Annotated in this window: 49 protein-coding genes (1 of these 49 only partly in view); 31 read left to right on the top strand and 18 right to left on the bottom strand. The window is 55.1% G+C overall.

Translation table 11 applies throughout. The features are described 5' to 3' along the window. The 11 genes from PXG97_RS17905 to PXG97_RS17955 form a co-directional block, all read left to right on the top strand. Positions 1-711 carry the 3' portion of a hypothetical protein gene (locus tag PXG97_RS17905; RefSeq protein ID WP_276499187.1) on the top strand. Its footprint begins 69 nt before the window's first position, so only the last 711 of its 780 coding nucleotides appear in the window; the start codon falls outside the window, past its left edge; it ends in the stop codon at positions 709-711. A gap of 418 nt (positions 712-1,129) precedes the next feature. Beyond that, positions 1,130-2,809: a GMC oxidoreductase gene (locus PXG97_RS17910; protein WP_276499188.1), complete on the top strand. Its 1,680-nt coding sequence runs from the start codon at positions 1,130-1,132 to the stop codon at positions 2,807-2,809. Positions 2,810-2,920: 111 nt separating this feature from the next. Then, positions 2,921-4,387, top strand: a complete 1,467-nt coding sequence (locus PXG97_RS17915) for a Gfo/Idh/MocA family protein (protein WP_276499189.1) — start codon at positions 2,921-2,923, stop codon at positions 4,385-4,387. A 51-nt stretch (positions 4,388-4,438) separates the two neighbouring features. Next, a complete protein-coding gene (locus PXG97_RS17920; RefSeq protein WP_276499190.1) occupies positions 4,439-5,002 on the top strand; it encodes a gluconate 2-dehydrogenase subunit 3 family protein in 564 nt (187 codons plus the stop codon). 230 nt (positions 5,003-5,232) lie between these two features. Then, positions 5,233-6,396, top strand: coding sequence for a Gfo/Idh/MocA family protein (locus tag PXG97_RS17925; RefSeq protein WP_276499191.1), 1,164 nt, complete (start codon positions 5,233-5,235; stop codon positions 6,394-6,396). A gap of 71 nt (positions 6,397-6,467) precedes the next feature. Beyond that, on the top strand, positions 6,468-7,523 hold the full coding sequence (locus PXG97_RS17930) for a sugar phosphate isomerase/epimerase family protein (protein WP_276499192.1): 1,056 nt from the start codon (positions 6,468-6,470) through the stop codon (positions 7,521-7,523). Positions 7,524-7,557: 34 nt separating this feature from the next. After that, positions 7,558-8,064, top strand: coding sequence for a c-type cytochrome (locus PXG97_RS17935; protein ID WP_276499193.1), 507 nt, complete (start codon positions 7,558-7,560; stop codon positions 8,062-8,064). Positions 8,065-8,073: 9 nt separating this feature from the next. Beyond that, positions 8,074-8,826, top strand: a complete 753-nt coding sequence (locus PXG97_RS17940) for a 3-keto-disaccharide hydrolase (protein WP_276499194.1) — start codon at positions 8,074-8,076, stop codon at positions 8,824-8,826. A gap of 36 nt (positions 8,827-8,862) precedes the next feature. Next, a complete protein-coding gene (locus PXG97_RS17945; RefSeq protein WP_276499195.1) occupies positions 8,863-10,149 on the top strand; it encodes a nucleoside permease in 1,287 nt (428 codons plus the stop codon). 16 nt (positions 10,150-10,165) lie between these two features. After that, positions 10,166-11,065 carry a hydroxypyruvate isomerase family protein gene (locus tag PXG97_RS17950; protein ID WP_276499196.1) on the top strand — a complete coding sequence of 300 codons (900 nt, stop codon included), beginning with the start codon at positions 10,166-10,168 and terminating at the stop codon, positions 11,063-11,065. 62 nt (positions 11,066-11,127) lie between these two features. Beyond that, positions 11,128-12,000 (top strand): sugar phosphate isomerase/epimerase family protein, encoded by an 873-nt coding sequence (locus PXG97_RS17955; RefSeq protein ID WP_276499197.1) that lies wholly within the window; start codon positions 11,128-11,130, stop codon positions 11,998-12,000. A 360-nt stretch (positions 12,001-12,360) separates the two neighbouring features. On the opposite strand, the gene PXG97_RS17960 is transcribed toward PXG97_RS17955, so the two are convergent. The 5 genes from PXG97_RS17960 to PXG97_RS17980 all read right to left on the bottom strand — a co-directional run bounded on the left by PXG97_RS17960 (position 12,361) and on the right by PXG97_RS17980 (position 21,286). Beyond that, complete coding sequence (locus PXG97_RS17960; RefSeq protein WP_276499198.1) at positions 12,361-13,659, bottom strand: sugar MFS transporter; 1,299 nt, start codon at positions 13,657-13,659, stop codon at positions 12,361-12,363. A gap of 368 nt (positions 13,660-14,027) precedes the next feature. After that, positions 14,028-15,371, bottom strand: coding sequence for an MgtC/SapB family protein (locus PXG97_RS17965; RefSeq protein ID WP_276499199.1), 1,344 nt, complete (start codon positions 15,369-15,371; stop codon positions 14,028-14,030). A gap of 33 nt (positions 15,372-15,404) precedes the next feature. After that, positions 15,405-16,742 carry a TolC family protein gene (locus PXG97_RS17970; protein WP_276499200.1) on the bottom strand — a complete coding sequence of 446 codons (1,338 nt, stop codon included), beginning with the start codon at positions 16,740-16,742 and terminating at the stop codon, positions 15,405-15,407. Between the two features lie 57 nt (positions 16,743-16,799). Next, a complete protein-coding gene (locus tag PXG97_RS17975) occupies positions 16,800-19,889 on the bottom strand; it encodes an efflux RND transporter permease subunit (RefSeq protein ID WP_276499201.1) in 3,090 nt (1,029 codons plus the stop codon). Between the two features lie 278 nt (positions 19,890-20,167). Further along, the gene (locus PXG97_RS17980) at positions 20,168-21,286 is read right to left on the bottom strand and encodes an efflux RND transporter periplasmic adaptor subunit (RefSeq protein ID WP_276499202.1); all 1,119 of its coding nucleotides are present in this window, start codon (positions 21,284-21,286) and stop codon (positions 20,168-20,170) included. 198 nt (positions 21,287-21,484) lie between these two features. Here PXG97_RS17980 and PXG97_RS17985 point away from each other — a divergent pair, with 198 nt between their 5' ends. Further along, a complete protein-coding gene (locus PXG97_RS17985) occupies positions 21,485-21,826 on the top strand; it encodes an MGMT family protein (protein WP_276499203.1) in 342 nt (113 codons plus the stop codon). Positions 21,827-21,883: 57 nt separating this feature from the next. Beyond that, positions 21,884-22,606 carry a YoaK family protein gene (locus PXG97_RS17990; protein ID WP_276499204.1) on the top strand — a complete coding sequence of 241 codons (723 nt, stop codon included), beginning with the start codon at positions 21,884-21,886 and terminating at the stop codon, positions 22,604-22,606. A 139-nt stretch (positions 22,607-22,745) separates the two neighbouring features. Here the strand turns inward: PXG97_RS17990 and PXG97_RS17995 are convergent, their stop codons facing one another. Continuing rightward, positions 22,746-23,321, bottom strand: coding sequence for a DUF1579 family protein (locus tag PXG97_RS17995; RefSeq protein WP_276499205.1), 576 nt, complete (start codon positions 23,319-23,321; stop codon positions 22,746-22,748). Positions 23,322-23,687: 366 nt separating this feature from the next. On the opposite strand from PXG97_RS17995, the gene rlmH reads away from it, so the two are divergent. From rlmH to PXG97_RS18015, 4 genes are all read left to right on the top strand, one after another. Then, positions 23,688-24,161 (top strand): 23S rRNA (pseudouridine(1915)-N(3))-methyltransferase RlmH, encoded by a 474-nt coding sequence (gene rlmH, locus PXG97_RS18000; protein ID WP_276499206.1) that lies wholly within the window; start codon positions 23,688-23,690, stop codon positions 24,159-24,161. Between the two features lie 152 nt (positions 24,162-24,313). After that, positions 24,314-25,420, top strand: coding sequence for a sensor histidine kinase (locus tag PXG97_RS18005; protein WP_276499207.1), 1,107 nt, complete (start codon positions 24,314-24,316; stop codon positions 25,418-25,420). 310 nt (positions 25,421-25,730) lie between these two features. Continuing rightward, on the top strand, positions 25,731-26,486 hold the full coding sequence (locus PXG97_RS18010; protein WP_276499208.1) for a LytR/AlgR family response regulator transcription factor: 756 nt from the start codon (positions 25,731-25,733) through the stop codon (positions 26,484-26,486). 146 nt (positions 26,487-26,632) lie between these two features. Continuing rightward, positions 26,633-27,673, top strand: coding sequence for a hypothetical protein (locus PXG97_RS18015; protein ID WP_276499209.1), 1,041 nt, complete (start codon positions 26,633-26,635; stop codon positions 27,671-27,673). A 365-nt stretch (positions 27,674-28,038) separates the two neighbouring features. On the opposite strand, the gene PXG97_RS18020 is transcribed toward PXG97_RS18015, so the two are convergent. Beyond that, on the bottom strand, positions 28,039-28,413 hold the full coding sequence (locus tag PXG97_RS18020; RefSeq protein WP_338088613.1) for a cupin domain-containing protein: 375 nt from the start codon (positions 28,411-28,413) through the stop codon (positions 28,039-28,041). A gap of 115 nt (positions 28,414-28,528) precedes the next feature. On the opposite strand from PXG97_RS18020, the gene PXG97_RS18025 reads away from it, so the two are divergent. Further along, positions 28,529-28,882 (top strand): hypothetical protein, encoded by a 354-nt coding sequence (locus tag PXG97_RS18025; RefSeq protein ID WP_276499210.1) that lies wholly within the window; start codon positions 28,529-28,531, stop codon positions 28,880-28,882. Between the two features lie 182 nt (positions 28,883-29,064). Then, positions 29,065-29,601 carry a ferritin gene (locus tag PXG97_RS18030; protein ID WP_276499211.1) on the top strand — a complete coding sequence of 179 codons (537 nt, stop codon included), beginning with the start codon at positions 29,065-29,067 and terminating at the stop codon, positions 29,599-29,601. Between the two features lie 62 nt (positions 29,602-29,663). Here the strand turns inward: PXG97_RS18030 and PXG97_RS18035 are convergent, their stop codons facing one another. The 3 genes from PXG97_RS18035 to PXG97_RS18045 form a co-directional block, all read right to left on the bottom strand. Further along, positions 29,664-29,954: a (2Fe-2S) ferredoxin domain-containing protein gene (locus PXG97_RS18035; protein WP_276499212.1), complete on the bottom strand. Its 291-nt coding sequence runs from the start codon at positions 29,952-29,954 to the stop codon at positions 29,664-29,666. 122 nt (positions 29,955-30,076) lie between these two features. Then, entirely contained in the window at positions 30,077-30,499 is a 423-nt protein-coding gene (locus PXG97_RS18040; RefSeq protein WP_276499213.1) for an STAS/SEC14 domain-containing protein, read from the bottom strand. Positions 30,500-30,673: 174 nt separating this feature from the next. Beyond that, positions 30,674-31,441 carry a hypothetical protein gene (locus PXG97_RS18045; RefSeq protein ID WP_276499214.1) on the bottom strand — a complete coding sequence of 256 codons (768 nt, stop codon included), beginning with the start codon at positions 31,439-31,441 and terminating at the stop codon, positions 30,674-30,676. Between the two features lie 148 nt (positions 31,442-31,589). Between PXG97_RS18045 and PXG97_RS18050 the strand changes: the two genes are divergently transcribed. After that, positions 31,590-34,055 (top strand): S9 family peptidase, encoded by a 2,466-nt coding sequence (locus PXG97_RS18050; RefSeq protein WP_276499215.1) that lies wholly within the window; start codon positions 31,590-31,592, stop codon positions 34,053-34,055. Between the two features lie 278 nt (positions 34,056-34,333). After that, complete coding sequence (locus PXG97_RS18055; RefSeq protein WP_276499216.1) at positions 34,334-36,403, top strand: M13 family metallopeptidase; 2,070 nt, start codon at positions 34,334-34,336, stop codon at positions 36,401-36,403. A gap of 75 nt (positions 36,404-36,478) precedes the next feature. Here PXG97_RS18055 and PXG97_RS18060 read toward each other — a convergent pair whose 3' ends face one another. Continuing rightward, the gene (locus PXG97_RS18060; protein WP_276499217.1) at positions 36,479-37,246 is read right to left on the bottom strand and encodes a peptidylprolyl isomerase; all 768 of its coding nucleotides are present in this window, start codon (positions 37,244-37,246) and stop codon (positions 36,479-36,481) included. A gap of 390 nt (positions 37,247-37,636) precedes the next feature. On the opposite strand from PXG97_RS18060, the gene PXG97_RS18065 reads away from it, so the two are divergent. Beyond that, positions 37,637-38,860 (top strand): S8 family serine peptidase, encoded by a 1,224-nt coding sequence (locus PXG97_RS18065; RefSeq protein ID WP_276499218.1) that lies wholly within the window; start codon positions 37,637-37,639, stop codon positions 38,858-38,860. A 57-nt stretch (positions 38,861-38,917) separates the two neighbouring features. Here the strand turns inward: PXG97_RS18065 and PXG97_RS18070 are convergent, their stop codons facing one another. Next, on the bottom strand, positions 38,918-39,421 hold the full coding sequence (locus PXG97_RS18070; RefSeq protein WP_276499219.1) for a GNAT family N-acetyltransferase: 504 nt from the start codon (positions 39,419-39,421) through the stop codon (positions 38,918-38,920). Positions 39,422-39,553: 132 nt separating this feature from the next. On the opposite strand from PXG97_RS18070, the gene PXG97_RS18075 reads away from it, so the two are divergent. The 4 genes from PXG97_RS18075 (at position 39,554) to PXG97_RS18090 (ending at position 43,317) form a co-directional block, all read left to right on the top strand. After that, a complete protein-coding gene (locus PXG97_RS18075; RefSeq protein ID WP_276499220.1) occupies positions 39,554-40,552 on the top strand; it encodes a zinc-binding dehydrogenase in 999 nt (332 codons plus the stop codon). Between the two features lie 66 nt (positions 40,553-40,618). Continuing rightward, complete coding sequence (locus PXG97_RS18080; RefSeq protein WP_276499221.1) at positions 40,619-41,539, top strand: serine hydrolase; 921 nt, start codon at positions 40,619-40,621, stop codon at positions 41,537-41,539. 33 nt (positions 41,540-41,572) lie between these two features. Continuing rightward, positions 41,573-42,592, top strand: coding sequence for an N-acetylmuramoyl-L-alanine amidase family protein (locus PXG97_RS18085; RefSeq protein WP_276499222.1), 1,020 nt, complete (start codon positions 41,573-41,575; stop codon positions 42,590-42,592). A gap of 32 nt (positions 42,593-42,624) precedes the next feature. Then, a complete protein-coding gene (locus tag PXG97_RS18090) occupies positions 42,625-43,317 on the top strand; it encodes an N-acetylmuramoyl-L-alanine amidase (RefSeq protein WP_338088614.1) in 693 nt (230 codons plus the stop codon). Between the two features lie 632 nt (positions 43,318-43,949). Here PXG97_RS18090 and PXG97_RS18095 read toward each other — a convergent pair. Next, on the bottom strand, positions 43,950-46,154 hold the full coding sequence (locus tag PXG97_RS18095; protein WP_276499223.1) for a S9 family peptidase: 2,205 nt from the start codon (positions 46,152-46,154) through the stop codon (positions 43,950-43,952). Between the two features lie 169 nt (positions 46,155-46,323). Between PXG97_RS18095 and PXG97_RS18100 the strand changes: the two genes are divergently transcribed. The 3 genes from PXG97_RS18100 (at position 46,324) to PXG97_RS18110 (ending at position 51,144) form a co-directional block, all read left to right on the top strand. Further along, positions 46,324-46,578: an acyl-CoA-binding protein gene (locus PXG97_RS18100; RefSeq protein WP_276499224.1), complete on the top strand. Its 255-nt coding sequence runs from the start codon at positions 46,324-46,326 to the stop codon at positions 46,576-46,578. A 249-nt stretch (positions 46,579-46,827) separates the two neighbouring features. After that, positions 46,828-49,791, top strand: a complete 2,964-nt coding sequence (locus tag PXG97_RS18105; RefSeq protein ID WP_276499225.1) for a SusC/RagA family TonB-linked outer membrane protein — start codon at positions 46,828-46,830, stop codon at positions 49,789-49,791. Between the two features lie 15 nt (positions 49,792-49,806). Next, a complete protein-coding gene (locus tag PXG97_RS18110) occupies positions 49,807-51,144 on the top strand; it encodes a RagB/SusD family nutrient uptake outer membrane protein (RefSeq protein WP_276499226.1) in 1,338 nt (445 codons plus the stop codon). 49 nt (positions 51,145-51,193) lie between these two features. Here PXG97_RS18110 and PXG97_RS18115 read toward each other — a convergent pair whose 3' ends face one another. From PXG97_RS18115 to PXG97_RS18130, 4 genes are all read right to left on the bottom strand, one after another. Then, positions 51,194-51,595 carry a putative signal transducing protein gene (locus tag PXG97_RS18115; protein ID WP_276499227.1) on the bottom strand — a complete coding sequence of 134 codons (402 nt, stop codon included), beginning with the start codon at positions 51,593-51,595 and terminating at the stop codon, positions 51,194-51,196. 9 nt (positions 51,596-51,604) lie between these two features. After that, positions 51,605-51,829 (bottom strand): CDGSH iron-sulfur domain-containing protein, encoded by a 225-nt coding sequence (locus PXG97_RS18120; RefSeq protein WP_276499229.1) that lies wholly within the window; start codon positions 51,827-51,829, stop codon positions 51,605-51,607. Between the two features lie 143 nt (positions 51,830-51,972). Next, positions 51,973-52,779 (bottom strand): hypothetical protein, encoded by an 807-nt coding sequence (locus PXG97_RS18125; RefSeq protein WP_276499231.1) that lies wholly within the window; start codon positions 52,777-52,779, stop codon positions 51,973-51,975. A 252-nt stretch (positions 52,780-53,031) separates the two neighbouring features. Beyond that, positions 53,032-55,473, bottom strand: a complete 2,442-nt coding sequence (locus tag PXG97_RS18130) for a GAF domain-containing protein (RefSeq protein WP_276499232.1) — start codon at positions 55,471-55,473, stop codon at positions 53,032-53,034. A 233-nt stretch (positions 55,474-55,706) separates the two neighbouring features. On the opposite strand from PXG97_RS18130, the gene PXG97_RS18135 reads away from it, so the two are divergent. After that, entirely contained in the window at positions 55,707-56,336 is a 630-nt protein-coding gene (locus PXG97_RS18135) for a hypothetical protein (RefSeq protein WP_276499233.1), read from the top strand. 81 nt (positions 56,337-56,417) lie between these two features. On the opposite strand, the gene PXG97_RS18140 is transcribed toward PXG97_RS18135, so the two are convergent. Further along, complete coding sequence (locus PXG97_RS18140; protein WP_276499234.1) at positions 56,418-56,594, bottom strand: hypothetical protein; 177 nt, start codon at positions 56,592-56,594, stop codon at positions 56,418-56,420. 174 nt (positions 56,595-56,768) lie between these two features. On the opposite strand from PXG97_RS18140, the gene PXG97_RS18145 reads away from it, so the two are divergent. After that, on the top strand, positions 56,769-57,383 hold the full coding sequence (locus PXG97_RS18145; protein ID WP_276499235.1) for a deoxynucleoside kinase: 615 nt from the start codon (positions 56,769-56,771) through the stop codon (positions 57,381-57,383). Positions 57,384-57,671 lie beyond the last annotated feature (288 nt).

Genomic DNA, 57,671 nt, shown 5'->3' on the forward strand with positions numbered 1-57,671 from the left:
CTTGTGTTGCTGCTGCCGCTAAAGCAAGCCTCGGCACAGGTGATGTACCAGGGAGGGTCAAACCTGCAGCTGCTCTACGGCAGACACCTGAACCAGTCCAATGACCTGGCCACTATTACTTTCGAACACTTCGGCATGGCCGGGGCTTTTGAGCATTTCGGCTTTGCCGACCTCTCAAATGACGTGACCCTGGCAGGGCCTTCGCTGTATGCGGAGTGGTATCCGAAGCTTAGCCTTAGCCGGACCACCGGAAGCGAAGTGGCACTGGGGCCGGTCAGCGACGTGTTGCTGGGCGGTGGCGTGAACGTTCTGTTCGGGGGCGACGAAGACTTTTTTGTGTACCTGCTGGGGCCGGCCTTTAAGTTTCGCCTGCCGGGGCAGGGGCTGCTGCAGTTAGAAACCTTTTACTACAAGCAGAACGGCTCCGCGTACCACGGCACTTACCAGTTCACCCCGAGCTGGGACATACCGCTGCCTGCCTCTGAGAAAGTGCGGCTGCGCTTCCGTGGCTTCATGGACTTCATCGGCGACCGCGGTCCGGGCACTACCCAGTACCTCACGCAGCCACAGCTCTTGCTGGACCTGGGCGGCCTGCGGGGCAAGCCGGGCAAAGTATACGCAGGCACCGAGTGGCGTTACTGGCACAACGTAGTGGGGCTGGAAGGTGTCAACGAGTCCGTACTGCAGCTGAACGTACTGTTTCAGCTGTAGCAGGCTTTAACGGGGCTGCAAAAGCTTCGTAATGCGTAGCCCTGTTTGCGTGTTCTGTAAATAGAACGAACTAGAAAGCCACTCCGCCACGAGCCGGGGTGGCTTTCTGGCTTCATGCGGAGGCTGGTTCTCTTCCCGGGATTCTGTGGCGCCGACAGGAAATCCAGCAGGTAAGAATGGTTAAACATAGATCCAGGGCCTTTTTTAGTACTTTTTTTTCGAAATACTGCTCCCGAGTTGAGTACTCACTTGATTTTCTGCATCCTTTAAAATATATTGATACCTTAAATTAGAATACCTGTGGTTGGGTCCGGTTAGAATAGGGTCTATAAACAAAGGGCCTCACCTTTTCTTTCCCTTCTCACATAATTAAATCTGGTTCTGAATATCAACAATAATCAAGATCTCACCCTTACCTATGGCGGAAAATGTATATGACGCAATCGTAGTAGGCTCTGGAATTTCTGGTGGCTGGGCTGCCAAAGAGCTTACTGAAAAAGGATTGAAAACGATAATGCTGGAGCGTGGCCGGAACATCGAGCACGTGAAGGATTACGAGAATGCGACCAAGAACCCCTGGGACTTCCCGCACCGCGGCCGCAGAACCCAGCAGATGATCGAAGACTACCCGGTGCTTAGCCGCGACTATCCGCTGAACGAGACCAACCTAAGTTACTGGGTGAATGAAAAGGAGAGCCCATACTCTGAGGTAAAACGTTTCGACTGGTACCGTGGCTACCATGTGGGAGGCCGCTCCCTGATGTGGGGGCGCCAGAGCTACCGCCTCGCCGATCTGGACTTTGAGGCGAATGCCAAGGAGGGTATCGCCGTAGACTGGCCGATCCGCTACAAAGACCTGGCGCCATGGTATAGCTACGTAGAGAAGTTTGCCGGTATCAGTGGCTCCAGAGAAGGTATTCCGCATTTGCCCGACGGCGAGTTTATGCCGCCCATGGAGCTGAACTGCGTGGAGAAGGATGTTGCCCAGCGCCTGAAGAACCATTATAAAGGCAACCGCCACATGATCATCGGCCGGGTGGCCAACATCACCGAGCCCCTGCAAAGCCGCACCAACTGCCAATACCGTAACAAGTGCTGGCTGGGCTGCCCGTTTGGCGGCTACTTCAGCACGCAGTCGTCTACGTTGCCGGCGGCTATGGCTACAGGCAACCTCACGCTGCGCCCGTTTTCCATTGTTACTAAGGTGATCTATGATAAAGACACCAAGCGCGCCAAAGGCGTGGAGGTGCTGGACGCCGAAACCAACCAGACGTACGAGTACTTCGCCAAGGTCGTGTTCCTGAACGCGTCCACGCTTAACACCACCTGGGTTTTGATGAACTCCGCCACCGACGTGTGGGATGGCGGCCTGGGCAGCAGCAGCGGCGTGCTGGGCCACAACCTGATGGACCACCACTTCCGACTGGGGGCATCCGGCGTGGCAGAGGGGTACGAGGATAAGTATGTGTATGGCCGCCGCCCGAACGGTATTTATATCCCGCGCTTCCGAAACCTGAATGGCGAGAAGCGTGACTATGTCCGTGGCTTCGGTTACCAGGGCGGCGCAGGCCGTGAAGGCTGGGGCCGTGAGATTGCAGAGCTGACGATTGGCGGTGATTTTAAAGACGCGCTGACCGAGCCAGGCCAGTGGACCATGGGTATCACGGCCTTCGGCGAGATTCTGCCTTACCACGAGAACAAGGTGACACTGGACAAGAACAAGAAAGACAAGTGGGGCCTGCCGGTGCTTGCCATCGACTCCGAGCTGAAAGAGAATGAGCTGAAAATGCGCAAGGACATGATGGAGGATGCCAAGGAGATGCTGGAGGCAGTCGGACTGAAAAATGTAAATGCCTACGATGCCGGCTATGCCATGGGGCAGGGTATTCATGAGATGGGTACCGCGCGCATGGGCCGCGATCCAAAGTCTTCTGTGCTGAATGCGCACAACCAGGTGTGGGACGCGCCGAACGTGTACGTGACCGATGGAGCCGCCATGACATCTGCTGGTTGCCAGAACCCATCGCTTACGTATATGGCGCTCACGGCCAGGGCTGTAGACCACGCCGTGGGTGAGCTGAAGCGCCAGAACATTTAAATAGGGCAGCCGGGGTATAAAAGCTATCCGTTCATCAGTAACAGGAGCTCTTATACCCCGGCCTAGCCTTCTTTCCCTGTATTCCCTTTTCTCCACCTTAAAACAAAAACTATGTCCGAAAAAGAAAGCCATCCTCCCCAAAGTAACTCCAGAAGGAGCTTCCTGAAGGCAGGGGCGCTGGCTGCTGCAGGTTTCTTCATCGTGCCGCGCCATGTGCTGGGCAGGGGCTTTGTGGCACCAAGCGATAAGTTAGTGGTGGCAGGTATAGGCGTAGGAGGGATGGGCGGCAACGACATCAATGGCGTTTTCAACAGCGGAAAAGCCGATATTGGCTTTCTCTGCGACGTAGACGACCGCCGTGCCGCCAAGGCGCGGGAGAAGTTCCCCAAAGCCAAGTACTATAAAGACTGGCGCGAACTCTTCGAGAAGGAGGGAAAAAACTTTGATGCCGTAACCGTTTCTACCCCGGACCACAACCACGCCGTGGTGGCCATGGCTGCCATGCAGATGGGCAAGCACGTGTATGTGCAGAAGCCATTGACGCACGACATTTACGAGGCCCGCGTGCTGACCGACGCAGCCAAACGCTATAAGGTGGTAACGCAAATGGGAAACCAGGGCGCCTCCGGCGATGGCGTCCGCCAGTTGCGCGAGTGGTACGACTCCAAGGCTATCGGCGATGTGCACACCGTGTACTGCTGGACCAACCGCCCCGTGTGGCCACAGGGTATACCGTGGCCAGCCACCAAGGCAGATGTGCCGCAAGAGCTGGACTGGGACCTATGGCTGGGCACAGCCCCTTACACCGATTATGTAGACAAGCTGGTACCGTTTAACTGGCGCGGCTGGTGGGATTACGGAACAGGCGCCTTAGGCGATATGGGTTGCCATATTGTGGAAGCGCCGTTCAGCGTGCTCAACCTAAAGTATGCTAAGGATGTACAGGCCAGCGTAGGCAGCGTGTATGTGGATGAGTTTAAGCGGGGGTATTTCCCTGAGAGCTGCCCACCTTCCAGCCACGTGACCCTCACCTTCCCAAAAACAGACAAGACCAAAGGCGATGTTACCCTCCATTGGATGGACGGGGGCATACAGCCTGCACGGCCGGAGGAGCTGGAGCCAGGCGAGGTGTTCGGCGACGGGGAGAACGGGGTGCTGTTTATAGGCACGAAAGGCAAGATGATGGCCGGGTGCTACAGCGAGAATCCGCAATTGCTGCCGACAAGCCGCTCAGCTGGTTTCAATGTAAAAGACAAGCATCAGCTGGCGCGTGTGCCAGGCAGTGCGGGAGGCCACTACAACCAGTGGGTGGAGGCTTGTATTGCCGGCCACGGCAACAAAGAGGTAAGCTCCCCGTTCGAAGTTGCCGGCCCACTGACAGAGGCGCTGCTGATGGCCAACCTGGCTATCCGCGGCATCGATATCCGTGTGCCGAAAGCAGATGGCAAGGGGCACACCTACCCGGGCCGCGACAAGAAGCTGCTTTGGGACAACGAGCGGATGCGGGTCACAAATTTTGATGAAGTAAACCAATACGTGAAGCGGGAGTACCGCCCCGGCTGGACGCTGGGAGCATAGCCCGCCATTGCAAAGTATAAAACGTTCTAAACTGCTGTAACGATAACATAAATGAACAGAAGAGAAGCATTAGGAGCTGTAGGCTGGATACTGGGCGGTGCCCTGGTAAGCGCCGACCTGTTGGTGTCCTGTACCGCGAAGCCGGTGAAGTATAACGACCTGTTCGACCAAGACCAGGTGGCTTTCCTGAACGAGGTGGGCGAAACCATACTTCCTGCCACCAGCACCCCGGGTGCCAAAGCCGCTGACGTGGGCGGCCTGATGGCCGTGATGGTGCAGGACTGCTATACCAAAGAGGACCAGGAGGTGTTCCTGGACGGCTTGAAGAAAATTGATGAAGCCAGCGAAGAGAAATTTGGCAAAGCTTTCTTGAAGCTGGATCAGGCGCAGCGCACCGAGCTGCTGACTGCCCTGGATGCCGAGGCGAAAAAATACCAGGCGGAGAAGAAACCGGAGGCGCCAAACCACTACTTCCGCATGATGAAAGAGCTGACCTTGTTCGGCTTCTTCACCTCGGAGGTGGGGGCCACACAAGCCCTGCGCTACGTGGAGACTCCCGGCCGCTACGACGGCTGCGCCCCTTATAAGAAAGGCGACAGAGCCTGGGCGACCTAAGCCAGCACCCTGTACACCCCTTCTCGGAGGGGCTGGGGTGGCGGTGGCCTTTAAGAAAATCACCTTTAGTAAAAGTATAAATTACTGCGCCTGTGCCCGCACGTTAGCGTGGGGCGCAAAAGTGCAGCAACCAATTAAGGCAAAGTATGAATACGGGCTTCAAGGCTCGTATCCATACTTTGTTTAAGTGTTTAATGCTCCTTGCAGGAGTAGAATTCCGTAATAAAACTATGTCAGAGAAACTACGCTTAGGGATGATAGGCGGCGGGCAGGGCGCCTTTATAGGGGCCGTGCACCGGATTGCGCTGCGAATGGACGGAGAGTATGAACTTGTCTGCGGAGCCTTCAGCAGCAACCCCGAAAAGTCAAAGGCCAGCGGCGAGCTGCTGGGCCTGCAGCCGGAGCGGGTGTATACGTCCTATCAGGAGCTTTTTGAGAAGGAGAGGCAGCTGCCAGAGGAGCAGCGCGTGCAGGTGATCAGCATCGTGACGCCGAACCACGTGCATTTTGAACCGGCCAAACTGGCGCTGGAGAATGGTTTCCATGTGGTGCTCGACAAGCCCATGACCTTTACCCTGCAGGAGGCGCTGGAGCTGCGCAAGGTAGCCGAGGCCTCGGGCAAGCGCTTCTGTCTCACCCATACTTACACCGGTTACCCTATGGTAAAGGAGGCGCGCCAGGTGGTGGCTTCGGGCCGGCTAGGCAAGATCCGCAAAGTATATGTAGAGTACCCGCAGGGCTGGCTCAGCCGCTTTGAGGAAGGCGGCGGAAACAAGCAGGCCTCCTGGCGCACCGACCCTAGCCAGAGCGGTATAGCCGGGGCCATGGGCGATATCGGCACCCACGCCTTTAACCTGGCCGAGTACGTGAGTGGCCTTTCGGTGTCTAAGATCTGTGCCGATATCAATACCGTGGTGGAAAGACGCCAACTGGACGACGACGGCGCCGTGCTGCTGAAGTTTGACAACGGGGCCAGCGGCGTACTCATAGCCTCCCAGGTGGCAGCCGGCGAGGAAAACAACGTGAAAATACGCGTGTACGGTGAGCAAGGTGGTGTAGAGTGGCAGCAGAGTGACGAGAACACCATGCTGCTGAAATGGCTGGACAAGCCAGCCGAAGTATGGCGCACTGGCGGGGGCTACACCAGTTCCTTCGCCCAACATAACACCCGCACGCCGGCCGGTCACCCTGAAGGGTACCTGGAGGCTTTTGCCAACCTGTACCGCAACTTCGCCCTCTGCATCAAAGCCGATATGGCTGGCGAGCAGCCCAAGCCCGAGTGGCTCGATTACCCGGGCATAGAGGAAGGCGTGCGTGGCATGGCCTTTATCGAGGGCGTGATCGCTTCCGGTAAATCAGACCAGAAATGGATGGACTTTAGCATAGAAGCTTAAGAGGGGGAGGCAACGTATACCTTAAGGCTTTATGCCAACTCATTCCCACACCTAAAATGAAATCATAAACTATGAATACGATTAAAGGACCGGCAGTATTTATTGCCCAGTTTGTGCAGGATACGGCGCCGTTCAACAACCTGAAGGATATCGCCCATTGGGCAGCCAGCCTGGGGTACAAGGGCATTCAGATTCCTACCCACGACCCGCGCTTTATAGACCTGCAGAAAGCCGCCGAGAGCAAGACCTACGCCGATGAAGTGAAGGGCATTGTAGCGGAGGCGGGCATTCAGATCACAGAGCTGTCCACGCACCTGCAGGGGCAGCTGGTGGCGGTGCACCCAGCCTACGACACCCTCTTCGACGGCTTTGCGCCGGAGGCGTACCGCAACAACCCCAAGGCAAGGCAGGAGTGGGCCGTGCAGCAGCTTAAGCATGCGGCCAAAGCCTCCCAGAACCTGGGCCTCAACGCCTGCGCCACCTTTAGCGGCGCGCTCCTGTGGCCGTACGTATACCCGTGGCCGCAACGTGCCGCCGGTCTGGTGGAAACAGGTTTCGGGGAGCTGGGTAAACGCTGGACGCCGATCCTGGATGTGTACCAGGAGTGCGGGGTGGACCTGTGTTACGAGACCCACGCCGGCGAGGACATCCACGACGGCATCACCTACGAGATGTTCCTGGAGGCGGTGAACAACCACCAAAGCGCCTGCCTGCTCTACGACCCGTCGCACTTTATACTGCAGGCGCTCGACTACCTCGAGTTTATCGACATCTACCACGAGCGCATCCGGATGTTCCATGTGAAAGACGCCGAGTTTAACCCCACCGGAAGGCAGGGCGTGTACGGCGGCTACCAGGGCTGGGTAAACCGCGCCGGCCGTTTCCGCTCCCTGGGCGACGGGCAGGTGGACTTCAATGGCGTGTTCAGCCGGCTCACGCAGTACGATTACAAGGGCTGGGCCGTGCTGGAGTGGGAGTGTGCCCTGAAGCACCCCGAAGACGGAGCCCGGGAGGGAGCCCCCTTCATCCAGGACCACATCATCCGGGTAACCGAGCGGGCCTTCGACGACTTTGCCGCCTCCGGCATAGACCAGAGCATGAACAAAAGTATACTTGGCTTATCCTAAAACCAGACCACACACTAAACGATATTTCTAAACGATGAAAAAGAACCTGCTTATACTCGGCTTTGGCTGCCTGGCCTTTACTTTTGCCTGCAGCGACGCCTCCAACACCAACACAGAGGAGGGCGGAAGCACCACCAGCTACAGTGTGGAAGGTGGAGAGATGGATTCTGCGGCTGGGGCAGCCGTGAGCGCTTCGGCCAAGCAGTCAGAAGTGGACACCAACCGCATGAACATTGGCACAAACCGTAGCGCTGGTGGTGGCCAGGCTGCTGCGTCCGGTAACTTCGAGAACGGCGCCAAGCTGATTGCCGGCTCCGACTGCCTTGCCTGCCATCAGGAAAAACAGAAACTGGTTGGGCCTGCTTATGTGGAAGTGGCCCAGAAGTATGAGTTCAATGATAAGAACGTGGACTACCTGGCCAGCAAGATCATAGAAGGCGGTGCCGGTGTATGGGGGCAGGTGCCGATGACGCCGCACCCGAACATCAAGAAAGAGGACGCCCAGGAAATGGCTCGTTACATTTTGTCGCTTAACAACTAAGAAACACACATGCTGAAGAAATACATCGCTGGCCTGGCCCTGCTCACCCTGCTTGGTTGCCAGTCTACCGAACAGGAAACCACCAACTCCATGGCCGATAACGAACAGAACCGCGAAACTGCCACTGCCGAAGGAGAGTGGACCCCGCTCTTTGACGGCGAAACCACCAATGGCTGGCACACCTACGGCAAAGATGCAGTGGGCAAGGCCTGGATAGTGGACGATAGCGCCCTGCACCTGGACGCCTCCAACAAAAAAGACTGGCAGACCAGCGACGGCGGCGACATCGTGACAGAGGAGGAGTACGGTGATTTCCACCTGCAGTTGGAGTGGAAAGTAGCCGAGAACGGCAACAGCGGCATTATTTTTTATGTGCAGGAGGATACCGCCAAGTATGATTACACCTGGAACACCGGCCTGGAAATGCAGGTGCTGGACAATAACGGGCACCCGGACGCCAAGATCAAGACACACCGCGCCGGCGACCTGTACGACCTGATCTCCAGTAGCCCCGAAACAGTGAAGCCGGCCGGAGAGTGGAACCAGGCAGAGATCATTAGCAAAGACGGGCACCTGGTGTTTCACCTGAACGGAGAGAAAGTGCTGGAAACTACGCTCTGGGACGATAACTGGCGCCAGATGGTGGCCAAGAGCAAGTTTGCCGACATGCCCGGATGGGGAACCTTTAAGTCTGGCAAGATAGCCCTGCAAGACCACGGCGACAACGTGTGGTACCGCAACATCCGCATCAAACGACTGTAATTCTTTACCTCCTCACTCCTTTAAATAGCAGCAACCATGAACTCGCTGACCCGCATTAAACTATCATTCATGATGTTCCTGGAGTTTTTTATCTGGGGCGCATGGTTCGTTACGCTGGGCACTTTCCTGTTTAACAACCTCCAGGCCACAGAGCTCGAAACCGCCAGTGTCTTCTCTACCCAATCCTTTGGAGCTATCATTGCTCCGTTCATCATCGGCCTGATCGCCGATAAGTATTTCAACGCCGAGCGGATTCTGGGGATTCTGCATCTGGTGGGAGCCTTCCTGATGTACCAGATGTACAATGCTGTTAACGTTGGCGAGTTTTACCCTTACGTGCTGGCCTACATGATCGCTTACATGCCTACCCTGGCGCTGGTCAACTCCGTGTCGTTCCGGCAGATGAAGAACCCGGAGAAGGAGTTCTCGGTGATCCGGGTGTGGGGCACCATCGGCTGGATTGCGGCGGGGTTGTCTATCAGCTACATCTTCCACTGGGATTCTGCTGCGGGAATAGGCGAGGGCCTGCTGCGCAATACGTTCATGATGGCGGGCATCGCTTCGCTTATACTTGGCGTGTACAGCTTTATGCTGCCTAAAACACCACCGGTGAGAAGCCAGGAGAAGAGCAACTCTATTTCTGAGATCCTGGGCCTGGACGCCATCAAGCTGCTGAAGAACAAGAACTTCCTGATCTTCTTTATCGCCTCCATCCTGATTTGTATCCCGCTGGCCTTTTACTACCAGAACGCCAACCCGTTCCTGGCTGACATCGGGCTGGAGAACCCGACAGGCAAAATGACGATCGGGCAGATCTCAGAGGTGCTGTTCCTGCTGCTGCTGCCGGTTTTCTTCTCCAAGTTCGGCTTTAAAAAAACTATATTGGTAGGTATGGCCGCCTGGGCGCTGCGCTATGTGCTGTTTGCTTACGGCAACGCCGGCGAGCTTTCTTTTATGCTGATCCTGGGTATTGCGCTGCACGGCATCTGCTACGACTTCTTTTTCGTATCGGGCCAGATCTATACAGACGCCAGGGCCGGGGAGAAATATAAAAGCTCTGCCCAGGGCCTGGTAACGCTGGCCACCTATGGCGTGGGCATGCTCATCGGTTTCTGGGTAGCTGGCTTCATAAGCGAGTACTACAGAGCTGCCGACACAGAAAATTTCTGGCAGAGCGTGTGGCTGGTGCCGGCCGGTATCGCGGCAGTGGTGGCCTTGCTGTTCACTGTTTTCTTCCGCGATGAGAAGGGAGCCGCCGACGCCACTACCGATAGGCCTTACGGTGCCGAGACTGAAAGACAGGAACTGACAAGTTTACCATAGTTACCCTTTACCCGATATGTCACATAACACGAGCCGCAGAAGCTCCCTGAAGAAAATAATGGCTGGAACAGCCACTATCACGGCAGCATCTGTTTTGCCGGCCCTTACGGCCTGCGCACAGGGCACGGATGCCGAAACCACGAACAACAAGTTGAAAGGAAACATAAACCACGCCGTTAGCCGCTGGTGCTACGGACACTTGTCGGTAGACGAGCTGTGCAAGGAGGCCAAGGCCATGGGGATCAAAGGCATCGACCTGGTAGGCCCGGAGGACTGGCCCACGCTGCAGCAGCATGGCCTGGAGTCCACGATGTGCAACGGTGCCGAACTGAACCTGGTGGATGGCTGGAACGACAAACAGTTCCACGCGAAACTGATCAAGAACTACACCGACATGATTCCGCGCGTGGCAAAGGCCGGGTATAAAAACCTGATCTGCTTTAGCGGTAACCGACGAGGCAAAACCGATGAGGAAGGCTGGAACAACTGCGTAGCAGGTTTAAAGCAGGTGCTGCCGCTGGCGGAGAAGCACAACGTGACGCTGGTCATGGAACTGCTCAACAGCAAGGTAGACCACAAAGATTACCAATGCGATAAAACCGCCTGGGGTGTGGAGCTGGCCAAAAGGCTCGGTTCCGAAAACTTTAAGCTGCTCTACGATATTTACCACATGCAGATAGACGAGGGCGACGTGATTCGCACCATCCGTGATAACCACCAATACTTTGCCCACTACCATACGGCCGGTGTGCCGGGGCGCAACGAGATAGACGAAACGCAGGAGCTGTACTATCCGGCCATCATGCGTGCCATCGTGGAGACAGGCTTTAAGGGGTATGTGGCGCAGGAATTTGTGCCGAAGCGGGATGACAAGCTTGCTTCGCTCAGGCAGTCTATCCAGATCTGCGACGTATAGGCCGCCTTTATAAGCACACATCTCAACTTCTGAAAGATCAACTCCTAACGAGAAAATTATACATGACAACAAGACGAAGTTTTCTGCAGCAGGCAGGATTACTGACAGCAGGTGTACTCATTGCGCCTAGCTGCATGGTGGCCAAGGCTGATACAAAAAACATTGGCATACAACTCTACACGCTGCGTGAGGAGCTCCCCAAAGATGCCAAAGGCGTGATCGGGAAAGTGGCACAGGCTGGGTATAAGGAGGTGGAGACGTTCGGTTACTCCAGCGAGTCTGGTTTCTTCGGGATGAAACCGAAGGAGTTTGCCGACCTGCTGAAGCAACATAACCTGAAAGCACCGAGCGGCCACTTTGGCTTCGATCCCTACATTAGCGGGGAAAGCGATGACCTGCTCAAGTCTTACATCGATGCGGCCAAGGCAGTGGACATGAAGTATATTGTGGTGCCGTACCTGGGGCAGCAGCTTCGCCAGAGCGCCTCGGATTACCAGCGTGTGGCCGAGCGCCTCTCCACGGCAGCAGAGGCTTGTCAGGAGGCCGGGCTGCAACTGGCCTACCACAACCACGATTTTGAGTTCCAACAGTTTGGCGATACCACCGGCTATGAGATCATCCTGAATGAGACAGACGCCGACAAGGTAAAGCTTGAGCTAGACCTGTATTGGGTGGTGCGCGCCGGCCTGGACCCTGTGGAGATGTTCAAAAAGAACCCAGGCCGCTACGAGCTGTGGCACGTAAAGGACATGGACAAAGCCAACCCGAAGATAAACACTGAGATAGGCTCAGGTTCTATCAACTTCAAGCAGATATTCAACAACGCCAAGCTTGCCGGTGTGAAGCACATCATAGTGGAGCAGGAAAACTTCTCCATGGACCCTTTCCAAAGTATAGCCCAAAGCCATACTTACGTGAAGGAGAACCTGCTGTAAACTCTTAGCAGGAAAGTAAAATGGCCCAGCCATACCCCACAGGTATGGCTGGGCCATTTTTGTTTGTTCGCTCCTGTGCGTGCTGCTCACAGCGGGCGGGTTGCCAATATCCTGTAAAGTTGCCCTGTGGTGGCTTAGGGGCAGAGCATTTCCCCGTGAGATTGCCCCTTTCTGTTTCTGGAACAGTTGCTGTGGCGGTCCTGTCGCCAGTGCCGCAGCAGCAACGCCATACTTTGAGCGGTTTAAGCTTGTCCTGCCAGAGCGTGAGTAGTGCAATAGGGGTGGATAGCCAGCGTGACAAAAAAAGCGGCTCCCGGAGTATATTTTCCGGGAGCCGCCTAGCCAAAGGTTTATACTTTGCTATATGTTTTTCTTGCCCACTTTGTGGCCTTTCGTAGCGTAGAAGAGGATGAACAGGTAGCATGGCACCATGATCCAGTAGGCATCCTGCGCATTCCAGGCATCTGCCAGGGCACCGTAGGCCAGCGGAACAACAGCACCGCCGGCGATACCCATTACCAGTAGCGAGGAGGCAGCCTTTGTGAAGCGGCCGATACCGGCCAGCGCCAGCGGCCAAATGGCAGGCCACATAAGCGAGTTAGCCAGGCCCAGCAAAGCGATAAAGGCAACGGAAACGTAACCTGAGGTCAGGATGGCTCCTACGGAGAAGGCCACACCCAGCATCGCACAAATCTTTAGGGCATCCTCCTGTTTGATGTATTTAGGTATAGTAACAATGCCAATGAGGTAACCAACCACCATGGCGGCCATGGTACCGCTGGTAAAGAACTTAGCCGTGGTGAGCGGGATTCCTTGTTCAGCGCCATAGCTAATGATAGAGTCGCCGGCCATTACTTCTACACCCACATACAGGAACAGCGTGAGCACGCCCAGCATCACGTGCGGGAATTCAAAAACGCTCTTTTTGCCTGTTGTGGCGGCAGCCGCTGTCTCGTCCTCCTCGTCTGTGTCGATCTCCGGAAGAGAAGAGCGGTAGATCCAGAAGCTCAGGACCAGCAGCACGATGATGATACCGATGTAAGGCGGAATCACCTCCAGGGCCATGTGGTCGAGGGCGGCGGCGCGAGCAGCCTCTTCCATACCTGCTACTTCGGCACGCAGCGCGTCAGCGCCCTCCAGGCTCAGGAACAGGCCCAGGATGATAGGAGCCACGGCGCCGGCAACTTTGTTGCAGATACCCATGATGCTGATACGCTTGGCGGCACTCTCAGCAGGGCCAACGATTGTGATATACGGGTTAGAGGCTGTCTGCAGGATGGCCAGGCCGCAACCGATCAGGAACAGGCCCGCCAGGAACAGCAGGTATATCCGTGTCATGGCTGCCGGGATAAAAAGCAGTGCTCCCACGGCCATCACCACCAGGGCCACCGACATGCCGTTCTTAAAGCCGAACATGCCCAGCACGCGCGGGGAGATGGGGGTCATCACCAGGTAAGCGATGTAAAAGGCAAAGGTGACAAAGAAGGACTGGAACTTTGTTAACTCGCAGGCGATCTCCAGGTAGGGGATCAGAAGGGAGTTAAGCCAGGTAACGAAGCCGAAGATGAAGAACAGCGCGCCAATAATGACCATCGCGCTCGTACTGCCTTGTTGCTGGCCGAGCTCCGGCGTGTGCTGCTTAGTGGAAGTGTTTGCCATAGTGTCGTACTCAGGTAGATTTTTGAGAAAAAGTTAAGTTGCCAAGGTAGGCTGCAGCGGGTAAGGCGCAGCCTGTGTAGGAGAAGTAGGAGCTAACGTTTCTGCCTAGCTTTCCTTCCCCATTATGTATGTCATATACAGTATTGCAAGATAGTTTTATTTTTAAATTATCGCCTGTGTTACCCCCTGCAGTTTTGCACCAGGCATAAAATTTTTACGCAACAAGATGGAAAGGCCCCGGTAACTGAGATTTCGGAGCGCTAGGATCCGTTTCCCCTTTTGCTGGACAAGGCGCCGGTGGATGAGTTGGCTTTGTGCTTGCACCACGATTCGCTGGCAGAGGCCAATGATCCAGGTAAGGGCGCGCGTCAGGCTTGGCCTGCAGCGCTACTCATCCCGAACCACTGCACCTGAAGATCCTCCGGCCACAGCCACAGCACCAGCAAGCCCCCAGCGAGCACAATGCCGAATAACAGGGCTATTTTCCCGAACACGGAGCGGTTTCCCAACACACCGACCAGGCCAGCCTTAAAAACCAGGTTAGAGAGGGCCGCCACTAGTATGAGTTTCCAGCCGTTCGCCGGCTCTAAGTTACCCACCTGCATCAAACGGGAGGTAGACAAGGTGATGGCATCCACATCAGTTAAGCCAGAGATGATGGCCACCACATACAGGCCGCCGCTGCCCAAGTGGTCTTTCGCAAAGGCGGTGGCAAGTATAACGGCGGCATACACCGCCCCAAAGACCAGCGCTGTTTTAAGTTGTGCCGGGTTGCCCTGCTCGGGCATGGTATCTTGGTTATTGCCTTTGAAGAAGTACAGCACCACGCTCAAGGCCAGCATTAGCAGCAAAACAGCCGTTAGGGGAGGGGCAACAGTGGGCAGGGTGCCGGGTGCCACCACCGCTACCTCTGTTATAATGCGGATAAAGGAAACCACAGAGGCAATGATGATAACCAAGGCAGCAAGCATGCTGCTGGTATCCTTGCCTTTGGTGCGGCGGGCATAGCTGACGGTGGTGGCCGTGCTGGAGATCAAGCCTCCCAGTATGCCGCCTAACACTGTCCCTGCTTTTTGCCCGAATATCTTATAGGCAAAGTAGCCCAGCAGCCCCAGCCCCACGATCAGCACGACCATCAGCCAGATGTTGTGCGGGTTCAGCACATCGTATGGGCCGTAAGTTTCATTAGGGAGCACCGGCAGCACGACCAGCGAGATCACCACAAACTGCATGATGGCCCTCAAATCGTCCTGCCCGATCTTGGCTACTATGCGGTGCAGCGTTTCCTTAAGGTGGAGCAGCACTGCTGCCGTTGCTCCTACCGCCACGGCTACGGTGGTTTGTCCCAGTACCAGGTAGGCCCCCACCACATACATCAGCAGGGCGGCCGCCTCAGTTGTCAGGCCCACGTCAAAATCCGGGGTTCTGCTGCGCATGAAGTTAGCCACAGCCATCATGCTGGCCAAGCTAACAACCCCCATGGCCAATATCCAGCCCCCGAAGTCCTGCGCCAGCAGGCCGGAGATAGTGCCAAACAACGTGATGAGCGGGAAGGTGCGGATACCTGCCAGCTGCGACTGGTCGTGCTGCCGTTGTAGCCCTACCAACAGCCCCAGCCCAAGTGAAATGCCTAGTGTTACGAAAAGCTCTAGCTCCATTGCCATATGTATGAACACGGAAGGTACAGCCTTAAAGTATAAAAGTATAGCCATGGCTATACTTTTATACTTTAAGGCTGGGTATGGTTACAGCTGGTTTTCCTGCAGCAGGGTGCTGCTTAGGCGCTTCAGCTCAATTTCGGCTGTCTTGGCCTGGTATTGAATGTCGATAAGGCGGTTTGAGGCTACCAGCTCGTTGCGTTGCGCCTCACGCAGCTCTATAGCCGTCAGGATGCCCAGCCGGTATCTTTCCAGCGCGATTTCGGCGTTCTCCTGCGCCAGCTTCAGGTTGCTTTCCTCCAGCTCCAGCAGCTGCAGCCGGTTGGTGTACTGGCTGTAGGCCCGGGCCAGGTCTGCCTGCAGGCGGTTCTCCTCGCGCTGCAGCTCCAGGTTAGCCGTTTCCAGGTTGATGCGGGCGTTCTGCGCCTGGCGGTTGATGTTAAAGCCGTTAAAGATCGGCACGTTTAGGCTAAGGCCGTAGTTATAGCCCCGGTTTTGGTTAAAGCGGGCCTGGAACTCGTTCAGTGGCTCAGCCTCGGAGCGGCTGAAGTTATAGGCGCTTACCACGCTAACCGTCGGGAAGCGGCTGGCCCTCACGGATTTGATGTCCAGTGTGGCCAGTTGGCGCTCCAACTGCAGGCGCTGCAGCAACGGGTTGGCTGCCGTCAGGCTGTTAGTGGCAACACTGTAATTTACCGAAGGGTCTACGATGATGCTATCGGTCACTTCAAAGGCGATATCCGGGTTGCGGCCCAGGAGCTGGTTCAGGTTGATTTTGGCATTCTGCAGCACTTCCTGCAGCAGCAGGAGCTCGGAGCGGTCGGCGTTGTAGTCTACCTGTGCCCGCAGGATCTCTACCTTGGCACTTACCCCCACCTCATACTGTGCCTGTGCAATCTCCACACGGGCCTCCGATATGGCAATGGCATCCTCAATGGCTTTGATCTTGGACGATTGGCGCGCCACCTCAAAATAGCTGGCGGTTATATCGGCTATGGTATTCTCCACGGTCTGCTTCGTAAACAGCTCGTTCGACTTCTCGATTGTCTTCAGCCGGTCCAGGTTGATGAACATGCCTAGGCCGTCAAAAATCACCCAATTCAGGCTCACGCCATAGCCGATGTTGTTTGAGCTGGCTCCATCCCGCACCCGGTCAGGGCCTGTCTGAAACTCCTGGCGGGAGTTGTTCTCGCTGAAAGTGCGGGTGGCGCGGCCATCTACGTTAGGCAGGAAACCAGCATTCCCAAGTGTTACGTTATTCTCGGCAACAGCTTCCTGCCTGCCGGCTATCTGTATGTCGTAATTGTTCTGTAACCCGATGCGGATGGCCTGCTCCAGCGAAAGCTGCTCCTGGCTCAGGGCCTTGCCTGGTAATAGTAATGCTATCCCGATAAGGAAAAGCGCCGCGGCTCTATATGAAAACATTTATACGTTGATCTATCGCGTTAAAATCCTTTAGCAAAATTAGTTTAGTGGCAGAGGCTATACATACTCCGGCTGGCGCTCGCTTTCCTTTGCTTCTTTTTCTTCCTCTTCACCGATCACGTTGGCCTCAGCCGATGAGAAATAGGAGTACACGGCAGGAATCACGTAAAGCGTGAGGCCGGTGGCCAAAATCAAGCCCCCTACCACGGCAATACCCATCGGCACGCGGCTCTCGGCACCCGTACCCAGGGCCAAGGCGATAGGCAGGGTACCCAATATGGTAGACAGTGAGGTCATCAGGATCGGGCGGAAGCGGGAAACGGCGGCGTCGGTGGCGGCCTCCAGCTTGGTCAGGCCTTCCTGCTTGCGCTGGTTGGCGAACTCCACCAGCAGGATACCGTTTTTCGTCACCAGGCCCACCAGCATGATCATACCGATCTGGCTGAAGATGTTCAGGGTTTGGTCGAAGTACCAGAGGCTGATCAGGGCGCCGGAAAGGGCCAGCGGCACGGTAAACATGATGATGATCGGGTCGCGGAAGCTCTCGAACTGCGCCGACAGGGCCAGGTAGATCAGGCCCAAGGCAAGCAGGAACGCGAACAGCAAGCTGCCGGAGCTCTCGGAGAAGTCCCTGGACTGGCCGGTGAGGCTGGTCTGGAAGGTCTCGTCCAGTACCTCATCCGCAATCGCATCCATGGCCTCAATGCCGTCGCCAATGGTCTTGCCTTTGGTGAGGGTGGCACTGAAGGTAGCGGCGGCAAACCGGTTGAAGCGGTATACTTGTGGCGAGGCGCTTTCTTCCTTCAGTTGAATCAGGTTATCCAGCTGAATCAGCTCACCGGTGTTGCTCTTCACGTACAGGCTGCGCAGGTCCAGCGGTTCGCTGCGGTTCTCGCGGGCCACCTGGCCCAGGATCTGGTACTGCTTGCCGCCTTTCACAAAGTACCCGAAGCGGGTGCCGCTCAGGCCCAACTGAATGGTCTGGGCAATATCGCGCACGCTCACCCCCAGGCTCTGCGCCTTTTCGCGGTCAATCTCCACGCGCAGCTCCGGCTTGTTGAACTTCAGGTTCACGTCCACGAAGTTAAAGGTCGGGTCCTGCTGGGCCTTCTCCAGGAACGGCGGGATGATCTCGCGCAGCTTATCCATGTTCTGGGACTGCACCACGAACTGCACCGGCTGGCCGGCGCCACGTCCGCCACCCAGGCCCTTGTCGCCGGAGGCGAAAGCGCGGGCCCCCGGTATCTGGCCGATGAGCGAAGGCAGGCTTTCCACGATCTCCTGCTGCGTTATCTCCCGCTCATCAGGGGAGACCATGCGCAGGCGCACAAAGCCTGAGTTGGAGTTCCGCGTCATGGAGGTGATGCTGGAGATGCCTTGCACCGAGTCGTTCACTAAGGCGGTAAGCTCGTTCATGTACTGGTCCATAAACTCGAAGGAGGCTCCCTCAGGGCCGGTAGCGTTAATACGCAGTCCGCTGCGGTCCTCATCCGGCGTCAGCTCCGATTGCAGGCTGGTCATTTGCCACCAAATGGTGCCGGCGGCCACCAGTATAAGTATAAACGCCATCCAGCGCACGCGCATAAAGCTTTCCAGGCTGCTGCGGTAGCCATTGGTCAGGGCCTGGAAGAACGGCTCGGTTTTGCGGTAGAACCAGTTCGGCCTGTCGCGGTGCTTGAGGATGCGCGACGACATCATCGGCGTGAGCGTGAGCGACACGAAGGAGGAGATGATCACTGAGCCCGCCACTACGATACCGAACTCCCGGAACAGGCGTCCGGTGGTGTCCTCCAGGAAGGCAACCGGCATAAACACCGCCGCCAGGGCAATGGTGGTGGAGATAATGGCAAAGTATATTTCCTTGGCTCCGTTTTTGGCGGCTTGCAGCGGTTTCTCCCCTTTCTCAATGCGGGTATAGATGTTCTCCAGCATCACAATGGCGTCGTCCACCACCAGGCCGATGGCCAGTACGATACCCAGCAGCGTCAGCACGTTGATCGAGAAATCCATTACATACATGATGAAGAAGGCACCGATAAGCGAGACAGGAATGGCCACTACCGGGATGAGCGTGGAGCGCCAGTCGCGCAGGAACAGGAAGATGATGACCACCACCAGGCCGAAGGCCACGAAGATGGTTTCCTGCACCTCGGATATGGAGGCACGGATGTACTGCGAGTTATCGAAACCGATAGTCAGTTGCAGGTCGTCGGGTATGTCTTTTTTGATGTGTTCGAGGCGGCGGTAAAACTCATCCGCGATCTCGATCTGGTTAGAGCCCGGCTGCGGCACCAGCACCACGCCGATCATAGGGATGCCGTTGTAGCGCAGCACGGTCTTCTCGTTCTCGGGGGCCAGCTGGGCATAGCCAATGTCGCGGAAACGGATCAGGCGGTCCGCATCCTGGCGCACGATCAGGTTGTTAAACTCCTCAGGTGTGGAGATGCGTCCCATGGTCCGCACCGAAAGCTCGGTGGTGGCGCCCTCTATGCTTCCCGAAGGCAGTTCTACGTTCTGCCGCGACAAAGCGTTCTGCACCTCCAGCGGGGTCACGCGCAGGGCGGCCAGCTTCTCAGGGTCCATCCACAGGCGCATCGAGTAGCGCTTATCCCCCCAGATCATGATCTCACTCACACCAGGTATTGTCTGCAGTTGCTCCTTAAACACGTTCACACCAATATCCGACAAGTCCAGCAGGGAGCGGCTCTCGCTCCGGATGCCCAGGAACAGGATAGGGTTGGCGTCTGCGTCGGCTTTGGCCACGGTAGGGGGCTCGGCGTCCTCTGGCAGTCTGCGCTGCGCCCGTGCCACCCGGTCGCGCACGTCGTTGGCGGCGGTCTCCAGGTCCACATCCAGGTTAAACTCCACGGTAATGTTGCTGCTGCCCTCGCTGCTGGTAGAGGTAAGCGTCCGGATGCCCGCAATACCGTTGATAGACTCCTCCAGGGGCTCCGTGATCTCTGACTCTATCGTTTCGGCGTTGGCACCTACGTAGCTGGTCCTCACGTTTACGATCGGTGGGTCTACGCTGGGATACTCCCGCACCCCCAGGTAAGTAATGCCGATAAAGCCGAACACCATGATCGCGATGCTCATCACGATGGCCAGCACGGGGCGATTTATACTTATGTTGGATAAACTTGCCATACAGTTGTCTAGTATTTTTGGAGTCGGCCTGTGGCTGCTTAGTGTTTCAAACTACCTTTCCTGTTCCGTCAGTTAACTCCTTTGGGGTTGCTCAATTAAGTTTGTTGCCATAAGTGGCTGTCTCATCTTCCGCGGGGCACTGCCTCAGTGGCAGGCAGTTCCGCTGCAGGGGCTTCGGTGTTACCCGGCTTGTTTTCCTGTATGCCCGGTTGCTTTGCTTGCTGTAGGCTTCCTTTTAAACGATGCGGGTGTGGGTACTGGCATGGAGCCAGTCTCCTTTATTCGGCCTGAGGTGCTTGCTGCTCCGGGGCCGGTATAGTTTCCTGGGCACTCCGTACCCTGCGGATGTTCAGGTTGGAGCCATCGCGCACCTGTAGGATGCCGGAACGGATAATGGTGTCGCCGGGAGCCACGCCTTCCATGATCTGGATCATAGTTTCGGACCGCTGCCCGATTTTAACCATCTGCGGCACAGCCTTTCCGTTTTTGGCCAGGAAAATCTTGTGGCCGGTGGCCTCCGGTATAATCGCCTCTGTCGGGATCAGGATGGCGTCGTCTGAGTTGCTGAGAGCCAGGCTCACGCTTACGAAAGCGCCTGGCTTCACCTCCTCGTTTTGGTTATCGAAAAGCGCGCGCACCTGCAGGGTGCGGGTGGTGGGGTCTATGCCTGGTTCCACGGCATACACAGCGGCTTGGTATACTTCTGGCCGGCCTTCCACGGTAAAGCTGATCTTGTCACCGGCCTTTACCTGCTGGCTGTAGCGGCCCGGAATGGCAAAGTCGATCTTCACTGGGCTGATGTCGACGATGCGGGCGATAGGGGTGGTAGCCGACACGTAGCTGCCCTCACTCACCTGGCGCAGGCCGATTACGCCGTCAAAAGGAGCGCGCACGTACGCCTTGGCCAGCGTCGCCTTCAGCGCCTGGATGTCGGCCGTGGCGGTGGCCAGCTGGTTGCTTACCTGGTCATACTCCTGGGCACTGATATATTCTTTTTCGAGCAGGGTGCGCTGGCGCTCCTCCATGTCGCGGTATAGCCGCTGGTTAGACTCCAGCTTCTGCAGCTGGGCACGCAGCTCAGCGTCGTTTACCGTCATCAGCAGCTGCCCTTTGCTCACTTTACTGCCCTCCTTAAAGTTTATCCCTGTCACGCGGCCGGCTATCTCGCTGCGCAGCTCCACATCCTCGTTGGGCAGCACGGTGCCTGTGGTGGAGATCTTGTTCTGGAAAGCAGCCGGCGAGACCACGTACACATCTACCGTGACTTTCTGGGCCATAGGGCCACCGCCAGGGCCAGCCTGCTGCTTCTCCGGCTCTGCTGATAGTTGCCTGTAAACAAAATAGCCAACTGCCGTAACGGCTACTAAAATCAGAATGGTCTTTAACGTTTTGTTCATTTGTGTTTCAACACAGGTTTAGTTAGGTAGGTGCCCGTTATGCTTTAAAAACTCAGAATAGCCGGTGCTATATTATAATCCAGCTTAAATATACAGCCAATATTGCCTACTGTAAAAGTTGGTGTAACTTAATCTCTACAAACCGGCACAATTAAAAGACAAACGGCAGTACCGAAGGTTTAAAAAGCAGACAGCGAAATGGCAAAAAAAGATACGAAGGAGAATTTCTTCCAGAATGTGTATGAGGTGGTGCAGCTGATCCCGCGCGGGCGGGTCACTTCTTATGGCGCTATTGCCAGTTACTTAGGGGCAAAAGGCTCGGCCAGAATGGTGGGATGGGCCCTGATCGCCTCGCACCCGATGACCAAGATACCGGCCCACCGCGTCGTGAACCGGGTAGGCATGCTAACTGGCAAGCAGCACTTTGATGCGCCCAGCGCCATGCAGGAGCGGCTGGAGCAGGAGGGGGTGCGCGTGGAGAACGACCAGGTGGTGGACTTCGATAAACTGTTCTGGGACCCGGCCAAAGAGTTGCTGTGAACGTAGCCTTTTGTGCCCTTATTTATACTTTGGCAATAGCTTAAGCCCTTTCCGACTATGTTCCGACACCGAGGGAAAAACCGAACCCTAAAGCATAACCTGAAGCTGGCCTCGCTGCTTTCTTCTGTGGCCGGTATAGTAAACATAACGGGTGTTTTTGCGCTGCACCAACTCACAACAAACGTTACGGGGCATTTCGCCTTTTTTGCAGATGAAGTAGCCCGCCACAATTTTACCGCCGCCTGGGGCTACCTGTGGTTTATCCTGGCCTTCTTTTCAGGGGCAGCCGTGTCTGGGGCGCTGCTGGAGGCGATGCTGCGGCGAAACAAACGCTTTGTAAATGTTCCGCCGGTGGCATTGGAGGTACTGATACTTGTAGTGGTGGCACTGCTGAGCTGGGAGTTTATCCTGCGCTACCCTGTTTCCATTGCCTGCTGCCTGTTGTTTGCCATGGGGCTGCAAAACGCGCTCGTAACCAGCATCTCTAACGCCGTGGTGCGCACCACCCACCTTACCGGCCTTTTCACCGACCTGGGCATAGAGGTGGCGCAGCTGTTTTTCTTCCGTAAGCAGGAGCAGCGGCAAAAGCTAAAAGGCTCTATCGGGCTGCGTCTCACCATTATCAGCTTCTTTTTCCTGGGCTGCATCGTGGGCGGCTTTCTGTTCTCCTTTTACGCCACCAAAACCCTGTTATTGGCCGCTGCCATACTTATAGCAGGCTTGGTGTGGGACAGCGTGAAGTATAAAGTAGTGAGGCTGAAGCGGCAGTACAGTTCCTGAAAGTTATCCCGCCTGGAAAGGCATACGTGCCTTTGTATGCTCACCGGCGCGGGGTTGCAGCGCCATGGCAAGGCCAGTCAGGTTTACGCTTCTATCTGTTGCGTGTAAACCTAACTGGCCTTGCGTCACATCAATCGGTTTAACGGCTGGCGGTTTGTCGTGGGGTGTAGTAGTCTTTAGAGAGAATCAGCAGGTTGCCATCCTTGTCCAGGGTACGGACGATCTTGAGCAGTGCGTTATCCGACAGGAACACGTACACGTACTCGATGCTGCTCAGGACCCCTTTCTTCAGCCCGTCCGGATGCGTCAGCGTAATGGCGTTGCACTCGGGATACCACTTGCCTACCATAAGGGTCGTGTTCCGGCTCTTCTCGTCTGCCTGGATCAACTCAAACCGGCTCTTTTCGGCGGAGTAGCCCAAAAAGCATTCCTGCCGCTTCTTGCTGCCATCCGGGAGCTTTAGGTCAGCTTTTTCATGTAGGAAACTGCCTTGGTAGGCATGGCTGATCTGAGCTTCACCCGTGGTTTGGTGAAAGGTTCTGCTTTCCGGCTGCCATGTGTAATGGCTCACCAGCCAATTTCCGGACAACCGGCGGAGCAACTCATAGGCTTCTTTGGAGGTGAGCTGTCCCTCTCTTAGTTCCTGTGCCTGAACAGCTGGCGCGGCCGCTACCAGCAACGCCGCTGCCAGCAGGGTAAAGATTACTTTTTTCATAGCTTTATTTTTAAATTAGTGTCAGGTTGCGTGGCTGCCCTTGCCTGTTTAAGTGGCTGAACAACAATATAAAGATAAGCCAGGAGGCAGGATAGTTGCTTGGTTTTTAGACTAATAGCGAAAAGGATTGTACTTAGGGCTTTTTTCTTTGTGCCAGTAAGTGAAACGCGGGTAAAAGTACCGATGAACTGAGGCAGGGGCAGGACGGAGTGACGAAATGAAAACAAAGTGGCTTTTAGATGCTGCGGTTCCTGCTCAACCTGGGAAGTGGAGGCAAGCTAACACCTGCGCTTCTGCCGGCCTTTGCTGTGGCACTTTCTTGTAAACTCCCCCTTTAAAAGCGATATTGGCGCAAAATAGTAGCAGATGAAGATTAAACTTGTTGTGATTGGCAAAACCGATGAGAGGTTTTTGGAGGATGGGATAGAGAAGTACCTGAAGCGGCTGAAGCACTACCACCCGGTGGAGTTCATGGTTATCCCCGACATCAAGCAAGGCGGCAAGTATACTGCCGATAAACTGAAAGAGGCGGAGGGCAAGCTTATACTTGGCAAAGTGCAGGAGGGTGACCACCTCATCCTCCTCGACGAGAAAGGCAAAACCTTTACTTCTTCTGAGTTCGCTGCTTTTCTGCAGAAGAAGCTCAATGCGGTCACCACCAACCTGGTGTTCGCCGTGGGCGGTGCCTTTGGCTTTTCAGACGAGGTTTACCAGCGGGCGAACGATAAAATCTCGCTCTCCAAAATGACATTCACGCACCAGATGGTCCGCATGTTCTTTTTTGAGCAATTATACCGCGGCTTCACTATCCTGAGAGGGGAGAAGTACCATAACGAGTGATTTATACTTACCGCCGCATAACACGATAAATCTTTCTGTGCTTTTTGTTGTTGGGCAAGTATAATTTGCCGCTAAGCACTCCTGGCCATACATCGGTCTAAAACCAAACCAACCGTTTTAGCGGCTTGCACCAGAAACGATACCTTTGTACTATGGAGATGAAGTTGAGCACGGCGAGTACCCTGGGAACCGGCGCTACCTGGAGCCTGCCCGAGGTGCGCAACGTAACGCAGAACCGCATGCTGCTGCACCTGGCTTTTTGGGCGGTGTATGTGGTTTTCTTCGGGTTGCTGTACGGCAGTTACATAGATGATTACTACAACGCCTTTATGGTGGAGCTCGTGGAACTGCCCTTTAAGATGGCGCTGGTATACTTTAACATGTACTACCTGATGCCGCGCTACCTGCTGCAGAAGCGTTACCTGGAGTTTTTTGTGTACCTGCTCCTGCTGATGGGTGCTATCGCCGGCCTGATGCAGTTCGTGCTGCTGCCCTTCCTTATCCACCCGATTTTCTGCCCGTCCACCTGCACGGAAGACAACCTGACGTTTTACCGCTTCATCAAGAACATCGTCAACATCAATTATGTGGTCACGATCACGGCGGTGATTGCCCTGCTGAAGTACTGGTACAGCCAGCAGCGCGCTGCCCGCGACCTGACGCAGGACAAGCTCGAGGCCGAGCTGAAGTTTCTGAAAGGCCAGATCCACCCGCACTTCCTGTTCAACACGCTCAACAGCCTGTATTCCCTCACGCTCAAGAAGTCGGACAATGCGCCGGAGGTGGTGCTGAAGCTCTCGGGCCTGATGGACTACATGCTGCACGATGCCAATGCTGCTACCGTCCCGCTGGAGAAGGAGCTGGAATACATCAAAAACTACATTGCCTTGGAGCAGGTGCGCTACGGGGAGCGGGTGGAGGTGCAGTTCTCGGCCACCGGAAGTATAGCCGGCAGGCAGATTGCGCCCATGATGCTGCTGCCCTTCGTGGAGAATGCCTTTAAGCATGGCGTGAGCACCGAAACCAAGGATGCCTGGATCAGGATAGACGTAAAGGTGACGGAGGAGCGGCTGGTGCTGCTGGTAGAGAACTGCAAGTGCGCCGACAAGGCCAGCGGTAACTCCCGTGATATGGCCTCTGGTATTGGCCTGAGAAACCTGCAGCGCCGCCTGGAGCTGCTCTACGAGGGCCGCTACGAGCTGGAGGTAGAGGAGGAGCAGGACAGCTACGCCGCCAGGCTGGAGATTTCGTTCGAATAATCGTGCTTCTCTTTGGCGAAGTTTTAGGGCTTGTCCTGTGCCATAACTTTTCTGGAACAGGTCCTGACATACCAGAGATCGTTCTCTGGAGATGACAACAGGACTATTTATTTTGAAGCATAGAACTCTAAAAGCCTTGTCATGCTGTTAGAAAGCTCGGTAGAAACTGGGGGCTCTCCCCGGGAGGGTAAGCCTGCACCACCTGTTGCCAGGGGCTTTTCGGGATGACAAAAAGAAAGTATAAAAACAGCCCGTCTTAAGCGGAGAGCCGTTAAATTGCCATACGTTCCTTAGTGAAGATACCTAAACTATGAATAAAATACGCTGCATGATTGTGGATGATGAGCCGCTGGCGCTGGATGTGCTGGAGACCTTTATCCAAAGGCTGGATAACCTGGAGCTGGTGTGCCGCTGCAACAACGCCGTGGAGGCCTACAGCTGCCTGCAGAACGAGCGCATCGACCTGATGTTCCTGGATATCCAGATGCCCAAACTTACGGGGATCGATTTCCTTAAGTCGCTGGTGCACCCGCCCAAAGTGATCTTCACTACCGCTTACCGCGATTATGCCGTGGAGGGGTTTGACCTTAATGTGGTGGACTACCTGCTCAAGCCCGTCGCTTTTGAGCGTTTCCTGAAGGCTGTCTCCAAAGTGTCGGCCCCGGAGCTGCAGCCAGTTGCCACAGCGCCAGTGCCTGCCCCAACGCCAGCCCCTGCCATTACCCCCCAAAACTACAAAGAGGCCTTCATCTACCTCAAGGCGGATAAGAAAATGGTAAAGGTGATGCTCTCAGATATCCTCTACATCGAGAGCCTGAAGGATTATATCCGGGTAAAGACCGAGGCAAAGGAGATTATCTCCTACCAGAAAATCTCTTTCCTGGAAGAGAAGCTGCCGCCGGAGAAGTTCCTGCGTATCCATCGCTCCTTCATCGTGGCCCTCGACAAGATACAGGCCTTCTCTGCCTCCGCTGTTGACATCGGCAAGGCGGAGATCCCCATCGGCCGCTTCTACAAAAACGAGGTGCTGCAGGTGCTCAACCAGAATAACCTTTTAGAAAGTTAAGAGTTGAGAGTTAAAAGTTAAAAGTCGGGTTTGGTGCTGTGTGATACCATTTGTTATCATACTTATACTTTGGTCTTGAGAGGATTTCACAGAATAATCTGCGGAAAACTCATAACTTTTAACTCTCAACTCTTAACTAAACTAAGGTGTACATCTCCAAAAAGAAGCTGTTTTACCCGATCAGCAAAGGGCTGCGCAAGTACCTGCACTACTACGACCGCGAAACCAAGCTGCCGGTGCTGTACGAGGGCCTGCTGCATTACGCTGACTCTTTCCCTTACTACGATAAGCAGGGCCACGATACGCTGTGGGAGTCGGTGATGTATGACCAGCAGACGCAGCAGGAGCTAAACGAGGGGCTGACGATGATTTACGCCTTGCTGAAGACGGACGGCGATATGTCGGTAATGGAGCACCTATACGTGTCCAGGATCGATTACTGCACCTTTGGCAACTCTAACCCCTTCCGGGTGCAGATCATGAACCAGCTGAACGACAACTACGACTATTTTTATGTGAAGCGGGCCGATGCCTCCCGTATCTACGGCCTGGAGCTGGAGCACATTCTCTCCCCAAGCCGCATCAACTACCTGGTAGACGGCGACTCGCTGATAGAGGAGCACATTGCGGGCATACCGGGCGATGTCTTTATCAAGGAATACATTAAAAGGGCCAATACCAACAAGGTGCGTATTGCCAAAGAGTTCGTGAAGTTTAACGAGCGCTGCTTTGTGCGCCTGCTGGGTGATATGCGCTCCTACAACTATGTGGTGGACGTAACGCCTGACTTTGAGGACGAACAGTACCGTGTGCGGCCCATTGACTTCGACCAGCAGTCTTACGAAGGTAAAAAGACGATGTACCTGCCACAGTTCTTTAAAGACAATAACGCGATTGTGGAGCTGGTGCTGAAGCTGCTGAAGCCTGACGTGGTGAAGCAGTACCAGAATGAGGAACGCACGCTCATGTTCCGCCGCCTCAAGTCGGCCCGTTACCGCCTCAAGGACCTGATCGACTGCATGCGCCAGGACACAATCTCCACGCCGGAGAAGATTGAGCAGCTAAAGCAGGAGCTTACCCAGCACCATAACTCCGACGACTTTCTGAAGTGCAAGAACATGGGCGACCTCGTGCGCCTGAACCTGAAGTTTATACTTGCCCGTGCGCATAAGGTAAAAGGGTTTTAGTTGTCGGTTATTGGTTGTCGGGGTGTACTTTATTCTTTGCCGTGTTTGTTGCTTCTGTCTCTCCTGTGGTTACTACTAGGGCAAAGTATAAAACGTCAGCCGCACTTCGGGATTTGTAATCCCGAAGTACTTAATAAAAGGATTTGCAATCCGACTTCTGGCTTTGAGGTACTTAAGAAGCTGGCAAAGTATAGAATCGGATTAAAAATCCTGGCAGTAATATACTTTCGGATTGCAAATCCGAAAGAGAGGAGGTGATACCAGGCTCCCCTCCTTAGTCGCAGATGTCGGACTTATTTTGGTAGAGGGGCCGGGGCGTTGAACCCGCCAAAGTATAAACCAGCAACCAACAACCAATAACTAAATTACAACCGCTCCAGATCCTTCCTGGTGCGCTCGCTGCCCTGCAGGTTGCCGGTGTTCACGGTGCTGGCGGGCTCAAACATCAGTACCTCCGCCTCCTGGTGGGCAACGGGCCTGTGTTCTACGCCGCGCGGCACAACCATAAACTCACCGGGCTGCAGCGTTACTACCTTATCACGCAGGTGCATCTCAAACTCACCTTTCACCACCAGGAAAAACTCGTCCTCGTGCTCGTGGTGGTGCCACTCAAAGGGGCCCAGGAACTTAGCCAGCTTTACCTGCTGCCCGTTTAGCTCGCCCACAATGCGGGGGTTCCAATGGTCGGAGAACTGCGCGAACTTCTCGGCAAGGATTACCTTATCCAGTTGATTTTCCATATTTTCTGCTTTATCTGAACTGATTCTAAATAACTCTTTGTTTTTATTTGGACTGGTTCTAAATAGTGTTTAGATTTGCAATACAATCGCAGAGTCGGAAGCTAAGTTACACCACATGATGCATACAGCCACGCAATTACCCGATATTTATACTTCTGAGGCAGGAGCCGTTTACCAGTGCGACCGCCACAACCGTTTGCTGTTGCGTTTTGCAGGGGAGCTGACGGTGCTGAAGCTAGATGCCTTTTTGCGCCTGAAGCAAGCGGTGGATAGTATAGACCTGGATGCAATGGCCAGCAGCCCGGACCGCTCCTCCGACTTTGGCATTGTAACCGTTTGTGGCTGCGACCGCTGCTTTGTGCTCACGCTGACGGAGCTGCACGACTTAAAGGAGCTTTTAGCCGGAGCCAAGTTCGTGCTGGAGCTTAACCGCATGCTGCACGAGTGCCTGGCCTCTACCTGCGTATAATTTTAGAGTGTTATAGCCTGAAACAGAGAGCACGGCCCCGGCGCCGTGCTTTTTTATTTAGACTGCTTCCGAATTTCGGGTGTTTGTTGCGCTTGCACAACAAAAGTGCTATTCTTATGGTATTAAAGAGGAGGTAACAACATCACCACGTTATCGATCACTACCAGAAAACACCCAACATTATGAAGGACTTACTTAGACTTAGAACCTCGCTTAGCGAGACGATAGAGCAGGTATTAAACGACCAGATAAAAATGGAGGCGGAAGCCTCGGCCATGTACCTGGCCATGAGCAGCTGGTGCGACCGCAACGGCTTTGACTGCAGCGCCGGCTACTTTAAAAAGCAATCAGACGAGGAGCGTGAGCACATGCTGCGCCTGTTCAAGTATGTGGCCGACATGGGCGGCCGTGCCGTATCACCAAGTGTGGCCAACACCCAGATAGAGTTTGACTCTTTCCGAAGCGTGTTTGAGCAAGCCCTGCAGCAGGAGATCGCGGTCACGCAGTCGTTTAACCGCATGGCCGACAAGTGCCAGAAGGAGAAGGACTATGTGACATTTACCTTCCTGCAGTGGTTCCTGAAGGAGCAGATCGAGGAAGAGTATGTGGCCCGCCGTGCCCTGGAGCTCTTTGAGGTAATCGGCGAGGAAGGCACCGGCCATTACGAGATAGACAAGCGCGTGCCGAAGATCAAGTATGAAGACACGTATGAAGGCTAAGCAGCCATAACACGGTAAGTATGAAAGCGCGGCCCCGGAGCATTTCCGGGGCCGCGCTGCTTTTACGGAGTGTCTTGTTCTGGGGCGGAGAGCACGTGCAGCTGAAAGGCCTCTTTCGCCTTTCGCTCATCGGTATAGGGCGTCCAGACGTTGGCAGGCTGTATGCAGGTAACAGGGGCGTAGTCGCAGCGGTCGGTGCAGTCGGTTTTCACTACCTCCACCTGCCCCTTCAGGCCCAGCTCCTTGATCATTCCCCTAAAAAATTTACCCAGGTCTTTGCCTCCTTTTTTCTTGCACTTGCTGCCAGTGCACACATAAATCACTTTATCGGGTGTATCAAAACTTTTGCTCATGGATAAGGATACGGTGTTGTTACCTGTTAAAGCTGATTTGGGGTTGATAAGTTTCGGAAGGGCAAATTTAACGTGCCAGCAGTATACAGGCACAGCCAAAAGAGGTGCTTATGCTGCAGGGCCTACGGCTGCCGTTGGCAGGCACGCAACCAGGTTTGGGCGCTCTCCAGGTTATCGAAGATTCGCATCTCAAAGAGCCCGTGCGTGCGGCTTACCATATCGGCGGCAGAGGCGGCCGCAAACGACTCCTGGTTGGCTACATGGGCGTAGTAGCGCAGTCCTGCCGCCATGGCCTGCGGCATCCACTCTTTCTCAATCCAGTCCACGGAGTCGTCCCAGCGCCCCACCAACTGCCTGTTGTCGTTCAGGCCGTAGGGAGTGCGGTGGGTCTTGATAGCTTCCAGCACAGCCAAAGACCCCTGCCTTACGTTTTCAGGGCTCACGTATCCCACCCAGTTGTTGTAGATACAGTTGTTAGCTGCATCATACGCAACGGTAAGAAAAACCTTGCCGGTGGCGGAGGTGAGTTCTACTGTTTTTGTCATTTATAAGGCATGTTTGCGCGCTAACAAAGATACGCAAAGTGTAGGGGATGTGCTATACTAGGGGTAACGGTATGCTGGTGCCCTGCTTAGCGGGCTACCCGTCTATAAAGGCCTACGGTGCCATGGGCCTGTTTTTACGGAGGCGTACCCCATGAGCCATTGGCTTGCAACCCGTTAGGGCTGTGGCTGGTTTAAGTTCATCAGCTGCACCTTGCCATCTCTGCCGGACCTGTACTCCGAGGCGATGACCATACCGTCCGAACTCATGAAACCACCTTTGCCAGGAGTGCCTGATTTTCCGCTCTCTCCCGCATTATAGAGGATGTTGATGTTGTTCACGTGAATATCCCGGTTGAAGTTGGCGATAAAGCCTTTGGTGCTGTATACCAGCATGATGTTGCCCCCATCGCCGCCGTTTCCCCCCATCGTCGCGTCAGTGCCGTTTGTGCCAAGCGTGCCTGGTACCAACTCTACAGTTTTTACCGTCTTGCCATGGGCATCCCGACTGACTTTTGTCACGTATTCGTCGGGCTTGCCCTGCCTGCCGTTCTTGCCGTTGGCGCCCTTGCCGCCTCTTCCTCCGCTGGCGTCGATGGTTAGGCTGCCAAGCTGCTCCAAGTGCAGCTGCAGACTTAGGTTTCCGCCAGCCTCCCCGTTCTGGCCAGGGTTGTTCGCGCTGCCGTTTGCTCCGTCCAGTCCTCTGGCCGATATGGTACATTTCTTTCCGATGTAGGCCACTTTGGCATGCAAAACACCCTGCTGGGTTGGTGAGAAGCGGATGGTAGCCTTCTCATGCAGCACCAGGGTATCTACCTGTAAGACGTTCTCAGGCGCTACCACATAGGTTTCCCCGGGCCCTACGTCCAGCCTGGATATGGTTTGGGCAAAAGCAGGAGCCGAGAGAAGGGATAACGCGAGGAGTGAGAGCAGTTTCTTTTTCATATACAGTGTGTGTTGGGGCAGGTTATTCAGAGTGAACTAAAATAAAATTTATATCTTAAGATTCATATTAATTAATGTTAAACCTTGGATGCAAGGCACAGTCTAAAAGCAGATACTAGTCTTAACCCTTATCAACACCTTACATTACATGAACTTTACAAAGAACAAAGCTGCCAAGCGTGTGGCCTCGCGGCTGTTGTGGGCACTGCTTTTGACCGGGGCCGCGCCTGTGGCAATGGCGCAAGGCGGGCAGGACACAAACATTGGCTACCAGCGCCCACCAGAGGCCATCGCAGCCATCATCGAGGCGCCTAACACGCCATCGGTAAGCATAAGCGCCAAGGGCGAGTGGATGCTGCTGCTCGAGAGCCCGGGCTACCCGAGCATAGAGGAGGTGTCGGCGCCGGAGAGCCGCCTGGCGGGCATGCGCATCAACCCTGCCACCAACGGGCCCAGCCGCGGCTACTACTACAATGGCCTGAAGCTGAAGAAGGTGAGCAGCGCCGACGAGGTAGCGATTAAGGGGCTGCCGCAGAACGCGCAGCTTTCCAACGTCACCTGGTCGCCGGACGAGAAGTACGTGGCTTTTACTAACACCAAGGCAAACGGCATTGAACTGTGGGTGGCCGACCTGAGTACAAAAGAGGCGAAGAAGCTGACAGAGGCCGCGGTAAACGATGCCTACAGCGGGCGGCCGTTCGAGTGGCTTTCTGACAGCAAAGGGCTGGTAGTGAAGTTTGTGGATGAGAACCGCGGGGAGATGCCGAAAGCCTCTACCGTGCCTGCCGGACCAACCGTGCAGCAGAACATCGGCAAGGCCAAGCCATCGCGCACCTACCAGGACCTGCTGAAGAACCGCAACGATGAGCAGCTGTTCGACTACTACATGCAGACGCAGCTCAAGCTGGTAGGCGTGGACGGGAAGCAGGAGCCGATAGGGCAGGCTGGCATCATCAAGAGTGTAGAGACGTCGCCAGACGGGCAGTACCTGTTGGTGGAGACTATGCAGAAGCCTTACTCATACCTGGTGCCGCATTACTACTTCCCTTACAAGGTGGAAGTATGGAACCGCAACGGGCAGGTAGTAAAAGAGCTGGCGCAGCTGCCGTTGGCAGAGGACATTCCGATTGCGTTTGATGCCGTGGCCAAAGGCCCACGTGGCTACAGCTGGCGCCCCGACAAGCCTGCTACCCTTTACTGGGCTGAGGCGCAGGACGGCGGCGATGCCAACAAAGAGGCTGCCGTGCGCGACCACGTGTACATGCTGGATGCGCCATTCAACGGAAAGCCTGCCCAACTGGCCGCGACCAAGTACCGCTACCGCGGCGTAGTGTGGGGCGATAACATGGCCATCGTGAACGAGCGCTGGTGGAAAACCCGCCAGGAGCGCAGCACCCTGGTAGACCCTGCCAAGCCATCCGCTAAAGCCACCGTGCTGATCGAGCGCTCTTACGAGGACAATTACAACGACCCAGGCTCGCCGGTGTTCACCAAGAACAAGTATGGCCGCAGCGTGCTGCTGACGGATAAGAAAAAGCAAAACATTTACATGATCTCAGAGGGAGGCTCGCCGCAGGGCAACCGTCCGTTTGTGAGCGAGTTTAACCTGAAGTCGAAGAAGGCGGACATCCTGTGGAGGTCCGAGGCTCCATACTATGAGCGCCCGGTGGATATCATCGACCTGAAGGAGAAGAAGATCATTACCAGAAGGGAGTCGGAAAATGACCCGCCAAACTACTTTGTGCGCGACATTGACGACAAGAAGCTGACGCAGGTAACCGAGTTTCCGCACCCGAACCCGCAGCTGGAGGGCGTGCAGAAGCAAATGCTGAAGTATAAGCGCGAGGACGGCGTGAACCTGACAGCCATCCTGTACTTGCCGAAGGACTACAAAAAAGGGGATGCGCCGCTGCCGATGCTGCTGTGGGCCTACCCGCGCGAGTTTAAGGATGCCTCTGCCGCCGGCCAGGTAAAAAGCTCGCCTTACGAGTTCACGCGTATCAGCTGGGGCTCCCCGCTGTTCTGGGTAACGCAGGGCTATGCTGTGCTAGACCGTACGGACATTCCGATTGTGGGAGAAGGCGATGCGCAGCCGAACGATACCTATGTGCAGCAGCTGGTGTCCAGCGCCAAGGCTGCTATAGATGAGGTAGTGAAAATGGGCGTGGCCGATCCGAAGCGCGTGGCCGTGGGCGGACACTCTTACGGAGCTTTCATGACGGGCAACCTGCTGGCGCACTCCGATTTGTTTGCCGCGGGCATCGCCCGTAGCGGGGCCTACAACCGCACGCTGACGCCGTTCGGTTTCCAGGCTGAGGAGCGCACGTATTGGGATGCCCCGGAAGTATACTTCCAGATGTCTCCGTTCTCGTTTGCCAACAAAGTAAATGAGCCGATCCTGCTCATCCACGGCGAGTCCGACAACAACTCCGGTACCTTCCCGATCCAGAGCGAGCGCTTCTACAATGCCCTGAAGGGCCATGGGGCTACGGCCCGCCTGGTGTTCCTGCCGGCTGAGAGCCACGGCTACCGCGCCAAGGAGTCGGTGCTGCACATGCTGTGGGAAATGGACCAGTGGCTGGACAAATACGTGAAGAACCGCCAGGTGCAGTAACAGGCAGCTGGTTTATACTTTAAAAAACGCCCCGGTTATACTTTGTAACCGGGGCGTTTTTTATGAGCTGTACCCAGCGAGGCTGCCCTGCGCATGGAGCTGGGCCGTGGCCAAGTATAAATGTGTGGAGACCTGTTTCCCTTAACGGAAGTATACAATCTGCCATGTTTTCCGTATGTGTACCGGCTACTAATCCGCGCCTTTGTGTATATTTTGCCCAAATTTGAATCGACATAACGTGTAAACAACCCAATCCTTTTAATCAAAACAAACCAAACATGAACAGAAAGTACTTTTTACCCCTATCGGTGATGTTAGCCGGCGTATTGGCGACAGGCTGCAGCTCCTCCGGCTCAGAAGGCGGTGCGGCAGGCACTGCAGAGGCGGTGCGGGGCCAGGGCCTCGACCTGGCCAACCTGGACACCACCGTTAGCCCTTGCGAGGATTTTTACCAGTATGCCAACGGCGGCTGGCTGAAGAACAACCCGATTCCCGCATCCGAGAGCCGCTGGGGCTCCTTTAACGAGCTGGCCGAGAAGAACAACGCCGTGCTGCGCGAGCTGCTAACCGAGGCGGCCTCCAACTCCACCGCCGCCAAGGGCACTGCAGCCCAGCTGGTAGGCGATTTCTATGCCGTTGGTGTGGATTCGGTGGCGGCCAATAATGCCGGCATCAAACCCATAAAGCCGGAGCTGGAGAAGATAGAAGCGGCCAAGAGCACCGACGACCTGATCAAGACCGTGGCTGACCTCAAAACGAAGGGCATCAGCGGGTACTTCAGCATGTATGTGGCGCAGGATGACAAGGTCAGCACGCAGTATGCCCTGCAGGCAGGGCAGGGAGGGCTCAGCCTGCCAGACCGCGATTACTACCTGAAGGACGACGAGCGCTCCAAAACCATCCGCACGGAATATGTGAAGCACCTGCAGAACATGTTCCAGCTAATGGGGGATGATGCCGCCACGGCCCAGAAGAAGGCGCAGACGGTGATGAGTATTGAGACGAGGCTGGCCAAGGCCTCCAAGCCACGCGTGGAGCTGCGTGACCCCTATGCCAACTATAACAAGATGACCATCCAGGAGTTCTCCAACCAGAACCCGAACCTGAAGGTGAGCCAACTGCTGAGCAGCATGGGCGCCACGGCCGCCAAAGAAATCATTGTGGGGCAGCCGGCCTTTTTCAAGGAGCTGAACGCCATACTCAAGAGCGTGCCCCTGCAGGACTGGAAAACCTATACCCAATGGCACCTGGCCCGCACCATGGCGCCGTACCTGAGCCAGGACATCGTGCAGGAGAACTTCAACTTCTTTGGCAAAGTGCTGAGCGGCGCCAAAGAGATGCAGCCACGCTGGAAGCGCGTACTTTATGCCACGGACAATGCCCTTGGTGAGGCCCTGGGCCAACTGTATGTGCAGAAGACCTTCTCGCCGGAGGCCAAGCAGAAGGCGCTGGAGATGGTGAACAACCTGCAGGAGGCGTTTAAAGAGCACGTGCGCGACCTGGACTGGATGGGGGAGGAGACCAAGCAGCGGGCACTGCAGAAGCTGGAGGCTTTCGCCGTGAAGATCGGCTATCCCGATAAGTGGGAGGATTATGCAGGGCTGGAGATAAACCGGGAGTCGTATGCGGCGAATGTGATGCGCGCCAGCGAGTTTGCCTTTAAAGACAACATTGGCAAGATTGGCCAGCCCATAGACCGAGAGGAATGGTTTATGTCGCCGCCAACGGTAAACGCCTACTATAACCCGAGCATGAACGAAATCGTGTTCCCGGCTGGTATCCTGCAGCCGCCGTTCTTCGACCCGAACGCGGACGACGCGGTGAACTATGGCGGTATGGGCGCGGTGATCGGCCACGAGCTGACCCACGGCTTCGACGACCAGGGAGCCAAGTATGACTTTGAAGGAAACCTGAAAGACTGGTGGACGAAGGAAGATCTGGAGAAGTTTAACTCAAGGGCCGGAGCCGTGGCGGACCAGTATAACCAGTACTCGGTGCTGGATAACCTGCACGTGAATGGCAAACTGACGCTGGGTGAGAACATTGCTGACATCGGAGGCCTGAACATCGCCTTCACCGCGCTGCAGAAAGCGCTTGCCGAGAAGAACCCTGGCAAGATAGACGGCTTTACCCCGGAGCAGCGTTTCTTCCTGGCCTGGGCGCAGATCTGGCGCATCAACATGCGCGATGAGGCGCAGAACCAGCAAATCCTGACCGACCCGCACTCGCCGGGGCGCTTCCGTACCAACGGACCGGTTGCCAACATGCCGCAGTTCTACAAGGCCTTTGGCTGTGAGCAGAACGACGCCATGGTGCGTAGCGAGGAGGAGCGCATCAAGATTTGGTAACACTTACCTTATATAGTATAAACGAGAAAGGCGCTGCAGTACTGCAGCGCCTTTCTCGTTTATCAGGGGTGCTCCTTATTCATTCACAATCTTAACCGTGTGCTTCACTACCTGGCGTGGCCAGTCGGAGGCGTCCACAGGCTCCTGTTCTATCTTTTCCACCACATCCATCCCTTCCACCACTTCGCCAAAAACAGTGTATTCGGTATCCAGCCCGGGCTCGCCGCCAATAGATAAATAAGTCTGTTCCTGCTCCGGGGTGTAGTCAATCCCGTGCTTTTGTTCAAAGGCCAGCAACTCCTCTTTGCTTACCGGTCCGCCGGTCACGATATAGAAGTTGTGCGAGGAGGACTCCTTCTCGGGGTTGCGCTCGTCGCCGTAGCGGGCCATGGCCAGCGCCCCGCGCTTGTGGATGTGCTTGGGGTTGAACTCCTGCGGAATTTTGTAGGCTCCCTGGCTCATCTTACGCTCATCAGAGTCCCCACCTTGCACGGCGAACCCCTTTACCACGCGGTAGAACTCGCCCTGGTCGTAAAAGCCAGCCTTGGCGAGGCGTACATAGTTGGCGCGGTGCAGCGGCGTGTCCTTGTACAGGCGTACCTTAATGTCTCCGTGGCGCGTGCTGATCACGGCCAGGCTGTCCTGGTTGTTTTGCCCAAACCCCTGTAGCTTGGCAACGGCATTCTCAGTGGTGAGCGGCTCCAGCGTTTGCTCCTCCTCAGCCACAGTTTCAGTGCCTTCAGTGTTGGCTTCATCGGAGGTCTTGTTGCAGCCAAGCAATGGCAGCAGGCAGAAGGCCAGTAGCAGTGGCCGGCCAAGGTAAGATAAGAACGGCTTTCTCATAGTGCTTGTGCTTTTCTTGTTTACTTAAAGATAGTCTTTTTTAACTATTACGGTTGCGTGGTGCCGCAACTTTAAGCTTCTCTCTTTTCTTTTTATTTGAAGTTTTCTAAGAAGTTGAGTTTGATGTTATCCCGTTTAAATTCAACATCGTACAGACGTGGTTGCCCCTTGTTGTAACAGCAGATGCAGGGGTATGGCTGCAGGCTTTTGATGGTAGCCAAAGGGTGCAAAAAAACAAAAATAAAAATCTGCGCTACAGCAGCTGCAGGGCAGATTATATATAGTGTGGATAAATATTTTAATAAAACAATTTGCCTATAACATCCAATATCAATAGATTAGAATCATTGTTCTATAAATATTTATTATCTCACCTTTAATTTTTCTCACATGAAAAACAAAGTACATTTTAAAAGTGTCATGCGCTCCCTTATGTTAGGAGCAGCAGCAGTAACCTTCTCTTGTACCTTCACAGCCTGCGACAACGAGTCAGTTGATGCGGCGGATCCTGCCGCCGAGCTTCAGGCCACAAGTGAGAATGGTGCAATTATTCCTAATCAGTACATTGTTGTATATAAGGATGGAGCGAACCTTCGCCTAAGTGAGGCCACCACTTATGCGCAGCGCGTGGAAATGGTGCGCGACTTCAGCAAGAACATCCTGGCCGAGAACGGCATCAGCAACTTTAAAGTAGAGCAGGCCTATGGCCAGGCCATCAAGGGGGCTGCCCTGCAATTAACCGCTGACCAGGCGGAGACGCTGCGCCGTGACCCGCGTGTAGACTACGTAGAGCCGGACAGAGTGGTGATGCTGGCTAAGCCAGGCACCGGCGGTGGCGGCGGCTCAGCCGGTCAGACAGTGCCTTACGGCATTACGCGCGTGGGTTCTGCCAGCGGTGCCGGAAAAACTGCCTGGGTAATCGACTCTGGCATCGACCTGGACCACCCAGACCTGAACGTAGACGTGGCTAGAAGTATAACTGTATTTACCTCTGGTAGGGATGCCGGCTCAGCGGACGATGGCAATGGCCACGGCACGCATGTGGCAGGTACTATTGGGGCTAAGAACAACTCAGAAGGAGTGCTGGGCGTGGCCTACGACGCTACCGTTGTAGCCGTAAAAGTGCTTGACTCCCGTGGCAGCGGCTCTTACTCTGGCGTAATCGCTGGCGTGGACTACGTGGCTGCTAACGGTAAGGCTGGCGATGCGGCTAACATGAGCCTTGGCGGCCCGGTTTCACAAGCCCTGGATGACGCCGTGGTGGCTGCTGCCTCCAAAGGCATAAAGTTTGCGCTGGCTGCCGGCAACGAAAGCACCCACGCCAACAACTCTTCCCCGGCCCGTGCTAACCACGCCAACATCTACACGGTGTCTGCCATGGACAGCAACGACCGCTTTGCCTCGTTCTCTAACTATGGCAACCCACCGGTGGATTACTGCGCCCCGGGTGTCAGCATCCAGTCTACCTGGAAAGGTGGCGGTTATAACACCATCAGCGGTACGTCTATGGCATCTCCGCACGTGGCTGGCCTGCTGTTGCTGGGCAACATCGCGACAGACGGTTATGTGCAAAACGACCCAGACGGGAATGCGGACCCGATTGCGCACCGCTAACAAGTATAAGTTTAAAGTGAGCTACAAAAAGGGCGGCCTCAGGCCGCCCTTTTTTATTTATAGTTCTTTGCGCATGATGTAGTCGTTCATCCAATACGGGCCGATCGGGATATCCTCCTGCCGGTGCACCTGGTAGCCGCAGCGCTCATAAAAGCTTTTGGCCGGGTTGTAGCGGTTCACGTTCAGGTCCAGCAGGGCCGCGCCGCGCTGCCTTACCTCTTGCTCCACCGCCTGCAGCAGCACCTTGCCGTAGCCTTTGCCTTGCGTTTGCGGCAGCAGGTAGATCTTGTTCAGCTTGTATACTTTGCCGGCCGCGTCCTTCACAGAGAAAGAGGCAAAGCCCAGCGGCAACTCCCCCTCCTGCAGCAGCAGGAACGTCTGTCCATCTTGCATCTGCTGCTCCAGTGCCTGCCTGCTATAAATCACCTCAAACATATACTCAATCTGCTCCCTGGGTAGGATGCTGCGGTACGTTGGCTCCCAGGTAGCCTCTGCCAATTGCATCAACGTGGGAATGTCGGCCGGTGCGGCCTGGCGGATGTGGTAGCTTGTGTTGTTCATTCTGTTTTATACTTGCGTGGGGTGCAAGATAGGCGCTGCCCGCATAAATGCCAACGGAGCCATACTTTCATCTCGCTCCGCAAACCTTATCTTTGTCAGGGTAAGTGCGTATCAACACTAAAAGCAGAAAGCATGAAAGCAGTATACTTAGAGGACATCAACAAGCCCTTTACCCTGATAGATACAGAGAAGCCGACTGCCGGGCCGGGGGAGGTGGTGGTGCAGGTAAAAGCCGCCGCCCTGAACCGACGTGATGTATGGATCCAGAAGGGACGCTACTTCATTAAAAAATACCCGGCCATACTTGGCTCTGACTGTGCCGGCGTGGTGACAGAACTGGGCGCGGGGGTCGATAAGATCTGGCAGGGCCAGGAGGTGCTGGTGGACCCTTCTACTGATTGGGGGGATAACCCGCGGGCCCACTCCGAGGGGTTTAAGATACTGGGCATGCCGGAGAGCGGGGCATTTGCCGAGTACGTGAAAGTGCCGGCCACCAACCTTTACCAGAAGCCTCTGCACCTAAGCTTTGAGGAGGCTGCCGCCCTGCCCTTGGCTGGCGTTACGGCTTACCGTGCGCTGTTTACCAAATGCCAGTTGCAGCCCGGCGAGCGGGTACTGGTAACGGGTGCAGGCGGCGGCGTGGCTTTGTTTGCCATACAATTCGCTATTGCCGCCGGGGCAGAGGTTTGGGTAACCTCCGGCTCGGAGGAGAAGCTGGGCCTAGCGCAGGACCTGGGGGCTGCCGGCGGTGTAAACTATAAGCGGGAAAACTGGGGCAAAGAACTTAAGGCACAGACCGGAGGCTTTGAGGTGATCATCGACAGCGCGGCCGGGGAGGGATTTGTGCAGTTGGTGAAGCTGGCCAAGCCAGGCGGGCGCATTGGCATGTACGGCGGTACCACAGGCCTCATCGGGCAGCTCAACCCAGCTGAGCTGTTCTGGAAGCAGCTCTCTATTTTCGGCAGCACCATGGGTACGGCCGAGGACTTTGGCGCGATGATGAAGTTTGTGGAGGAGAAGGAAGTCAGGCCGGTGGTGGACATTGTGTACCCGCTGGAGAAAGTGGAGGAGGCCATGCGCTACATGGAGGAAAGCAAGCAGTTTGGCAAGATCGTGCTGAAGGTGCAGTAAGTAGGGCGATCCGCGGACCATAAAGTCCTTCTTTTCAGGAGGACTTTCTTTTTGCTATATTGACGTATGAAGAAGCTTTCCCTCATCAGCCTGGTGCTGGCCCTGCTAAGTATACCTTTAAACACGATGGCACAAACCTCCGCCCAGCAAGTACTGCGGCAACAAACCGAGAAGCAACTAAGCGAGATCATCAGCCGCTCGCCGGCTGTAACCGGACTTGTGGCTGTGGACCTTACGACCGGCGACACGTTCTCTTTCAATGCCGATGTAGTGTTTCCGCAGGCTAGCGCCATCAAAATCCCTATCCTGATGAACGTGTACAAGCAGGCGCAGGAGGGCAAGTTCTCCCTGTCGGACACCCGGAAGGTAACCGCCAAGGAGGTAGTGGCCGGAACCGGTGTGCTCCAAAACCTGAAAACGATTCCGCCGATGAGCATTTATGATTTGGGGGTGCTGATGATCACGCTGAGCGATAACACGGCCACCAACGCACTCATCGACCTGGTGGGTATGAAAGAGATAAACACCATGCTGCAGGCGCTGGGGGCGAAGCACACGCAGGTGCAGCGCAAGATGATCAATGCGGCGGCCTCGGGCAGGGGCGAGGAGAACCTGTCTACCCCGGCCGATGCCGCCAGACTGCTGCAGTTGCTGTACAAGGGCGAGTTCCTTAGCAAAGCCACATCAGAGGAAATCATCTCTATCCTGAAAAAGACAGACCGCCAAACCAGCCGGCTTGCTCCCGGGCTGCCGGAGGAGGTGCCGCTTGCGTTTAAACCGGGCGTGCTGAACGGCGTATCAACGGAGTGGGCACTGGTGCTGCTGCCAGAGCGGCCTTACGCCGTGGCGGTGATGGAGAGCTACAAGGTGAAAGACCAGGCCGAGGATACCGTGGAGGCGCTGTCGGAGGTGCTGTACGGGTACTTCTGGCGCATGGGCAATGCCACCCGCTACGGCACCTACGTCGACCCGAAGCTCATCAAATAGCCACTCCCTAAGTATAAGTTGCCCTCCATGACCATGAAAAATAACCTCTGCTCCTTACTACTGGTTATCCTGCTTCAACTGGTGCATCAGCCCCTACTGGCCCAGGAGAAGGCCGGCCCGCTGGCCGGGAAGGTGATCTGCCTGGATGCCGGGCACGGGGGCACCGCCGAGACGGACAGTTACCGTGCCGGGCCTGCCGGGGAGCGGGAGGAGTGGATTAACCTGCGGGTGGCGTTGCTGCTGCAGAAAATGCTGGAGGAGAAAGGGGCAAAAGTGTTGATGACGCGCACGGCCGACGACAACGTTCCGTTGGCAGACCGCGCGCAGCTGGCGCTTCAAAATGAGGCAGACGTTTTCCTGTCGGTGCACCACAACGCAACGGCCGACCCTGAAGTGAATTTCCCCATCATCTACTTTCATGGCAACGCATCTGAAAATAAGGCCAGTGTAGCTTTGGGCAAAAAGATAGCCCAAGCACTTGCAGCATCCCTTTACAAAGGCAGCACACCCGTAAGCCTGGCGTCGGACCACACGATCTTTGCCGGGGCAGGTACCAAAGTGCTGCGGGACACCTACGGTATACCTGGGGCGATTGCAGAGGCCTCCTTCTTCACGAACGCAGCGGAGGAGAGGCGGCTGAAGAAGCGGAAGTACAACCGGCGGGAAGCCCAGGCCTATGTCGCTGCGCTGGAGGCCTTCTTCAGCGAGTCTGTTCCGGCTGTACTACCTAAAAATTCCCTGGTTAACCTGCCTCCCTTTAGGGCTTTCCAGGAGGCCGAGCGCATGAGCGAAACAGCACGGCTTTGGCGCCAGGACTATGTAAAGGGACTTGCGCTGCTGGAGCGGAATGACACCGCCTCCTGGCAGCAGGCTTATGAACTTTTCACGCGCTCGGCCCGCTCATTCCCTGACTCCTATGTGGTGGCAGAGTGCCATAAGAACAGGGCTTTGCTGTTAAAGAAGTTTGGCCGGAAGGAAGAGGCGGAGCAGGAGGCCCGGCGGGCGAAGGAGCATTACGTGGAGGTAAGCGATTATCGGCTTGAGCCAAAATAGTATACAGAGAAGAAAGTAAATCAAATCCTTACATGAAAATGATTCATAGCGCCTCGTTGTGGAGGAGAGCGGCCGTGCAAGCCAGCGCCACAGGCTTGCTGCTGTTAAGCGCCTGCGCTAGGCCGGCGTTCCAGATAGTCGAGAAGCCCATTGTTTTTGATGCCGAACGCAAGCAGCTCTCGCTCGAGTACATGCAGGCTCGGTACAACATGCAGCAAGATGCCCCCTACATAGAGCCCAAGATAATCGTGTTGCACTGGACGGCCATACCTACACTAGAGCGGTCTTTCGCCGCCATGAATCCTACACTGCTGCCTGGCGCCCGTACCGAGATCGGGGCAGCAAGCAACCTGAATGTCTCCGCCCAGTTTCTGGTGGACAGGGACGGCACCGTTTACCGCCAGCTACCCGACACCGCCTTTGCCCGCCACGTTATCGGCCTGAACCACTGTGCCATTGGTGTAGAGAACGTAGGAGGCGGCCAGGAGGGCCTGACCAAAGCACAGCTGCAAGCAAATGAGGACCTGGTGCGGTACCTGAAGGGCAAGTATGACATTGAGTATTTGATCGGGCACTATGAGTACCAGGACTTTGAAGGTCATCCCCTGTGGAGGGAGGTAGACACCGGTTACAGAACCCAAAAAGTGGACCCGGGCGAGGAGTTTATGAAGAAGATTCGGGATAGGGTTAAAGATCTAGGGCTGAAGGGCTCGCCAAAGTCGTAGGATCTTGGTTATGGAAAGTTCATTTGGCTTTTTGTAGTACCGTTCTTACTACCCTAGAGAGCTACGTTCGCTAGCTCAAAACTCGCGTTTTGACTAGTCCAGAGGAGGGGAATAGTCCGGCAGATGATCCTCGTACCCTAAAAACAGGGGAGGTAGTTCAGCTCCAGCTCCGTCAGCTGTGGCTATTGGAATGATACCCAGTCTTTGGGTTGAGCGCCTTCTAGATTTCCGGTGCCGAGCCGGAGGCGAGGCAGCCCGAGGCACGAGAGCAAGAAAAGCTCCCAGCGCGATGCCCTTATCGAGGGCCCCTACCCCCAAGACGAGGCCTCCCGGCCTGGAGGGAGCCAAGGCCAGAAATGAAACGAGCCGCTTGTAAGTCCGTGGGTGAACGGTAGCTAGTAAGGATAGCTTGGCTCTGATTGCAGGAAGCAGGGGCTAAGAAAGTATAAATGAAGCAAGCATGGCTTTTCAAGCCATTCGGATTACAAATCCGAGGATATAAAAAGGAACGAGTTGCAAACACACGCCAGCAGGAGGAAAGAGGAAGGGGAGCGCATCAGAGAGCGGTAAGTATAAAAAAGGAGGCGAGCCAATCAGCTCGCCTCCTTTTTTATACATGTTATACTTTCCAGTTACTGGTTCTCCTGCTGCAGCAGGTTCAGCAGGAAGGCATACTGCAGGGCAGTCTCCTTGTAGCGCTGGAAACGACCGGAGGCACCGCCGTGGCCGGCCTCCATGTTGGTGTGCAGCAGCAGCATGTTGTCATCTGTCTTCATCTCGCGCAGCTTGGCTACCCACTTAGCCGGCTCCCAATACTGCACCTGCGAGTCGTGGAGGCCGGTGGTAACGAGCATGTTCGGGTATGCCTTGGCCTCTACATTATCGTACGGCGAGTAGGAGAGCATATAATCGTAGTACTCCTTGTTGGCTGGATTGCCCCACTCGTCAAACTCACCGGTCGTCAGCGGGATGCTGGTGTCGAGCATGGTCGTAACCACGTCCACAAACGGAACGGCTGCGATAACGCCTTTGTACAGCTCCGGCCGCATGTTCACCACGGCACCCATTAACAAGCCACCAGCGCTGCCGCCCATGGCAAACAGCTTGTCCGGGTTCGTGTACTTCTGCTCGATCAGGTACTCCGAGGCATCGATAAAGTCAGTGAAGGTGTTCTTCTTCTTCAGCAACTTGCCATTCTCATACCACTGGCGGCCCATTTCCTGACCACCACGGATGTGGGCAATGGCATACACAAAGCCACGGTCCAGCAGGCTGAGCCGCACGGAGCTGAAGCCAGGGTTCATGCTGTTGCCATAAGAGCCATAAGCGTAAAGCAGCGTCGGGTTATCACCGTTCAGTGCAACTCCCTTGCGGTACACCAGCGAGATAGGGATCTTGGTGCCGTCGTCGGCGGTGGCATACAGGCGCTTGGCCTCATAGTTGTTCGGGTCGAAATCGCCAACCACCTCATCGCGCTTCAGCAGCTCGCGCTCCTTGGTCTGCATGTTGTAGTCGTAGGTGGAGTAGGGGGTGGTAAGCGACGTATAGCCAAAGCGCAATTCCTTGCTGTCGAAGTCAGGGTTGTTGCCGATGTAGGCAGTATAGGCCTCCTCATCAAAATTGATGTAGTAATCGTTTTTAGGGTCTTTCCAGCTTCTTACCCGGATTTGGGTAAGGCCGTTTTTGCGCTCCTGCAGTGCCAGGTAATCTTTGAAGATCTCAATCCCCTCCAACAGCACATCCTCGCGGTGCGGAAGCAGCTCTTTCCAGTTCTCCTTGCCCGGCTTGCTGACCGGGGTCTGCATCAGCTTAAAGTTAGTGGCGCCATCCTTGTTGGTTACGATGTAGAAGTTGTCGCCGAAGTGGTCCACGCTGTACTCCAGGCCACGCTCGCGCGGCTGTATCACCTTAAACTTACCGTTGGGGTTGTTGGCATCCAGGAAGCGGTACTCCTGCGCCATGGTGCTGTGGCTGCCGATCATGATGTACTTGTCGGACTTGGTTTTGAACACGTAGGTGCTGAAGGTCTCGTCTGCCTCGTGGAAGACCTCCTGGTCCTGCGAGGCAGGGGTGCCAAGCGTATGCTTGAAGATCTTGAAAGAGCGCAGGGCCGGGTCCTTTACCGAGTAATAAACCGTTTTGTTGTCGTTGGCCCAAACGGCGCCGCCGGTCGTGTTGGGGATGGCGTCGGCCAACAGCTCGCCGGTCTGCAGGTTCTTAAAGCGGATCGTGTACTTGCGTCGGCTCACGGTGTCCTCGCCGAAGGCCAGCAGTTGGTTGTTGGGGCTCACGCCCAGGCCGGTGGCGTTGTAGTAGCTCTGGCCCTCCGCGCGCTCGTTGGCGTTCAGCATCACCTGCTCCTGTGCCTCCATGGTGCCTTTCTTTCGGGCGTAGATCGGGTACTCTTTGCCTTCTTCGTAGCGCACAAAGTACCAGTAGCCGTTGTCTTTGTAGGGCACCGACTCATCTGTTTGCTTGATGCGGCCCACGATCTCGCCGTACAGCTGCTCCTGCAAGTCTTCCGTCTGAGCCAGCATTTGCTTGGTGTAGGCGTTCTCAGCCTCCAGGTAAGAGATCACCTCCGGGTTCTCCCGCTCGTTTAGCCAATAGTAGTTGTCCACGCGGGTGTCGCCGTGCATGGTTAGCTCCTTGGGTACTTTCTTGGCCACCGGTGGCTGCGGCTCGTTGCGGACGGCAACGGCCTCGGTAGTGGCTGTTGCCGTGGAAGCAGCAGTTGTGTTGCTGCCAGTGTTGCTGGATGAGCAACCGGAGCCTGCCACCAGGCAGGCAAGCAGAAGCGATGCCGAGGCGGACGCTTTAGGCTTCAGGTATTTCATAGTATGATGCGTTAGGATGACATTCATTTCCGGAGCAGTTGCTTTGGTGCCGCTACGGGTGTCTAAATTTATATAATTTCTTCAGCAAACAAAATGGCTAAAACGTTATGCATGCAGAGCTGTTTTTTGCTAACTTGTTCCATTAACTGTAATGAACAAAATATAACATATGGCCACACAAGAAGAATTCGAAAACGCTGTAGCAAAGTCTAAAACCCTAAGCGAGCGCCCCAGCAACGATGTGCTGCTGAAGCTATACGCCCTGTACAAGCAGGCCACTGAAGGCGACGTGAACACCGAGCGCCCGGGCGGCTTTGACTTTAAGAACATCGCCAAGTGGGATGCCTGGAAAAAGCAGGAAGGCAAAAGCCCGGAAGAGGCTCGCGCAGAGTATGTGCAGTTTGTAGACCAATTGGTGGGATAGCCTTAGCACCCTCCCCACAGGAAAGCCGCGCCAGGTATGGTTGCGGCTTTTTTATTGCCTTTGCTGGAGCCAATAGCAGGCATGCTGCACAAGAAGCCACGAGGCAGGGGGTAAGTAGTAGAAGTATTAATAAGTAAACAAATTATTAGATATCTTATACTTCTGTATTGTTTTGTCGTATACCTGCTGAGATATAGCAGGATAAGTATATCTGACTCACTCCCATTCTACCATCTTAACTGAAATTCTATGAAGAAAAGCTACTTCTTGAAGCTGCTACTGCTGCTTTGGGTGCTGCCGTTTGCCTTGCTCGCTCAGACAAACGTAAGCGGCACCGTAACCGATGCCGGCGCCGGCACCCCTCTGCCCGGCGTTAGTGTGATCGTGGTAGGAACTACCACAGGCACTACCACTGATGCACAGGGAAATTACATGATCGCGCTGCCTGCAGGTGCTAACAGACTTACGTTCTCGTTTCTGGGGTATGTGCCGCAGACGCGGGAGGTATCTTCGAACATGACGAAGCTCGACGTGCAGCTGCAGGAAAGAACCACCAACCTGCAGGAGGTCGTGGTGACAGGCCTGGCTACTACCGTGAAAAGGGCTAACGCCGCCAACGCCGTGACTGCCCTGAATACGAAGGAGCTTGTGGGTACCACCAACCCGCAGACTTTGGACGGAGCCATTAGTGGCAAGGTGGTTGGAGCCAATGTGGTAACCAGCTCCGGTGCACCGGGTGGTGGTATCTCGGTGAAAATGCGCGGTATCACCTCCATCTTCGGCGAAGCGGAGCCCCTCTATGTTATCGACGGCATCATCATGGACAACTCCTCGATCTCGAGCGGTCTGAATGCCGTGACGGCGGCTAGCACACAGGGCAACACCTCGACCCAGGATAACCCATCTAACCGCATCGCGGACCTGAACCCGGACGATATCGAGAGCATCGAGTTCCTCAAAGGAGCTTCTGCCGCGGCTATCTATGGCTCTCTGGCCTCAGCGGGCGTGGTAGTGATCACCACCAAGCGCGGAGCCGTGGGCAAAACCGTGGTGAACTTCTCTCAGGACATTGGCGTGGCCACGGTATCTAACCTGCTGGGAATGCGCCCGCTTACGGAGGAGCGCGTACGCTCTACCTACAACAACAATGAGGCGATCCTGCAGATGTTCCGGGAGGCCCGCGATGCCGGGCGGTTGATAGACTACGAAGAGGAGCTTTACGGCAACGAAGGTATGCTCTACACCACGCGCCTGAACGTGAGCGGTGGAGACGACAAGACCCGCTTCTTTGTGGGCGGTTTAATACAGGATGAGGAGGGGATTATCAAGAACACCGGGTATGAGAAGAAGTCGCTGCGCTTTAACCTCGATCATACCATCTCCAAGCGTTTCGATTTTAGCCTGAGCACCAACTATATTAACTCCTCCGCCGACCGCGGCCTCACCAACAACGATAACGCAGGCGTTTCCTACGGGGTGGCTCTATCTTCTACGCCGAGCTTTGCGAACCTCTTCCCCGACGAGAACGGCATTTACCCCAACAACCCCTTTGCCTCCTCTAACTTTCTGCAGACCCGCGACCTGATCACCAATAATGAGCTTACCAACCGTTTTATTGGCGGCCTAACCGTAAACGCCTACCTGCACGAAACTGATAAGACCTCTACCAAGCTGGTGCTGCGCGGCGGCCTGGACTTTTACAATCTTAAGACCAGAGCGATTTTCCCAAGCCTGCTGCAATTCCAGTCTAACGGCAACGGCACCAACGGCGCCTCTATCCAGGGCAACAACTATAACCTGAACACCAACTTCGCGGCTTTCCTGGTGAACAACCTTGACCTGGCCGATAACACCTTGTTCCTGACAACCACGGTAGGCGCCACACGCGAGAACTTTAACCAGGACCAAACGCTGAACGTGGCCACCCAACTGGTGGAGGGGCAGACGAACCTCGACCAGGCGGGGGCGCTCGATATCTCACAGACCCGCTTGATCGAACGGAACAAGGGCTTGTTCTTTCAGGAGGAGGTGAACTTCCGCGACCGCATTATTGCCACGGCCGGCCTGCGCCTGGACAAGTCGTCCAATAACGCAGACCCGAACGAGTTCCAAGCCTTCCCGAAGTTCTCGCTTGCGCTGAACGTGGCTAACTTCGACTTTTGGAACGTGGAGGCCGTGAGCCTGCTGAAGCTGCGCAGCGCCTATGGTGAGGCGGGGGGCTTCCCACCGTTCGGGGCAAAGTATACTTCTTTCGTTCCTTCCAACATAGGCGGTACGCCAGGTGTCATCATCGCCTTGCAGCGCGGCAACAGTAACATTGAGCAGGAACGCCAGAAGGAGCTGGAGGCGGGTATAGACCTGGGCCTGTTCAATAGCAGGGTGATCCTGGAGGCGACCGTGTACAACAAGCAGGTAGAGAACCTAATCCTGTTTCAGAACACTGAGCCTTCCTCCGGCTCAACCACACGGGTTGTGAACGGTGGTGAACTGCGCAACAGAGGTATAGAGTTGGCCCTTAACCTGATTCCGTTGGAAACCCCTAGCCTGAAATGGGACTCGAAGACGAGCTACTGGGTAAACCGCTCCAAGATCACGCAGCTCGACATTGAGCCATTTGCGCTGGGCGCCTTCGGTAGCGGTTACGGAACCTACTTTATAGAAGAGGGGGCATCGGCCACCCAGATTGTGGGGGCAACGGCAGACGGTGAGGTCCGAAAGATCGGCGATGCCACGCCGGACTTCCAGATGAACTTCCACAACTTCTTTACCATCAAGCAGAACCTGACTTTCTCGTTCCTGCTCCACTGGAAGAAGGGAGGGGACAACGTGAACCTGACGCAGTTGCTTTTCGACGCCAGCGGTACCTCGGCAGACTACGACGAGGATGACGACGGCGACGGCGTGATCAACGGAGAGGACAGGCTTAGCTCCGGCACTGCCGAGACGTGGGTGCAGGATGCCTCTTACCTGCGCCTGCGCGAAATCGGCCTTTACTATACTATCCCGAAATCAGCGTTGAGCACCGTTTTCGGCAACCTGCTGCAGAACGTGCGCGTGGGAGCCTCTGCCAACAACCTGTTCACTATCACCGACTATTCTGGCTATGATCCTGAAGTATCTAACTTCGGCAGCAACGGCCTGTCTACAGGTGTGGACGTGACTCCGTTTCCGCCATCCAAGCGCTACTTCTTCCATTTATCTATTGGCTTTTAATCAAAAGGACCCACTATGAAAAGATATAGAAAACTAACCACCAACGTTCTGGGCTTGCTGGCACTGTGCCTAACCCTGCCCGCCTGCGAAATAGACGACGTGCCGGACCCCAACAACTCTACGATTGAGGACATACGGGAGAACACCACCGTAGGGCAGCTTAACAACCTGGTGGTGGGTGCTGAGTCGGGCATGCGCAACAGTTTGGGCACCTACTACGATGCGGTGAGTGTGGTAGGGCGGGAGGTGTACCGCTTCTCCGCCTCAGACCCCCGCTTTACTACCGACCTGCTGGGTTCCGGCAGCAACGTGCTAAACAACAACACCTTCTATATCACCAACCCCTGGTCGAGCAGGTACCGGGTGGTGAAGAACCTGAACGTGCTGCTTGACATCTTGAGCGATAACAGCATGGTAAGCGCGGGCAAGATCACGGAAGCGCAGCGGCAGGGATACCTGGGGTTTGCGAAAACCATTAAAGCGCACCAGCTGCTGCTGAACCTGACCATGACCTATGATAATGGTATACGGATAGACGTAAACGACCCCGACAACCTGGGGCCGGTAGTGGGCAGAGAAGAGGCGCTGGCCGCCATTACGGCGCTGTTGGACGAGGCAAAAGGCCATTTGGAACAGGCCGGAGACAGTTTCCTGTTCCCGCTGTCCAGTGGCTTTGCCGGGTTCAACACGCCTGAGACGTTCCTGCAGTTCAACAGAGCCCTTGCTGCAAGGGTGTCCGTGTACAGGGAGAATTGGACTGAGGCCCTGGAAAACCTGGAGGCGTCTTTCTTCGACCTAAACGGTGAGTTTGACAGAGGCGTGTATTACATCTTCGGCACAGGTGCAGGCGATCAGCTCAACCCGCTTTACTACCCGCAGAATGCGGCGGGGGAGGTGCGTGTGGCGCAGCCAACCTTTGTCTCGGATGCCACGCCGGGGGATGACCGTCTGTCTAAAGTGTCGCAGCGGGCGCAGGCTGCCACCCAGCGGGGCCTTAGCGGCGCATACGATGTATGGGTGTACAAGAGCAATACGGCCCCAGCGCCCATCATCCGCAACGAGGAACTGATCCTTATCTACGCCGAGGCCAACATTCAGACGGGTGATTTAGAAGAGGCGGTGAATGCGCTGAACATCATTCGCACAAGGCATGGCTTGCAGCCGTACGGCGGGCCTGTTACCCAGGCGGCGCTGATCGATGAAATGCTCTACCAGCGCCGCTACTCGCTGTTCTTTGAAGGGCACCGCTGGATAGACGTGCGCCGTTACGATCGCCTGGACGAACTGCCCGTGGACCGGGAAGGGGATGACGTATGGGAGCTCTTCCCAATTCCGTTTGCCGAGAACATTTAGGGAATTGAAGTATGAGGTATGAAAAAGGGAGCCGTGAGCGGCTCCCTTTTTATTTTCTTTCTTTCCAGGTGTGGCTGCAGTTGTAACAAGTATAGCGCCGGCTCATAAAAGGCATCGGGATACCGAGCTCCCCTGTGTTATCAGAGCCGCAATTGGGGCAGATGCTGGCCCGAGGCTGCTCCTGCACAGGCGGTGCCATGTCTATGCTGTCATAGTCGAACTGGCTGGCGCCTTCCTGTATGCGGGCAAGTATGGCCTTGGCCTCCATCACGTCGCCTTCTGTTACTTTCAGCTTTACGCCCCCCACCGCCACCGAGTAAAAAGGGTGTACCCCCACGATGTGCTCGTCGCCGAGAAAGCAGAGGATGCCCTCTGCCTCCAGGCGGCCTTTGATGATGTGGGCTTCTGTGAGTTCGTTAAACGTAGCGATTGTTACCAGGCGCTCTGTCATACCTACAGGTTATTTTTTAGGAGGAAGGTCAAAGGCTTCGGCGTTGTGCTCAAAGTGGCCTTTGTGGGAGCCGTCGCAGAAAGGCTTGTTCTTAGACAGGCCGCAGCGGCAGATAGAAACAAGCGTGCGCCCGCCAAGTCCGTAGGCGTTCCCCTCCTTATCCACAATCTCAAAATCATCGCCCTCTACCCGGAGCGACCCGTTGCTCATGACAGTAATTTTTGTTTTAGACATGCTATTATGTTGTTTTTATCCCAATATACTGATTTCTGCGGACTTCTCAGGCATAACGCTCCGGCAACTACGGCAAGTATAAAACAGCAGCGGCCCCAGGCGTTACGCCTGGGGCCGCTGCTGTTAGTACAGCTTATACTGCGTTAGTTGCTGTACAGGTACCGGTAAGTAGTTTGTTTGCCGTTTGGCGCCACCACCGTTTGCGTAAGCGGGTTGCCACGCTCGTCGTAGGTGTAAGTATAGCTATACTTGTACGTCTTCTTGCTGTTATGCACCACAGTCGAGGAGGCTACCAGGTTGTTTGGGCTGCTGGCAGTGCCAGGCTCAGCCAGGGTATGGAACGGGTTTACGCTGGTATCGTAAGAATTGGTTGTGGTAGAGAAAAGCTTGGCTTCCTTTTTGTCGTCCACCACGTACTGCTTTTCCTGTGCGTAGTTGCCGTTCGGCAGCACCTCAAACTTCGTGTAAGACTTCAGCTTACCTTCTCCCTCTCCGTCTTTCCCTTCAAAAATGGATTTCTTCTCCAGCTTTTTGTCAGCGTTGTACTCGTAGGTGGCATAGCCGGTATACTCCAGCTTACTGCCGCTGTAGTAGGCCATGGTGCTTTTGGTGAGCTCTCCACTGTTGTTGTAGGTAAAGTTTTGCTCCGACAGCAGTGCCTTGCTTCCGCCGGTGTAAGTGCTGCTCTTCAGGATACGGCCTTTGGAGTCGCGCTCAAACTTTTCGAAGCTCTCCAGCTCGCCGGACTCCACGTCGTAGTGGTTTACCTGGCTCAGCTGCTTGCCTGCAAAGTTGTAAGAGGTAACTTCGGCAGAGTCTGCCAAAATGTGAGAGATAACTCCCTGCTCCAGCTCAGGCTGGATTGATTCACTTTCCTGCTTCTCGCAAGAGCTAAACGCCACCACGCCTAACATCAGCATAGCAGGCATAAATTTGTTTCTCAGTTTCATTGGGCTAAAAGTTGAGTGATGAAACAACACTTACCGGATACCTACGTCCCGCAAGTCCCACTGAGAACGCGATTCGATTTTAAAAAATTGCACTTAGTATGAATAAATCTTTGAAGGGGGTGCGGATGAAGCCTGTGTTTTGTAGTTTAAATAATTGTGCTGCAGCTGATTGTGGTGTTTTGTGGTGCAGTTGAAAATATTCTAAAAATTTAATAAATATAATATACTTAATGTTTTATACTTGGCCTTTTCCTAGTTAAGGCTGGCCGATTGGGCAATGTTCAGCAGCTCGTCGCCGGCATCTATGTTATGGCGCAGTTCCTCCTGCAGGTTCACCGTTACGCGCAGCGCCTTTAGCCCCTGCACGCCTTGCAGGTCTTCTATGTCCAGGTGCTCCACCTCCTCAGTAATGTAGCCCTCTGCCTTCAGAAACTTCAGGTAGCGCATGTACTCATGCATTGCCTTTTGCTGGGTATATACGATCGCGATCTTACCCGGCTGCGTCAGGCGCTCCTCCGTGCCACGAATATTGGCCTTGTCTATGCGCTTCTTAATAATCTCGTAGCTGATGTTGTTGGCTCCATCTACGTCGAACTTCTTCTCATCCAGCCTGTAGCGGATAGAGATGGGGTCTGCATGCACCAGTATGAGCTGCGTGATCTCGAGTGGAAGTTTTAGGCTGGCGCGCAGCTTTTGTATGCGGCGGGCAATCTCGCAGGTTAGCATCAACTGCCAGAGGCGCATGTTCTTCAGGTAGATCGGCTGGAAGTCCCCGGAGTTGAGCAACGAGGCGCCAATGTAGATGTTATACTCAATGCCGTCGGTCTTATACTTCTCGAAATAGTGCGGGAAGATCTGCTGCGCCTTCTCCTCCTCCCGGTCCAGAAAGCCAGAGATCGTCTCGTTGATCATAAACAGGCTCTCCTCATACGCGCGACGCTTGTTGTACACCGTTTTGTACGGGTTGTTGATGGCGTTGCGGTACTCTTGTATGGGCTGTGCCGCAGATGGCTCCTTACGTTGGAAATAATCAAAAAGCGGCTCTATCTCAGACCGCAGGAAGTCAAGTATAACCATCTCATCGCCCGAGCTGAGCTCGTGCAGGATGCCCTGCGAGAGGCTATCAATCTTAAAGATCAGCTCGTCCAGGATCGGCAGCGGCATTTTGTCCTTCACGGCAAGTATAACCTCCTTGGCCAGCACCAACTGCTCCAGTATATCGCCCTGTATGGCCTTGTTGCGCTCCGCGGCGGAGCTGCGGATGTCGGAGGAGCCGTAAAGCGGAAAGATGTCGCGGAAGATGATCGGCTCTGTCTCCGGGCTGTTGTTGCGCTCCATCTTCTCCAGCAGGTTGATGGCTGCCTGCGTAAACCGCCACTCCACAATGGGGTGTATGGCCGTGTACTTTTCCTTGATGATGCTTTGGATGCTGCTGCGCAACTCATCCAGGCTGCGGTTCATGGCCAGGGCGAACAGCGGCAGAATCTCCTTCAGGCGGATAGTGGAGAGGGCGTTTAGCTCCCCCGGGATAGGGGAGGCCAGCTCCATCAGTCCAATGGTGCTGCCCTCGTATTCCAGCGGCGCGATCACGAGGTTGCGGATACCCATATCCAGCAGCCGCTGCTCCATGGGGGTAGGATGGTGCAGTTCCTGCAGGTCCTCTACTACCACGGTGTTCCCCTCGCGCAGCACCGGCTCGTACACAGAGCCCTGCATGTCCTGGAGCGAGAGCTCGCAGTCCTGCGTCAGGATAAGGCCGTTCCAGATGCGGCGGGCGTAGCTGGTATCGAACTCGCGCAGGTTGGGGCAGGAGGCAAAGCCCAAGCGTATGCCCGGTAGGCCAAACAGCACGCGCAGCTTCTGCTGCAGGCTCTCAAAGCCCTCCCGCGTGCTCACCGAGTCCTTGTCCAGCAGGTCGTAACGCAGCGAGGAGATTGTCTCCTCCATCGTCACATCAGTGAAATCGTAAATGGCAAAACCGCTGAACTCAAAATTATCGGGCGGCAGCAGCTGCATCCACAGGTCCAGGTCGTTGTAGCGGTTAATGAGGTAGTTGATCTGCTGCGCCTTCAGCGGCTTCACCTCGCCTTTGGCTTTTACCTCCATAAACTTCAGGTCGATGTCTACCTTGTAGTGGCGCGGCAGCTCCGTGAACTTATCGCGTATGGTGAACACAAAGGGCTCATCTACGATAAAATTGGCATTGTAAAATTTTGCCAGAATGATGGTGTAAGCCTGAAGTATAAGCCGGAAGAGCAGGGTCTTGCGGTCCAGATCCAGCCGCTCCGATGAGCCTGAGCCCGTCAGCAGCCCCAACTCGTCCAGCCTAGGGGTGGCATAGAAGCTGTGGAACCGGAACGGTACTGACACGGCCTTGATATCGTTCTCCCACAAGGCTCCCGGAAAGATGTCCTCCATGAGCACATCCATCGTTTCCATGTGCTTCTCTACCACCGACACATCCTGTATAGAGCCTGCCAACTCGGGTGTATTGCGCAATAATTGCAGGAGCTGGCGGAGGCGGCCAGCGTTGCAATAAGGATCTTTCTGCAGCTTTTGCTCCCAATAAGAGATAAGCGGTGCCAGGCTAAGCGTGGTTTTGAACGGAAAGTCGTTCACGCTCAGCTTCACGTCATCGCTGCTGCTGATGGACACCACCGTCTCGTGAAAGTTGCCTTGTTGCTTTTTGCTCATATATAAAATGCCGTAACCATTTTTTGCGGCTACACTGTTGGATGCTTACGAAGTATAAACGAGGTTTGCAGGTATAAGTATAGAACAGCCGGAAGCGATTGATGTTATGGTTTTGTTACCAAGCCCACGAAATCTTTGCCAGCGGCAGGAAATTTACCCGGTAAGGAATATTATTCTGGCACAATATTTACGGGAGAAGCTTGTTAAAGTTTATTAGTTAAGCACAGCCTACTATGAAAAGACCTCTTAAGTGGATGCTAACAGCCCTGGTGGCTATCGTTACGTTTGGCGCAGCACAGGCGCAGTCGCAGCTGGAGCGCGACCTGGCCGACCTGCGCAGCTGGATGCAGCAACGCAGCAGCCAGGCCGACAGCACCATCGCCGCCGAGTGGCCCACCGTGAAGAAAGAGTTTAAGGAGCTGACCTACAGCCTGGACAGCAACACTAAAAAGCTGTCGGAGAAATCCAGGAGCGAGTACAACGGCTACAAGCAGCAATACCGGGCCTGGGAGGAGCGCCACGAGAGCGAGCTGGTGAACCTGGACGGCCGCGAGCTGGAGCGCTGGGAGCGCGAGATGACCGGCACCACCAACATCAGCAAAATAAAGCCCGTGCACCTGCGCGATGCCTTTACCCGCGCCCTGGAGTACACCCGCGGCTACCGCCAGGACTGGAGCCTGCGCGACTGGGCCTACGCCGAGTTTGTGGTGGGGGAGCTGAACACGCGCAAACAGGAAGTGCTGGACCTGCTGAGCACGGGCGATAAAATTAAAATAGCCGCCCTGCAGGTAGAGTTTACCACCTTGCAGAAAAGCCGCCAGGCTAAGGATGCCTACGAGGAGCGGAAGCGTGAAAACCGCTAAGTAAGTATAGTGTAGAAAGGCAGCAGCCCCGGCAGTAAGTATAAACTGCCGGGGCTGCTGCCTTTCTACGCTTAGGTTATTTTAGATAGCGTTCTTTCCCTTTGTGCCGCCAGACTGGTCCTTCTTTTCAGTACGGCCCTGGTTTGGGCTCTTGTCCTTCTGCTGGTCGCCTAGGCTGCGGTTCCCTTCCTGGCCCCCTTTGTGCTTTGCCTCAGGCTTGTTCGTTTTGTTTTTGTCCTGATTATGTCCTTTTGTCATGGCTTTCATTAAGTTTGGTTCCGATAATATTTTACGTCAAGCATTTGCCTTGGTTGATGCTGGGCTCAGTATAGTTTTTAGCTAATGTTGATAACCCCGTGGGGAACTTGTCGATAATGCTGCGCGAAAATCCCCTACTTTTGTAGTCCTTAAATTTTAAAGTAACCGATTATCATGCATATCGCGATCGTTGGCAACATTGGCGCCGGCAAAACCACGCTGGCCACCAAGCTGGCCCAACACTTTAACTGGGATTTATACCTGGAGGCGGTGGATAACAATCCCTACCTGAAGGATTTCTATGAGGACATGGAGCGTTGGGCCTTCCACCTGCAGGTGTTCTTCCTGAACAGCCGTTTTAACCAGGTGCAGCAGATACAGGCTACCAGTAAAGATGTGATCCAGGATCGCACCATTTACGAGGACGCCCACATCTTTGCTAAGAACCTGCACCAGTCTGGCCTGATGAGTACCCGCGACTACGAGAACTACCACGCGCTGTTCCAGTCTATGATCAGCATGGTAAAGGCACCGGACCTGATGATTTATCTGAAAGCCGACCTGCCCAAGCTGATCGGCCAGATAGAGAAGCGCAACCGCGACTACGAGAGCAGCATCAGCATCAATTACCTGCGTAACCTGAACGAGCATTATAACACCTGGATGGGCAACTACGACCTAGGAAAGCTGCTGGTGGTTGACGTAAACAACCTGGACTTTGTGGCTAATCCAGAGGATCTGGGCAGCATCATTGAAAAAATCCAGCGCGAGCTGTTCGGCCTGTTTTAGCGAATGTTTTTATACTTGTTTATACTTCTGAAAAAGGGGAGCAGCCGCGGTTGCTTCCCTTTTTTGTTCTTAGCGGCACCAGGCTTGTCCCCGCTGCTCTGAACTTCTAAGACCGCCACTTCCGCTGCTGCGAGTAACCTTGTCAGCGTTCTGAAGTACCGTGCCCAACCACCCCTGCCCCTCAGAGCTACGCTCGCTCCCTTCGAACTCGCTTTCTCGGTAGCCTAAGGAGGGGAGCCTGTAAATACTGTAGCCCAAGTATAAGATCTATTGCTGTTGGGGCAGCAT

The sequence above is a fragment of the Pontibacter litorisediminis genome (genome assembly GCF_029360645.1).
Taxonomy (GTDB): Bacteria; Bacteroidota; Bacteroidia; order Cytophagales; family Hymenobacteraceae; genus Pontibacter; species Pontibacter litorisediminis.

What these genes read in the sequence shown, in the direction of transcription:
- PXG97_RS17910 (WP_276499188.1), top strand. Translation starts at nt 1,130, where the DNA reads ATGGCGGAAAATGTATATGACGCAATCGTAGTAGGCTCTGGAATTTCT.
- PXG97_RS17915 (WP_276499189.1), top strand. Translation starts at nt 2,921, where the DNA reads ATGTCCGAAAAAGAAAGCCATCCTCCCCAAAGTAACTCCAGAAGGAGC.
- PXG97_RS17920 (WP_276499190.1), top strand. Translation starts at nt 4,439, where the DNA reads ATGAACAGAAGAGAAGCATTAGGAGCTGTAGGCTGGATACTGGGCGGT.
- PXG97_RS17925 (WP_276499191.1), top strand. Translation starts at nt 5,233, where the DNA reads ATGTCAGAGAAACTACGCTTAGGGATGATAGGCGGCGGGCAGGGCGCC.
- PXG97_RS17930 (WP_276499192.1), top strand. Translation starts at nt 6,468, where the DNA reads ATGAATACGATTAAAGGACCGGCAGTATTTATTGCCCAGTTTGTGCAG.
- PXG97_RS17935 (WP_276499193.1), top strand. Translation starts at nt 7,558, where the DNA reads ATGAAAAAGAACCTGCTTATACTCGGCTTTGGCTGCCTGGCCTTTACT.
- PXG97_RS17940 (WP_276499194.1), top strand. Translation starts at nt 8,074, where the DNA reads ATGCTGAAGAAATACATCGCTGGCCTGGCCCTGCTCACCCTGCTTGGT.
- PXG97_RS17945 (WP_276499195.1), top strand. Translation starts at nt 8,863, where the DNA reads ATGAACTCGCTGACCCGCATTAAACTATCATTCATGATGTTCCTGGAG.
- PXG97_RS17950 (WP_276499196.1), top strand. Translation starts at nt 10,166, where the DNA reads ATGTCACATAACACGAGCCGCAGAAGCTCCCTGAAGAAAATAATGGCT.
- PXG97_RS17955 (WP_276499197.1), top strand. Translation starts at nt 11,128, where the DNA reads ATGACAACAAGACGAAGTTTTCTGCAGCAGGCAGGATTACTGACAGCA.
- PXG97_RS17960 (WP_276499198.1), bottom strand. Translation starts at nt 13,659, where the DNA reads ATGGCAAACACTTCCACTAAGCAGCACACGCCGGAGCTCGGCCAGCAA.
- PXG97_RS17965 (WP_276499199.1), bottom strand. Translation starts at nt 15,371, where the DNA reads ATGGCTATACTTTTATACTTTAAGGCTGTACCTTCCGTGTTCATACAT.
- PXG97_RS17970 (WP_276499200.1), bottom strand. Translation starts at nt 16,742, where the DNA reads ATGTTTTCATATAGAGCCGCGGCGCTTTTCCTTATCGGGATAGCATTA.
- PXG97_RS17975 (WP_276499201.1), bottom strand. Translation starts at nt 19,889, where the DNA reads ATGGCAAGTTTATCCAACATAAGTATAAATCGCCCCGTGCTGGCCATC.
- PXG97_RS17980 (WP_276499202.1), bottom strand. Translation starts at nt 21,286, where the DNA reads ATGAACAAAACGTTAAAGACCATTCTGATTTTAGTAGCCGTTACGGCA.
- PXG97_RS17985 (WP_276499203.1), top strand. Translation starts at nt 21,485, where the DNA reads ATGGCAAAAAAAGATACGAAGGAGAATTTCTTCCAGAATGTGTATGAG.
- PXG97_RS17990 (WP_276499204.1), top strand. Translation starts at nt 21,884, where the DNA reads ATGTTCCGACACCGAGGGAAAAACCGAACCCTAAAGCATAACCTGAAG.
- PXG97_RS17995 (WP_276499205.1), bottom strand. Translation starts at nt 23,321, where the DNA reads ATGAAAAAAGTAATCTTTACCCTGCTGGCAGCGGCGTTGCTGGTAGCG.
- rlmH (WP_276499206.1), top strand. Translation starts at nt 23,688, where the DNA reads ATGAAGATTAAACTTGTTGTGATTGGCAAAACCGATGAGAGGTTTTTG.
- PXG97_RS18005 (WP_276499207.1), top strand. Translation starts at nt 24,314, where the DNA reads ATGGAGATGAAGTTGAGCACGGCGAGTACCCTGGGAACCGGCGCTACC.
- PXG97_RS18010 (WP_276499208.1), top strand. Translation starts at nt 25,731, where the DNA reads ATGAATAAAATACGCTGCATGATTGTGGATGATGAGCCGCTGGCGCTG.
- PXG97_RS18020 (WP_338088613.1), bottom strand. Translation starts at nt 28,413, where the DNA reads ATGGAAAATCAACTGGATAAGGTAATCCTTGCCGAGAAGTTCGCGCAG.
- PXG97_RS18025 (WP_276499210.1), top strand. Translation starts at nt 28,529, where the DNA reads ATGATGCATACAGCCACGCAATTACCCGATATTTATACTTCTGAGGCA.
- PXG97_RS18030 (WP_276499211.1), top strand. Translation starts at nt 29,065, where the DNA reads ATGAAGGACTTACTTAGACTTAGAACCTCGCTTAGCGAGACGATAGAG.
- PXG97_RS18035 (WP_276499212.1), bottom strand. Translation starts at nt 29,954, where the DNA reads ATGAGCAAAAGTTTTGATACACCCGATAAAGTGATTTATGTGTGCACT.
- PXG97_RS18040 (WP_276499213.1), bottom strand. Translation starts at nt 30,499, where the DNA reads ATGACAAAAACAGTAGAACTCACCTCCGCCACCGGCAAGGTTTTTCTT.
- PXG97_RS18045 (WP_276499214.1), bottom strand. Translation starts at nt 31,441, where the DNA reads ATGAAAAAGAAACTGCTCTCACTCCTCGCGTTATCCCTTCTCTCGGCT.
- PXG97_RS18050 (WP_276499215.1), top strand. Translation starts at nt 31,590, where the DNA reads ATGAACTTTACAAAGAACAAAGCTGCCAAGCGTGTGGCCTCGCGGCTG.
- PXG97_RS18055 (WP_276499216.1), top strand. Translation starts at nt 34,334, where the DNA reads ATGAACAGAAAGTACTTTTTACCCCTATCGGTGATGTTAGCCGGCGTA.
- PXG97_RS18060 (WP_276499217.1), bottom strand. Translation starts at nt 37,246, where the DNA reads ATGAGAAAGCCGTTCTTATCTTACCTTGGCCGGCCACTGCTACTGGCC.
- PXG97_RS18065 (WP_276499218.1), top strand. Translation starts at nt 37,637, where the DNA reads ATGAAAAACAAAGTACATTTTAAAAGTGTCATGCGCTCCCTTATGTTA.
- PXG97_RS18070 (WP_276499219.1), bottom strand. Translation starts at nt 39,421, where the DNA reads ATGAACAACACAAGCTACCACATCCGCCAGGCCGCACCGGCCGACATT.
- PXG97_RS18075 (WP_276499220.1), top strand. Translation starts at nt 39,554, where the DNA reads ATGAAAGCAGTATACTTAGAGGACATCAACAAGCCCTTTACCCTGATA.
- PXG97_RS18080 (WP_276499221.1), top strand. Translation starts at nt 40,619, where the DNA reads ATGAAGAAGCTTTCCCTCATCAGCCTGGTGCTGGCCCTGCTAAGTATA.
- PXG97_RS18085 (WP_276499222.1), top strand. Translation starts at nt 41,573, where the DNA reads ATGAAAAATAACCTCTGCTCCTTACTACTGGTTATCCTGCTTCAACTG.
- PXG97_RS18090 (WP_338088614.1), top strand. Translation starts at nt 42,625, where the DNA reads ATGAAAATGATTCATAGCGCCTCGTTGTGGAGGAGAGCGGCCGTGCAA.
- PXG97_RS18095 (WP_276499223.1), bottom strand. Translation starts at nt 46,154, where the DNA reads ATGAAATACCTGAAGCCTAAAGCGTCCGCCTCGGCATCGCTTCTGCTT.
- PXG97_RS18100 (WP_276499224.1), top strand. Translation starts at nt 46,324, where the DNA reads ATGGCCACACAAGAAGAATTCGAAAACGCTGTAGCAAAGTCTAAAACC.
- PXG97_RS18105 (WP_276499225.1), top strand. Translation starts at nt 46,828, where the DNA reads ATGAAGAAAAGCTACTTCTTGAAGCTGCTACTGCTGCTTTGGGTGCTG.
- PXG97_RS18110 (WP_276499226.1), top strand. Translation starts at nt 49,807, where the DNA reads ATGAAAAGATATAGAAAACTAACCACCAACGTTCTGGGCTTGCTGGCA.
- PXG97_RS18115 (WP_276499227.1), bottom strand. Translation starts at nt 51,595, where the DNA reads ATGACAGAGCGCCTGGTAACAATCGCTACGTTTAACGAACTCACAGAA.
- PXG97_RS18120 (WP_276499229.1), bottom strand. Translation starts at nt 51,829, where the DNA reads ATGTCTAAAACAAAAATTACTGTCATGAGCAACGGGTCGCTCCGGGTA.
- PXG97_RS18125 (WP_276499231.1), bottom strand. Translation starts at nt 52,779, where the DNA reads ATGAAACTGAGAAACAAATTTATGCCTGCTATGCTGATGTTAGGCGTG.
- PXG97_RS18130 (WP_276499232.1), bottom strand. Translation starts at nt 55,473, where the DNA reads ATGAGCAAAAAGCAACAAGGCAACTTTCACGAGACGGTGGTGTCCATC.
- PXG97_RS18135 (WP_276499233.1), top strand. Translation starts at nt 55,707, where the DNA reads ATGAAAAGACCTCTTAAGTGGATGCTAACAGCCCTGGTGGCTATCGTT.
- PXG97_RS18140 (WP_276499234.1), bottom strand. Translation starts at nt 56,594, where the DNA reads ATGACAAAAGGACATAATCAGGACAAAAACAAAACGAACAAGCCTGAG.
- PXG97_RS18145 (WP_276499235.1), top strand. Translation starts at nt 56,769, where the DNA reads ATGCATATCGCGATCGTTGGCAACATTGGCGCCGGCAAAACCACGCTG.